Genomic DNA, 55,618 nt, shown 5'->3' on the forward strand with positions numbered 1-55,618 from the left:
CTGGAATCATTAATTTAAAAAATACAAACTGAAAAATCCGGATATATAGCGCGTATTTAAGGAAATCCACGGCTAAAACGTAGGTGTTTACGGTTGTTACCAACTTTTTGAAAATATTGATTTTCAAAAAAATTATTAAAATATGAGAAGAACACTTCTACTAATCATCACGATATGTTTATCCTTTTATAGTGCTGATGCTCAATCTTGTAGCTCCATAGAAGAATGGGATATTCTAATTACTAACGAATTCCCTAATGTCGACACGAATACCATCAATTCAGGAGGTAAAACCAGTAATAGAATACTATATAATTTATATTCCGACAAATATTTTATTCCATTTTCAAATAAATCTTTTGAAAAATTAAGTTTCAACTCAGGTGTAAAAACTTGGAAAAAGCTAAGGAACTGCAGATCTAAAAATAAGTATCAAAACTTAAAAAATATTGGATGGATTACCCATTTTGGTTTGAGTCCTTTAAGTAATGAAATAGCATTTAATCAGGTTAAGAAAAAGAGCGGTGAGATAAATAATCTTCGAGGAGAATACAATAGGATAGTGAATAAATTTGAATCTGGAGATGTTTCCTATGATGAGCTTATTCGATACAAAAAATTAGCTAATACTAGCTTTAACAGCCTAATGCCATCAGAGGTTGATCATTTTTTAAAATTAATTTTGGAGAATGAAAGCACTATTGCTAACAAGTCACTTTTACAATCGGCCAATCAGTATACACTTAGGGAAGGTAACCTGAATACTCTCAATGATTTAGAAAATTTCAAACAATTAAATCAAAAAATGTATGCCCAAGCCAATGATGATACTAGAAAAGTGGTCACTACAATTTTAAGCGATAAAAAAAGTGCCGTACTTGAAGTTTTAATGCAAAATGAAAGCAATCGTTTACGACAAATTGGTTCTGGTGAGATCGGGCTCGTAAATATTAATTCTTTTTTTAAAAATTTCGAGAACTTATATTCCAAGTATCAGAATTATAATAGCGTAAATATCCTGTATCAGGATGTGGTAATTGGTAAGACCAAAATTGTTTCTGATTTAAAAGAAAACGTAAGCAATAAAATTGCCAATGCTAAAACGCCCAATCAAATAAACGATATCGAGTCTAAGTACTTATCAAATACAAATAAGGAAGACCAAATGATTGTTTTAATTAATAATTACCTTTTAGCGAGAAAGAACACTATTCTGAATCAAATTGAAGTGGACAGATTGAAAGCAGAATTGGAAGCCAGAAATAAAAGGTTAAAAGAGACAGAGACTAAATTGGCTCAATTAGAAAAGGCTGTTGAGATAATTGATAACTACCATAGGGCAATCGGAGGGATGGTTAATTTGAAAAATATAAAAAGCACAAATTATACTATGACACCGGAAATTAATCAAGACCTATCAGTATTTGAAGTATCTGGTTTGAATGACTTTGAGATGAATACTACCGAAATGCGAGTAGAAAAATCAATTTTTTCTTCTAGTTTATTTAAAGCATATGACAAAGATGGTAACCTTCTAAAACTTCAAAAGATTTTTTATGATGGAAAAGGAGCTAGATCTATTCGTAGATCGTTTCCTGGGGGCGTCAGCTATCCTTCCTTAGAGCATGTTGAGAAAGAATTTGAAAATAAAGATGGATTATTTTCTTTTGAGAATTACAAAACCTCCAAGTTTATAAAAGAGGTGAGTTATTTAGGATTTGAAACGATAGAAAAAATAAAATATCACAAAATTACTTATCAAACCTATAACGCATATTTTGGTTGGAGGACTGGGTATGCGTATTTCGATGTAGAAACCCATTTATTGAAAATTATTAAGGCCTGGAGTCCGAGTAATAAAGAAGGCTGGAATTATTTCGAAAATTACAAAGAAGTTGATGGTATTAAAGTACCCACTAGAGTATACATCGGAGTTAACAAATATTGGGTAAAAGTTGTAACAGAATTTAATATGAAAAATCTACCTTCAAATACTTTTACTTATGATTTTTAGTACGAATACTATTGAAATATTTTAAATGCTGATTTTATCGAAATTAGATAAGGCTTTAAAAGCGCCATTGAAAAATTGCATAGAATTAAAAAGACAAACAGTTCTCTTTTAGTTAACTAAATTGTAAATACAATTTCAATTGACAAACAGGTAAGCAACTAAAGGCTAGGTATAAACGGAGAAAAACAGTTGGCTAATAGACAAGCATTCTGATCCATCGACACCCTTCGACAGGCTCAGGGGCCAAACTCACACACTTTTATTGAATTTTTGTAAGGGACTTGGTTAGGGGTTTTAAGGGTAATTATTATCCTTTTTTTAACAGCTATTTTCCATCGCTTAAAGGTTTACGTTAGTGATTTTGGCGGTATTGTTTCAGAAAAAAAAGCAACAATACCGCCAAAATCGGGTTTTGCTTATCGTTATGGACCAAGGCTTTACAGCCTTGGCTACAAAAATGGCACCCCTATGGGGTTTTGGGATTTGTTAAGTTTTGCCGTCAATATTATCAAAGGGAGTAATGCCAAAATCGTATCTTACTTTTTTCTTATTACTAGCATGCACCCATGGCTTTGATATTTTCATCTTTTCAGATCCTACGGAAATATTGAATACAGGAAGAAAGTTTCTTAGGTGTTTCAAAGTACCCAAGCCCTGAAAGGGCGATATATCAAAGCACAGGGTGAAGCCCTGTGTTAAGTGTCAATGATTTATAACCAAGCCCTGAAAGGGTGTAATACCTATGGTTTGAGTGCCATTTTCCTGTAAGGGCGATAAAAATAGGGGGTAAATCCCAAGCTCTGAGGGTTGTCCATCCTATTTAAAGGGAAAGTGCAAAGAGGAAATTATATCGCGCCGTCAGGGCTTGTAAAATCGTATGTCTTATAACGATGGGCTTCACCCATCGCTGGTAGATATCACCCTTTCAGGGCTCAAAATAAAATAAAAAACAAGCCGACATGGCGAAATATAACAGAGCTGTAACGGTGGTTCAGGAAATACACATTAAATGATTTTATCAGCATTGTTGCAGAAAAAAAGCAACAATACCGCCAAAACCGGGTTGTGCTTATGGTTTTGACCAAGGCATGACAGCCTTGGCTACAAAAATGGCACCCCTATGGGGTTTTTGGGATTTGTTAGGCTTCACAGGCAAGATGACCACAGAAAGTATTATTAAGCTATAAAGATTTAGATGGGTTTCATGGGTACTGATTAGTGAAGCTAATTGGAACGAATGTCATTTTCTATTCCTCGGGTTACTACTGGAAGTTTTGGTTAAAATTTCAAGAGCTGCACTGGGTTTGTTGTTGGGGATTTTTAGTTCATTGGCAAAACAACCTGCAATTACCTGGTATTTAATGTATGTAGAGGTAAGGCTATAACCTGGTTATATACAAATATTGTCGATAGTTAAAACTATACCTACATGCTCTTAATAAAATTGTATTTAAAGATCCTTTAATGTAACAGATGTCACTTTTCGCAAGTGGACTAAGTGGTACATTTGAATTGAAGAAGTAAAAGGGGAAACTAAAAATATACAATCATGGAAAATATCAGTGAAATGAAGGATCAAGTTGTAACAATGCCAAGAATTGGAGATAAAGCCCCGGATTTTGAGGCAGTGACAACAAAAGGAAAATTAAATTTTCAGAATTTGCTAAAGATAAATGGGTGGTGATGTTTTCACACCCTGCTGATTTTACTCCTGTTTGCACCACAGAGATGAGTGGATTTGCACAAAGGAAATCCGAATTTGTTGCTTTGAATACAGAACTTTTAGGTTTAAGTATAGATAGCATTCACGCCCATTTAGGTTGGGTCCAAAATGTGAGAGAGAATACAGGTGTCTATTTTGACTTCCCGATTATAGCAGATTTGGATATGAAAGTATCAAAGCTTTATGGAATGTTACAACCCAATGAAAGTGAAACAGCTGCTGTTCGTGCCGTGTTTTTTATCGACCCGGAAAAAAAGATACGATTGGTTATGTATTATCCTTTAAATGTAGGTAGAAACATGGATGAAATTCTAAGAGCATTAGAAGCATTGCAGACGTCTGATAAGTACAAAGTAGCTATGCCATTAGATTGGAAAAAGGGAGATAAAGTAATTGTGTCTCCTCCAAAAACCTTGGATGAATTAAATGAAAGACTTAGTGATGACTCCTTAGAAAAAGTCGATTGGTATTTGGCGAAAAAGAGTATTTAATAGAATAAAATCAACCAATTTGAGGAAATCGGTTGTGCTTAGATCAAAATTATGGCGGTATTGTTGCTTTAATGGCAAGAATGCCGCCATAATTCTGTTTTACTCCTTTTTCTCTGGTGAAATTATTAACAAGTAAGCGATTTGCTTACCAGATGCTAACCCTTTCACTTGGTGCAACGTACATTTTGTCTCCCTCTTCTACATTAAAAGCTTTATAAAATGCATCCACATTGACCAGAGGTCCATTGGCGCGGTATTGAGCTGGAGAATGTGGGTCGTTTTGGATTTGAGTTCGGAGGGCTTCGTCCCGGCTTTTGGTGCGCCAAACGGTCGCCCATGAAAGGAAAAACCTTTGGGAAGGAGTAAATCCATCAATTTCTCCCGGATCTCCATGTTCTTCCAGGTGCTTTTGAAGTCCGTCATAGGCAACCAATACGCCACCCAGATCACCAATGTTTTCACCCAATGTAAGTGCTCCTTTTACATGTAGCCCTTCGAGTGGTTCATATTGATCATACTGAGCGACCAGCTGTCCGGTTCTTTGCTGGAAGTTTTCAAGGTCTTCTTCTTTCCACCAGTTTTCCAGATTTCCCTCCGGGCTGTAGCGGCTTCCCTGATCATCAAAGCCATGGGAGATTTCATGCCCTATGACAGCGCCTATCCCTCCATAATTCACTGCTGCATCTGCTTTGTAGTTGTAAAATGGAGGCTGAAGAATAGCCGCTGGAAATACGATTTCATTATTGGTCGGATTGTAGTAGGCGTTTACCGTTTGAGGGGTCATAAACCATTCAGACCGGTCTACTTCCTTGTCTAGTTTTTCCATGTTTTTTCGGAACTGGAAATTATTGGCAGCGATAACATTGCCCAGGTAAGAGGCGGTTTCAGCGTTGTCATCCACCTCCAGGGCAGCATAACTTTCCCAGGTATCAGGATAGCCAATCTTCACTGTGAAAGTAGCCAACTTGTCCATGGCTTTCGCTTTAGTGTCTTCACTCATCCATTCCAGTTGTTGGATTCTGTTGCCCATGGCTTCCAGAATATTGCTGACCATTTCATTGGCTTTTTCTTTGGCCTCCTCAGGGAAAAATTCTTCCGTATACAATTTACCGATGGCTTCTCCTGCGGCGCCTTCCGCACTGGTCAATACCCTTTTCCAGCGGGCTCTCATTTCCTCAGTGCCTTGCAGCTCTTTTCCGTAAAAATCAAAATTTGCCTGCACCAGTGCATGGTTCATATAGGGTGAAGCCATACGAATCAGGTGCCATTTCAAATAATTCTGCCACATTTGCACTTTGGAATCGCTGAATGCTTCTTCCAGGGCCAACATAAAATCAGGGGTGCTGATAATGATCTCATCGGTCTTGGCACCAAGCGCTTTGGTAAGACTGGCCCAATCCAGGGATGGGGTGGCTTTCTGGAGTTCTTCCAGGGAGTATTTATTGTACCTGCCTTCAGAATCGCGCATTTCAATTCTCGTCTTGCTGGCTGCTGCAAGTTTTGTTTCAAGTATTAATACATCTGAAGCCGCTTTCTTTGCTTCTTCGGCTGAACTGCCAAGCATTTGAAAAACCTTGGAAATATGGGCCTCGTATTTGGCCTTGATTTCTTTGAATTTTTCGTTGCTGTCATCTACATAATAATCCCTATCAGGCAATCCAAGTCCACCTTGACTTATGTAGAGGGCATTTTGGTCGGAGTCTTTAGCGTCTGTGCTGACATAAATATTGAAAAATGGATCTACACCAGCAGGATAGCTTTTCTCCAAAAAGGACTGTAAATCCCCTTTAGATTTTATCTGATCGACTTGATCAAACCAGGGGAGCAATGCATCATGACCTCTTTTTTCGGCCAGGACAGAATCCATCCCAATAGTATAGAAAGCTATGGCTTTGTATTGGTCCGATCCTTCAGGATATTCAGTGATATTGGCCTTCGCCGCTTCCATCACCTGTTTTACGCCGGAAATACTTAGCTCTCTCAATTCCAAAAAGCTACCCCATCTACCTTGGTCGGCAGGTATTTCCGTTTTAGCCAACCAGCTTCCATTGACATACTGGAAAAAATCATCCTGAGGGCGGATGGTGGTGTCCATGTAGCTTGTGTTGATGGCTTGAATTGTTTCGGTTGTATCCTCTTGTTTAGGTGAACAGGCCATTGTTGTACAAAAGGCCAATATTGTCACCGCTGTTATTTGGCTAAGGTTTTTCATGTTTCCAATTAATTTATAGCACTTTAATTCATATATAATTAACAAAGATACACGATTTATCTGTCAAAAAAGTTGGAGATTGTTCTGGTAAAAGAGAAGAATTACTGTTTGGGTGCTAACATTATTGTTGCTTTCATTTACTTGCTAGTGCTTTGCAGTTATTCATTCGTTACTGGTTTCACCCGGAGGTGGTTGTGCATTTACTTTGAAGCAGAAAACACTTTATGAATTAGTCCCTGCTTTTCCTATATTTAGTGCTAATTCCAACCCTTTAATCTGTTTATATGCGTTATTTATCATTGATGTATTTATTTTTCTCAGGATTGCTGTTGAGCTCATGTGGTCAGGAACCAATGATTGCCGGGAATAATCAAGCTTACCAGAAAATGACCTTTTCCTGGGAGGGCCCGGCACTAGCAGAAGATAAAGCCACATTTTTAAATTATAAGATGGAGATGCGCTTTACAGATCCAGATGGTAATAGCATTAATGTTCCGGGCTATTTTGCAGCAGATGGGAATGCTGGAGAAACTTCTGCTGAAAGTGGAAATATATGGAGAGCACATCTATTGCCCCTCAAAGCGGGGAAATGGGAATATGAAGTCAGTTTTTTAGAGGGAGGTAATATAGCGCTCGCTTCCGGAAACAGCGAGGGGACAAGTTTGGCCTTTGATGGACAAAAGGAAATTTCACAGTAACGCCAGCAGATGAATCCCAAAATGGGTTTTTGGGCAAAGGCAAGTTGCAGTACATAGGGGAGCATTTCCTTCAATTCACCAATGGTGATTATTTTTTCAAAATGGGGGCCAATGCTCCTGAGGTTTTTCTTCAATACAAAGATTTTGACGGAACAGCTTCTGAAAGAGATTATAAGGATCATGTAGCCGATTGGAAAGCCGGCGACCTCTTATGGCAAGGAGATAAAGGAAAGGGAATAGTAGGGGTGATCAATTACCTGAAAGAACAAGGAATCAATTCGCATTATTTTTTATTAATGAATGCTTACGGCGATGGGAAAGCAGCCTTCCCCTGGAAAGGCAAAGACGATTATTACCTATACGATGTTTCTAAACTTGACCAATGGCAAGTCCTTTTTGATTATATGATGCAAGAAGGAATGATGACCCAATTTGTACTGTCTGAACAAGAAAACCAGTCTTATTTTGAAAACAATGAAGGGGGAGATTTTGCAGACAGCAGAAAAATTTATTACCGTGAATTGGTAGCCAGATTTGGATACCTTAATGCGGTGACCTGGAATATAGGAGAGGAAAATGGCTGGGAAAAGGAACCAACCTATGGCAAATCCATTACCACCAGCCAAAGAAAACAATTTGCCGCTTACCTCAGTGATTTGCTGCCTTACGAAGATTTAATCGTTGTACACAATGGACCTTCTTCAACGGATGCTATTTTTGAGGATTTGCTGGGAGATCCTTCTTATTCGGGGATAAGTTTTCAAGGGAATTACCAGGATGTCACGCATGGCTATGGTAGGATGCTGCATTGGAGAAATGCATCAGCTGCAGCGGGTCGGCCTTGGGTAGTTACTTATGATGAGCCTTATTCAAGCCCTGAATATCCTGAATTGGATGTGTGGAGAAAGAACTCGCTTTGGGCTTCGCTAATGGCGGGGGCTGCAGGAATGGAGGTCTACATAGGAAAAGGTGAGGATTTAGTAATCCAGGATTACCGAAAATACGCTGCCTATTGGGAGATTATGAACCATGCCAAAAACTTTTTTACCGAAAGTGGTATCCCATTTCAACGACTAACCCCCATGACTACTGAGGATAACAATTCATGGGTGCTCTCAGTTGACGAGGAAGTATTTGTTGTATACCTTCGGGAAGGTGGAGAAGGGGAACTCAATTTACCTTCTGAGGTGTTTGAAATTCATTGGTTTGATCCCCGAACGGGTGAATGGTCCCGGAATGAAGCTTTAAAGGAAGCTTTAGGTGGGGAAAAAACAGCTCTGGGAAAAGCACCGAGTCAACCCGATTTAGATTGGGTTATCTTGTTAAAAAAGAAGAAAGATTAATTTAAACTTTCAATCCAAAATCACCTTTCATTTTACAAAGAACCGAGTTTTGAAATAGGATTCGCAACTAGCAATGCTTGCCTATCTTAGGGGATAATGCCTTAAAATGGATTGGAAGAAGAATGATAAACCCTACTAAAAATCCAGTATTTAGAAAGTAGATTATTCGTATGAACATCAGAAATTTAAATAAAAGCAGTTCGACCAAGCTAGGGACCTTTGGAGGTGTTTTTACCCCGTCGTTGCTAACGATTTTGGGTGTGATCATGTACCTGAGGTTTGGCTGGGTGGTTGGAAATGTAGGTTTGATCGGGACATTATTGATCGTCACCCTCTCTACGGCCATTACTTTCCTGACTTCGTTGTCCATTTCTGCCATTGCTACAAATGCACCAGTAAAAGGTGGAGGTGCCTATTACCTGATCAGTAGATCATTGGGAGCGGAAATTGGTGGTGCTGTTGGAATACCTTTGTACCTGGCTCAGGCATTTTCAGTTTCCTTGTATGTAATCGGTTTTTCAGAATCTGTCGTCGCTATATTTCCCACTTTGGACATAAAATGGGTGGGCATTATTACGACCGTCTTTTTAGGAGGCCTGGCTTTGTTCTCTACCACAGCCACCATCAAATCCCAATTCTTTATCATGGGATTGATCGCCATTTCTTTATTGTCATTGGCACTAGGAAGTCCCATGGAGGATTCACATATTGAGCTTTGGGGTGTCCCGGCCGCCCAATCTGTTGATTTTTGGCAGGTATTCGCCATTTTCTTTCCTGCTGTGACAGGGATCATGGCAGGGGTGAATATGTCGGGAGATTTAAAAGACCCAGCCAAATCCATACCCAAGGGCACTTTTATGGCCATTGGTGTGGGTTATGTGATCTATATGATTTTGCCCATCATATTGGCCAGCAGGGCAGATGCTTCTACGCTGATCGAAAATCCATTGATTATGCAGCAGATTGCTATATGGGGAGGAGCCATTGTGCTCGGGATATGGGGAGCTACCTTGTCAAGTGCAACAGGAAGTTTGTTGGGAGCGCCCAGGGTATTACAGGCCTTAGCCAATGATAAAATATTACCGAAATGGGCAAACATTTTCAGTAGGGTAGATGGCAAAGAGAAAATTCCTAGGGCGGCTACATTATTTACCATTGCCTTGACACTGGTAACGGTGTATTTCGGGAACCTGAACCTTATTGCTCCGGTACTTACCATGTTCTTTTTAACTACCTATGCGGTTTTAAACATTACGGCAGCCACTGAGCATTTTTTAGGCAGTGCCTCTTTCAGACCTAAATTCAAAGTACATTGGGTGTTCTCCTTATTGGGAGCCATAGGTTGCGCTGGGGTGATGATCCTAATCAACGCCTTGGCAACAATCATGGCATTTTTGGTGATAGCAATCATCTTTGTATGGCTTAAGAGAAGAAAGATTGAGGCCACTTGGGGTGGTTTGGGTAGAGGGGTATTCTCTTCCATTATCAGGTATGCTTTATTCAGGTTAGAGAAAGAAAGCAATGCCAAAAGCTGGCGTCCGAATATCCTTGTTTTGTCAGGTTCCCCTGGTAAAAGATGGCGTTTGATTGAGCTTGCTGATGACATTACCAATGGGAATGCGCTGTTTACGGTGACCACCATTGTGTCCGAAACCAATGTCCCCCAAGAAAAAGTCAAGGATTATGAGAATAGAATTTCAGACTATTTGGGCAATAAGAATGTGCAGGCGCTGGTGAAAGTGGTAAGGGCTTCAGATCCATTTTCGGGTGCCACGCACATGGTCAATTCCTATGGTTTGGGGCAGTTGGTGCCCAATACAATATTACTGGGCGATACCAGGGAAAATAGGAATTTGCTTCCCTATTCGGAGATGATACGGCACTTCTTTAAATCCCGGAAAAATGTAATCATTGTACAGGATGAGGGAAATGTAGGCTTCAAGAAAAAGGAGGTTATTGATATCTGGTGGGGAGGATTAAAGAAAAATGGCAGCCTAATGATCATCCTTGCCTACTTGTTAAAAAACAGCAGGGAATGGCAACAGGCTTCTGTAAATGTAAAAATGGTTGTACCCAATAAGGAAGCTTACAGTGGTGCGAAAGATAACTTGGACAAAATCTTTGAAAGCATGCGTACCGGTTTCGATTACCAGATACTAATCGCTGATGGCAGGGTTTTTTGGGACATTATGGCTGAAGAATCAAAAAATAGCGACCTGATCATGATGGGTTTGGCCATTCCTGAAGAAGAAGGGGCGTTTGAGGATTATTACGTAACCTTAAAAGAACGTACCAAATCACTACCCACCAAGGTCTTTGTGCTGGCTGGGCAGGAAGTAGAGTTTGATAAGGTATTGATTTAGTTGTTTTGGAATGTTTGCGAATTAAATCCCCCTTTGTCCCCCTTTAAAAGAAAGGGGGATTTGTGCTTTCAGGACTAACGAGTTCGTAGCTGATTTTGCATTTTCTCAGCCGGTTTCAATGCCACTAAATCAGCATTAAATCCCCAATTCCGCAACTCCCCCTTGAAGGGGGCCAGGGGGATTTATACGCGAATGGGATGTTACCTCAAGCTGGAAATTTAGAATGTTTACGTAAGAAATCATCCCTCCTCCCGGTGGCTGAGCGGAGCCGAAGCCTTAGGGGGCGTAACCGATCCACCTACCCCTTCGACTACGCTCAGGGTCCGGTATAGCAAGCCAATTCTTTGAGTAATCTCCCTTTACGTTGGGGTCAGTTTTTTTTACTTAAACCATAAGTCAACTATAGTTCCTAAACCATAATCAGCAAACTTTTTATGATGAGTCAACTCCCCCAGGGGGCCAGGGGGATTTATAAGTGATTGTAAACCTATACCAGTATTTAAACAATAATCTGTAAACTTTTTTTAGGATGAGTCCTACTATTTCAAGCTGGCATTTTAGAATATTTGCGTAATAAATCCCCCTTTGTCCCCCTTTAAAAGAAAGGGGGATTTGTTCTTTCAGGACTGACGAGTCGAAAAACGAGCCATTTCGAATTGAAACCAAGGGTTTTAGCAGACCTATTTAAACCAATTGAAATATATAAGCACAAAAGAAAAGAGGAAAAGGAAGCCAATGCCGGCAATGGAGAGCCAGCGCATGGCCTTGCCAGGTTGCTGTTCCTTTGTAAGGTGATGACTGAAAATCAACTTGTAATTAAGAATGGCAATTACTGGTGCAATTAGGAAAGAAATGGTAGTGGCCAGACCAATAAGTTGGTTAAAAGAAGCCATGAAAAAACCAATAACCAGCATTCCACCAAGGGTAATTAATACCAGCCACATCAAGTAATCTGATTTCTTTTCCTCTTGATTGCGCATCACAGCAATGACCCTGGCTGTGGAGCGGGCATAGCCATCCATTACCCCGATACAAGTGCCTAGCATGATGGAAAAACCAGCTGCAGCTATGATCAAGAATGTCCAGGAACCCAATTGAGCAGCATATAGATTGACAACTCCAGTGGCGAAAGCGACATTGTTATCGGGCAGAATGTTTCCGGTGTTGAAAAGCAGGAAAGCACCAAGCACCACGAAGCAAATGGACAAGATTCCTGAAAGCCAATAACCAATATTGAATTCAAAAACCGATTCTTTCACCGTAGGTGTATAGCCACTTTGCTTGCTTCTCGCAATGGTCCAGAGGCTGTTCCAGGTGGAGGAGTCTATGGCTGCTGGCATCCAGCCCATCAAGGCAATTACAAATGGCAGGGATTGAGGCGTTAGCTGTGCGAAAATGGAATAGTTCTGTACTGGGACTTTAGGGCCATTGGCAAGGGCGATAAAGAAAGCCAATAGTGTGCTGACAAACATAAAGCTCCCGATGATCTTGATGCCCGAATCGAGTAGGGAATACCTTCCCAACGCAAGGAATAGAAAAGAAAAAAGTAATAATAGAATAGAAGGGGCAAAGAAATAGGCTGGGGCCAATTGGATATTGAATAAGTTTTGTAAAAAACCGGCAGCCACCAGACTTACGGCCGCATTCACAAAGAACATGGAGACAAGGTTTATGCCAAGGAACAAGCGGGAAAACCAAGGGTTGATCTTCTGGTACCCATCTATCAGGGATTCCCCAGTGGCCGCTGCATACCTGGAGCCAAACTCAAAGAACGGCCACTTGAAGAGATTGGCAGCAATAATAAAACCCACCAAGCCAAAGCCATATTCAGCACCTGCTCTGGTGCTTTGCACCAAATGAGAAACGCCAATGGCTGTGCTGGCAAAGAGAATGCCCGGGCCTAATGTCTGTAAAAAGTGTTTTATGTTCAATTGAAATTCGATGGATTATTCCCAGTCAACACCCAGTTTATCACCCAGGGCACGTAGATCATCTACAACTGCTGTAAGTAAAGGAATGCCATTGGCTCTTCTTTCTGCTTCAAGTTCACGTTCAGGATCTCCTGGAATCAATACTTTTTCATGTCCCTCTATAGGCGTTGCTTCTCTAAATCTGCCTATCCAGTTGTCCATGTGTGCTTTGAATTCATCTGCAGGTCTGAAAGCATCTACACGCATTGCACCAAAGAAATGTCCTAAACCTTCTCCTACAGGATTAGGATGTGGTTCTAAAAATGCAACGAAAGGAGGTACCCAAGGACCATAATTGGCTCCGGATAGCACTGCCGAAAATATATCTACAACAGCACCCAGGCCATAGCCTTTCTGTGAGCCGTGTTCCCTGTCACCTCCTAAGGGTAAAAGTGCACCCCCGTCTTTTACGCCCAATGGATCTGTCGTCGATTTTCCATCCTTGTCCTGGATCCAACCGGCAGGAGCCTGTTCTTTTTTCTTTGCAAGATTTCCAATTTGCCATTGGCCGCAGTGGTGGTTGCCATGTCCAGCACAAATGGCGGCTGGTCTTTAGCAGGAATGGCCACCGAAATTGGGTTGGTGCCCAGAAGGCGCTCTTTTGAAAAAGTAGGGCTTACCAAAGGACTTGCATTAGTAAGCGAAATGCCGATCATGTCATGTTGCAATGCCTGCATGGCATGGACTCCCGCAATACCATAATGATTTGAATTTTTGACTGACACCCATCCGGTTCCTGCTATTTTGGCTTTCTCGATGGCCACTTTCATGGCAAAGGGAGCAACTACCAAGCCTAATCCAGCATCACCGTCTACCACAGCGGTACTTGGTGTTTCATGCACTACCCGAACATTAGGCGTCGGATTTATCCTTCCGGCTTCCCATAATCTGACATAACCCGATAATCGGGCTACACCATGGGAGTCAACTCCGCGAAGATCTGCGGAGAGCAGTACCGAAGCAGCCGTTTTCGCATCAGCTTCAGGGCAGCCTATTTTTTGTAAAACGGCAATAGTAAATGTTTCTAATTGATGGTGTGTGAAATTCATTTTTGGACAAGGAATTGGGTGATCGATGGTACAAAAATGCAAAAAGTTAATGCGTATTGGAAGTACTTCTTTAATTTATTGCGAAGTGGCGAAGCTGGAATTCTTTTTCTCAGCCACTTTTAACATGGCTTCTGAAACGGCACCTTCCTTTAAAGAGTAGGTAGAACAAATCAGTTGATCAGTTTGAACATGTTGGGTTATAAAGCGAATCAGGCAGGAGGCCACCACTATCATGTCCACTCTCATTGGGATCATGCCAGGAATTTTGAGTCTTTTTGCTTTGTCCAGGAGCAACAGGTCTGTAGCAATTGCTTCAAAAGCTGTAACAGGTAAAAAATGTTTGATTATTTTTCTATCTTTTTTCTTTCCTTCTGTGGCCAGGTACATGTCTGTCAAGGTGTCAAATGTACCCGAAGCGCCTATAAGTTGTTGGGGTGCATGTTCTTTTATGGCCTTGGTAAGGGGGAGAAGTTTTTGGGATAAATAGGCATAAAGCTTCTCCACTTCTTCTGGTAAAATGGGGTCGTGATAATGAAACAGGTCCAGCAGTCTTTGGCCACCTATTTCAAAACTACCTTTCCAGAGTATTTCTTCTTCATTGCCAATTATGAATTCTACAGAGCCTCCTCCAATGTCCATCATCAGGGCATTTTCGGGATTTAGGCAGCCACTTAGGCGAATGCCCTTGTAAATCAACTCTGCTTCCCTTTCACCATCTATGATCTGGGCTTCAATTCCGATTTGTTGTTTTATCTTCTTGATAAAGTCAAGCCCATTGTCTGCATTCCTGACGGCACTTGTGGCAAAGGTGAAAATTCGGGAAATGTCTTCTCCTTTTATGAGGTTTTGAAAATGCTGAAGGGTATGAAGCCCTCTTTTTTCTGCTTCTGGGAGGATGATATTTTGGTTGATTCCTCCCTGGCCGATTTTCACAGGTACTTTTTCCTGGTAAATAACCTCAAAACCATTGCTGTCAAATGCTATCATTAGCAAATGAAAGGTATTGGTACCCATGTCGATGACTGCCGCCTTTTTCTTCATAAAACCTGGCTTTCAAAAGTTTGTGCGAATATATAAAGTTTATCTAAAAATGTTGACAGCAAGTGATTTTATATTCAAAAAAATGAGGTTAAAAGCAACTCTAATAAACTTCAAACTTTGAATAGTAATAAATTATAATTTTTTAACCCTGTTTATGAAAACTGAATCAGGGGTTTTTAATGGAGATGAAAATTGGCAGTACAAAAGGAGATGAGGTTAATTTTAGTGTAGGAACAGGCACGACAATTGCATTTAACTTCATGAAAAAAACGTACTGACCCAATAATTATACAAATATGAAAATTAGAGCATTGATGTACATACTATCAACCGGCCTTATTATGATGGGACTTTTCTCTTGTGCTACAATACCTAAAGGAGCAGAAGCAGTTAAACCTTTTGATAAAGAAAAATACCTGGGTAAGTGGTATGAGATAGCCCGCTTCGATTTTAAGTTTGAGAGAAATTTGAATAACACCACGGCGACCTATTCCTTGAATGACAATGGGACCATTAAGGTGGACAATCAAGGATACAATACCAAAAAAGAAGAGTGGACCCAAGCGATAGGTAAAGCTAAATTTGTAGATGATGATGATGATGTCGCCAAGCTCAAAGTCTCATTCTTTGGTCCATTTTATTCTGGATACAATGTGGTCGCCATTGACAAAGACTACAAGTACGCTTTGGTTGCTGGGAAAAGCTTGGATTACCTTTGGATCCTATCCAGGGAGACCCAAATCCCGGAAAAGGTAAAGAATGAATATCTCAAAATTGCCGAAGAGATTGGTTACAATACATCCGAACTGCTTTGGATTGAACATAACAAGTAGAATGAATACTTCAGGGTCTTAGTAATGAGCATGGTTTAGCCATGGAAGGGCTTGAAACAATATTTAGCAAAAGCAGTTAGGAATAAGTAGATTCTGATTAAATACATTAAAATTAGGGAAGTGAGGGGATGAAGATTTAAAATCATTTTAGAGTTACACATAGAAAGACCATGGAAATTAATAAATACTATGATATTGTTGTTCAGAAATTAATTGGTTGGTCGGAGTTGTTGGTTAAAATGCTACCCAACTTTGTGTTAGCAGTTGTGGTACTCATAGCCTTTTTTTTTGCTGGCAGATTAGTTAGAAATCTTAGCGTTAAACTGCTGGATAGGGCAATAAAGAATAAATCTCTTTCTTCTATAATTTCAAAAGTCATCTACATAATAGTACTGACCATCGGTGCTTTTGCGGCTTTAACATTATTAGACCTTGATAAGACAGTTTCTTCCTTACTTGCCGGTGCAGGTATTATTGGTTTGGCACTGGGTTTTGCCTTTCAGGATATTGCTACCAATTTTATAGCAGGTTTTTTTATGGCCATCAAACGCCCATTTAAAATTGGGCAAGTGATTCATTGTGAGGGATACAGCGGTATAATTAAACATATTGGCATACGTACGACAGAGCTGGCCTCATTTCAGGGGCAAGAAGTGATCATTCCCAATAAAATGCTTTTTCAAAACCCTTTGGTAAATGATTCGGAAAACACCTATAAAAGAATAGACCTGAATGTAGGGGTGTCTTATGGCGAGGATTTGGAACGTGTAAGGGATATCGCTATTGAATCTGTAAAAAACCTTCCAAATATTAATAAAGACAAAGACATTGATTTGGTCTATTTAGCCTTTGGTAGTAGCTCTATTGATTTTAGAATTATGATTTGGGTAGCATTTAAAAGTCAACTGGAATTCTTGAAAAGTCAAAGCGAGGCGATTATAGCCATCAAAAAAGCGTTTGATAAAGAAGACATCATGATTCCATTCCCAATCCGAACATTGGATTTTGGAATCAAGGGCGGTGAAAAGTTGAATGAGGTTTTTCCACAAGAAAAAATGCAAGCCAATTCAGGAGGAGAGGGCAATCAAAAGCCTCAAGACACTCAAAGCTGTCAATAGCATTTGAGAAGTATAAAGATTTTTTCAGGGAGATTTAGACGGAAACTTGCAATAGATGAATTATTACTCACCTAAATCCCTCCATAAATTCTATTTTTTTGTTGCTTTAGCCCTAGTGGTTTTATACCGGTATTTTTAAATAGTAGGATCAGCGGGATTACTCTAGTCAAGTCAATAATCCATTGAGACTAAGAAATTTACGCGCATAAGGTAAAAGATTCTTTTAAAAATCATAAAAACTCAATTGGATTATAGTATTGTTGTAGGATGGATAAAATACAAGGTGCATTTTACCAATAAGTTGAGTGTCACGCCAGTGAAGAGATAGAAGCGTGTTACTTTACCTTCCTATACACCCACCAGGCAAGTCAATAGGGTGTTAAAAATGAGAAAATTATGAAATACCTATTTGGTTTCTTCTTCCTATTTGTTTTTTGCACTTCCTGTCAAAATCAAGACAAAACGGAGTCCCTGAAAAATGATGTCAAGTCCGAAACCAAAAAAGAGGTAATCACTTCGCAAGGCCCTCAAGGTATCACGCGTACGATCATTCAAGACAGAAAGGGTGATATTTGGATAGCTGCATTTGATGGAGTTTTTCGGTTCGATGGAAAGTCTTTTACCAATATTACCAGTGAGGTAAGTTCGGCTCGCTTCTTTTCTGCTTTAGAAGATAGTAAGGGCAATTTGTGGTTCGGCACTATTGGATCAGGTGTTTACTTTTACGATGGTAAAACCTTTCAAAATTTCACTACCAAGGAGGGCCTTGTTAATAATGAAATTGGCAGTATTTATGAAGACAGGAAAGGGGATATTTGGTTCGGTGCCAATGGTGGAGCAAGCCGCTTTGATGGGGAATCATTTAGAAATTATATGATGAAAGGAGATTCTATGAATGAAGTGGAGCCAGGAAAAACCTTTCCAGACCTTAAGCGAAACCCTAATGAAGTCACTTCTATAATTGAAGACAGGTCAGGAAAATTCTGGTTTGGTACAAGAGGGAATACCTTCGTTTATGATGGGGAAATATTTACAGTTTTAAGGGATAAGGGCGAGCCGTTTATCAATGTTCGATCCATAATTGAAGACAATAAAGGTAATGTCTGGCTGGGTAGCCAATTTGGCCTTTGGCGCTATGATGGCAGTACATTTACCAACATCACTCAGAATGGCGTAAGTTACGTCTACAAAGGTAAAGATGGTGACATTTGGACGAGTTCATCAACTGACCGGGGTTGGATGCTTTCCAATTATGAAGAAAAATCCTTGCTCAATAATAAACCCATAGTAAAAGAAATTAATCCCAATAAAGGCAAAATGCTTTTTGGGATTTTAGAAGCAAACGATGGAAGCATTTGGTTTGGTGCTGATGGGGCTTATCGATATGATGGAAATACCATTGTCGATTCAGACGGCAAAGTGGTTGGGGATAACTGGACTACTCGATGATTTAAAGTTGACAAAGAAAAGAGTTCATTCCTGAACAGCTTGCTGGCTTTGCCTTTTGCGCAAGGCACAGCCAGCAAGGCCTAGAGGTGCTTTAAGTGTGGCGTTAGTAGCTGGGAATAGTAAATTGTATAATTAATTTAAGTCAAAAGGATGCAAAATTATTTAAAAATTTTAATAGTCGCATTACTCTTTAGCAGTTGTGAAAACAACAAAACGTTAAACACAAATAGCGTTGAAGTAGACCAAACAACTATCGGCAATCACATGGAAAGGTTAGCTTCAGATGAATTTCTAGGCAGAAAACCATTTACTGAAGGGGAAGTAAAAACCGTTACTTATTTAAAGAATGAGTTTGAGGAATTGGGGCTTTTGCCAGGAAATGGAGGGAGTTATTTTCAAGATGTTCCAATGGTAGAAATCTCAGGTAAGCCCTCTGATAACATGAAGATTAGTGGCGAAAACATCAGTTTTGATTTAGCCTACTTAAAAGATTTTGTAGCCACCACAAATAAAACAGTACCAAAAGTGAGCCTTGAAAACTCAGAACTTGTGTTTGCTGGTTATGGGATTGTTGCTCCCGAATATGGGTGGAATGATTATGAGGGCATTGACTGGAAAGGAAAAACAGCTGTTGTTTTAATCAATGATCCTGGCTTTAAATCGGCAGATTCAACATTGTTCAAAGGCAATGCAATGACTTATTATGGTCGTTGGACTTATAAATATGAAGAAGCGGCAAGACAAGGTGCTGCTGGAGTAATTATTATTCATGAAACGGAACCGGCTTCTTATGGCTGGAATGTGATAGAATCTAGTTGGAGTGGCGCTAGATTGGTAATTGAAAGTGATTTGCCCCTTTTGGAAGTAGAATCCTGGATAAGTGCTGAAAGTACTCAAAAATTATTTGCTGCATCAGCCATGAAAGAGCAGGATTATAAAGCCATTGCCCACGATAAAAGTTTTCAACCTATTCCACTAAATTTAAGTGTTTCAGTTGGTATTGAGAATGAAATTAAAAAAGATGTATCTAAAAATGTAGTGGCGATGTTACCAGGCACTAGCCAAAAGGATGAATTCATTATCTATTCTGCACATTGGGATCATTTAGGCGTAGGCAAACCCGTAGATGGTGACTCCATTTACAATGGAGCGGTGGACAATGCTACAGGTACAGCTGGTTTATTGGCCATAGCAGAAGCATTTAAGAAGAGTAAACCTACAAAGCGATCGGTTGTGTTTATCGCATTAACCGGGGAGGAACAGGGCTTATTAGGTTCGGCCTATTATGCTGCATACCCTATTTTCGATCCAAATAAAACAGTTGCCAATATTAATATGGATGCACTTTTCAGTCCTGGGGAAATGAAAGATTTAACCATTACCGGGTATGGTCAGTCCGAAATGGATGAATATGCCAAAACAGCAGCGGAGGAACAAAACAGGTATATCATTCCAGATCCAGTGGCAGAAAAAGGATATTTCTTCAGGTCAGACCATTTTAATTTTGCTAAAATTGGCATCCCTGCTTTGTATGCGAGCGGTGGTTATGAAGGATTCGACAACAGCATCGAAGAAATTAAGGCCTTCAATGGCTCCTATGAAGAATTTAAATACCATCAGGTTGCAGATAATTACGATGCCAAGACCTTTGAATTAAGTGGTATAAGATTAGACCTACAGCTATTTTTTAATGTGGGATTGAGATTGGCTAATGAGAATTATTTCCCCAAATGGTATGATAGCAGTGAATTTAAAGCCGCAAGAAAATAAATCATTACTATTGCCCATTCCATAAAATTCATTGTTGGCCTTAGCGGGTAGGATTACAAATTTAGCACAGTGGGTTATATAAGTTAAAAAGCGATGCTTGATAACCAAGAAACTGAATAAACGAATACAAGCATTTAAAAAGCAAACTGCAAACAGTATACCAAATCAATAATAGATATGGGCATACTATAGCGGGGACTTTACCTTTTAGAATAGTAAATGATACACCTAATAGTCGGAAATACGGGTTCTGGTAAAACAACCTACTCATCGGAATTAAAAAGAAAAACAACCGGAATAGTTTTTTCAATAGACAAGTGGAATAACACACTGTTTCTTGCTGATAAAAAATCCAGCGATGGTCTGAGTTGGTTTCTTGAAAGAATTGATAGAGCTGAAAGAATGATAATGGAATTGGTGGAACAGTTGGAAAACGCAAAAACTGATTCTATTCTTGATCTGGGCCTATCAAAATTTGAACATAGGGAAAAATTCAGGGAATTTGCGCGTGAAAGAGGATATGAATTAAAAATTCATTTTTTGGACATTCCTAAAGAAATACGGCTTAGCAGGGTAATGAAAAGGAATAGTGATAAAGGTGCCACTTTCGAATTTGAGGTAAGTGAAGAAGATTTTTCTTTTATGGAAAGTTGGTTCGAGAAACCAGACGATAATGAAATGGTGGACGGAATTGTTATCACAGAATAAAAACAAGCTCCCAATAGGCAAGTATACTATCAGCTGTACCAGTCAGGATTGAAAACAAATGTTTAACCTTCGGCAAGCTCAGTGTATTGAAGGTGTAGGCAAAGCCAGCCTGATTTATTGTGGTTGTCATTGTAAGAAAATCCATGGCTTGCTATGGTGAATTATTATGCACAATAGGTGTTTTTTACCTTTAGCTTTAAATAAAATACAAATATTCCCCACCTACTGCTCCTGCCTTTTTTTATAATTTGTCATTAGTCTCAGGCTGTCAGGCCAATGAATTCATTATAGGGTTTTAGATAATATTAACATTTAAATAGTTGCATGTGCAACTATCGTTCTTATATTTGCAGCAAATTCCAATAAAATGAAAGACGAATGTACCGGTTACATTTCAGAGTATGGTATTTTACCATGGCTCGGTAAAACTGTAAAACACATTGATATTTTCATCAATAACAACCTGAAGCAGGCAGGTATTGATTTGACAAAAAAGCAAATGCTTGTGCTTAAGGCGTTGACCATGAAAGGCCCATTGCCACAGAATGATTTGGCCTTTATAACGGAAAGAGATAAAGCTTCTTTGGCAAGGTTTATCAATACCTTAGAAAAGAAGAATCTTGTGGCGAGAATACCTTCAGTTACCGATAAAAGGATCAATATGGTGCACCTTACCAAGCATGGTGAAAAGGTCTTTCAGAATACCATTCCATTGTTTAGAAAGTTAGTATTACAAATCCAAGAAAATATTCCAGAACAGGAGCTAGCGCAAACGGCGAGAACTCTTGATAAAATAAAAGAAAATATAGAGAATCTAAATAGTGGTTGTAATAGCAACTAATACGTATGAAAAGAAAAATAATAATAATTGGAGTAAGTGTTTTAATCTTGGTTGTTGGCTTTTTTGTTTCTAATCTCCTGAAGGAAAGTAAAAAATACCTTTAAAGAACAAAGGTATTTATACGGCAACTGTGTTTACAGAAACCATTAAAAATTCAACATTGCCTTTAGAATTGACAGCAACCGGTAGTTTGGAAGCCAAAAATAGGGTAGAGATATATGCTGAGGTACAAGGCATAATGACCTCCCCAGTGGGCAGTTTCAAAGAAGGTGCTGCTTATAAGAAAGGCAGTGCCTTGGTTGCCGTAGAGTCTGATGTTTACCGGGCTGGATTAATGTCACAAAAAAGTAGCCTGCAAAATTTGGTAACTGCTGCCTTGGCAGATCTTCGTCTGGATTATCCTTCATCATTTTCAAAGTGGAATGACTTTCTTATGCAAATTGAGGTAAGTAGTCCCTTACCTCCTTTACCAGAAGCGGCTTCTGATAAGGAAAAGATGTTTATTACGGGAAGGAATATTTACAGTACCTATTATAATGTACGCAATTTGGAATTGACGCTGGCCAAATACAACATTACGGCACCTTTTGATGGTGTGCTCGTAGAGGCTTTGGTTACGCCAGGTTCGCTGATCAGACCTGGGCAAAAATTGGGTGTATTTATTCAGCCTTCGATTTTTGAAATTGAAGCACCTGTTAATGCCAGCATGATTAACCTCCTTAAAATTGGCCAAAAAGTAGACGTAACCTCAACCAACAATGTTTCTCAAAAATGGGTTGGGGAAATTACACGAATCAACAGGTTGGTGAATAGTGAAACACAAACTACCAATGTATATATTCAACTTCGCGGTGATGGATTAGAAGAAGGTATGTTTGTGAAGACCAATATTATGGCTACCGAAATGGAAAATGCCTATGAGTTGAGTAGAAGTGTGATTTTTGACAAGAACCAGGTTTTTGTAGTAGAAGATTCTGTGCTTGTTCAAAAAACAATTGAGCCTGTTTATTACAATGAAGAATCTGTAGTGATAAGAGGGCTAGCCGATGGCGAAAAAACACTTTCCAAGTTGCCAACGGGGGCTTATCCGGGGATGAAAGTTTCCATTTACAACGAGCAATAACGGTGATTTCTGTTTTGCATTATTTGTACAATTTTTCATTAATCACGAGTTAAGCAATGAAGTCAATAATAACGCATTTTATAAAATTCCCGGTTGCCGTAAATGTCATTATTCTAGCAATAGTGGTACTTGGCGCCTTCGGGATGTTATCGTTAAAATCTAGTTTCTTCCCGCTACAAGATTCTAAATTTATAGACATAACCATAAGTTACCCAGGTGCTTCTCCAGAAGAAATGGAGGAAGGCGTGGTTTTAAAAAATTGAGGACAATTTACGAGGGATCGTAGGGATTGACCGTTTTACTTCTGCCTCCTCAGAAAATACAGCAGCCATTAATGTGGAGGCTATAAAAGGTTATGACATCGATATTTTATTGGCAGATGTCAAAAACGCGGTCGATAAAGTCCCATCGTTTCCAGCAGAGATGGAGCCACCAGTTGTGGCCAAAAACGAGAACTTAAATGTTGCCATTGAGCTGGAATTGAGTGGGAAAGACATCCCATTAAAAACGCTAAAAACCATTGGCAGAGAAATAGAAAATGACCTGCGTAGTATTGATGGTATTTCTCAGATAACCATCACTGGTTTTCCAGATGAAGAAATCACAGTATCAGTAAACGAAGAGGTTTTACGTTCCTACAATTTAACTTTTAGCGATGTAGCCAATGCAGTTGCCAATAACAATATTTTGGTAACTGGTGGAGCCATTAAAACCGAAGCGGAAGATTACCTAATACGGGTAAACAACCGTTCTTACTACGGCAAGGAACTCAACAATATTATTTTAAAAACCGAAGACAACGGTGCCATTGTGACCTTGGAAGATGTGGCTGTCACGGAAGATGCCTGGTCTGAAACCCCAGATCGAAGTTACTACAACAATCAATCTTCTATCTCTTTTCAAATTAGCACCACCAACAATGAAGATTTAATTGAAGCAGCTGAAAATGCCACCATTTATTCTGAGGCATTTAACGAAACGCATAACAATATTCAGTTGAATGTGACCAATGATAGGTCTCAAATAATTGTTGAGCGTACAAAACTTTTAATGGTAAATGGTGCACAGGGAATAGCCTTGGTATTGTTTTTCCTTTCCTTGTTTCTACGTCCTAGATTGGCGGCTTGGGTGGCCTTTGGTATACCCATTTCCTTTTTGGGAATGTTTATGATGGCCTCTTATTTTGACATTACTATAAATGTACTTTCCCTATTCGGGATGATTATCGTAATTGGGATTTTGGTAGATGACGGTATCGTAATTGCTGAAAATATTTTCCACCACTATGAAAAGGGGAAGTCCCGCGTTCAAGCTGCTATTGATGGAACCATGGAAGTTTTGCCGGCCATTACATCAGCTATTCTGACTACCCTGGTAGCATTTTCAACTTTCTTTTACCTGGACGGAAGGCTAGGAGAGTTTTTTGGAGAAGTGTCTATTGTAGTTATTTTGACCTTGTCTTTTTCACTCTTTGAAGCACTGGTTATTCTTCCGGCACACATTGCCCACTCCAAAGCACTTTCGAAGGATCAAAAAATGTATTGGTTTAATGAAAGAGCCACTACTTTCTTAGACTATTTACGTGACAAGCTTTATAGTCCGGTTTTGCATTTCTTTATGGAGTTTAAAATTCTTGGATTTTCAATTCTGATCGCCTTGTTTGTAATTACCACAGGGGCGATGGAAGGCGGAATTATTCGTACCACCTTTTTTCCAGTAGTTGCTTCGGATCAGGTAAACGTTACGCTAAAAATGCCGCAGGGAATTAACCCATTGGTGACAGAATCTATTATATCTGAAATCGAACAAGTGGCCATTGAAGTGAATAAAGAATACACGGCTAAGCAAGAGGGCGGAAAAGAGGTATTTCAAAGTATTATTAAAAGAACCGGTCCGGGAACCGCCAACGCCTCATTAAAAATCAATTTGTTGCCAGGTGAGGAACGTGATTTTACAGCTTCCGAAATTGCGGGATCCATCGCACAAGCTTCGGGCGAATACCCTTCTGCAGAGAGTTTGACTTTTGATGCGGGTTCAAGCTTTGGTGGTAAGCCAGTTTCGGTTTCTTTATTGGGGTACAATATCGAGGAACTTAAAGCGGCCAAATTAGAGCTCAAGGAAAAACTGAAGGAAAACACGCTTTTACGTGATATCAGTGACAATGACCCAGCGGGGATTAACGAAATTAATGTTGAGTTGAAAGACAAAGCCTATTTGTTAGGCTTTACCCTAAGTGATGTAATTGGCCAAGTACGTGCTGGCTTTAATGGGTTGCAGGTACAGCGTTTTCAGCGGGGACAAGACGAAATAATTGTTTGGGTGCGCTACGATAGAGCAGGCCGTTCATCAATTTTGAACCTGGACAATATGCACATTGTAAGTGCGTCTGGCAATCGTGTTCCGCTTAGCGAAATTGCAACGTATTTTATTGAACGTGGGGAAATTACCATTAATCACCTGGATGGGAAACGTGAAATAAAGGTTGAAGCTGATTTAAAAGATCCAAAAGAAAGCTCATCGGATATTATTACAGATGTTCGTGAAAACATCATGCCTGAAATCATGTCCAAATACCCAACGGTATCAGCATTGTACGAAGGTCAAAATCGTGAGGCTGGAAAGATTAGCGCTTCTGCGAGCAAGGTTTTTCCAATTATCATCTTCTTGATTTTAATTATTATCGGGTTTACTTTCCGCTCTTACTTGCAGCCGATTTTATTGCTGGTGATGATTCCATTTAGTTTAATCGGTGTGGCTTGGGGTCACTGGTTGCACGACTTCCCTATCAACATGCTTTCCCTACTCGGCATTATTGCCCTCATAGGTATTGTGGTAAATGATGGATTGGTGCTTATCAGTAAATTCAACAGCTATTTGCAAGAGGGCTTTAGTTTTGATGATGCCCTTATTCAAGCAGGTAAATCCAGGTTCAGGGCCATCTTTTTAACATCCATTACAACCATAGCTGGTTTGTCACCCCTTATTTTAGAAAAAAGTAGACAGGCTCAGTTTTTAATTCCCATGGCCATTGCCATTGCTTATGGAATTGCCATTGCCACCGTACTTACCTTGATCATGCTGCCAATGTTATTGTCTGTTGGCAATGGGTTGAAGGTGTATACAATTTGGCTTTGGGAAGGTAAAAAGCCTTCGAAAGAATCTGTAGAACCTGCAATTGAAGAGCTAGAAGAGCTACACGAAAATGATGAATTAACTCAGAATGCATAAAATAATGAGCTTACAAAGAAAAAATAGCGTATTAAAGCATCATGGCTTGCAACTGTTTGCCCTGACTGCAATGCTGGTATTTACGGCTTCCAGCACAGTAGTGAATGGTCAGGAAATGCTTTCTAGAGAAGAGGCCATGGGTTTAACCCTTAATCACAATTACGATATTAAAGTAGCCGAAAAATCTTTAGAAGTAGCGGATAACAATCAGAGTATTTTGAACACCGGTTTTCTACCTACCGTATTTGCCAATGGAAATGCTGGCATTTCTGGTTACCAGGGGCAAAACCAAACCGTCAATGGGGATATAAATTACGATCCTACCGATGCCTATAATTACAGTGCTTCAGTGGGTGTAGATTATGTATTGTTCAATGGCTATGGCAGAATGTACAATTACAAACAACTTAAAGAATTGTACAATATCTCTGAACTGCAAGCCAGGCAAATTATTGAGAATACACTTTTAGAATTGTCTAATTCCTATTTCTTAACCGCACAATTAACGGAGAGTGTTAGCATTTTGAAAAATGCCCTAAGTATTTCAACCACAAGAATGCTACGTGCCCAATATAGTTTTGAGTATGGGCAAACCACTCAGATAGATTTACTAAATGCGCAGGTGGATGTAAACAACGACAGTATCAATCTGCTCAATACTATTCAGGATTTAGAAAACTCCCGCCGCAATCTAAACCTTATAATGGGCAGAGAAATTGAAATGGAATTTGCAGTAGATACCACTATTAATTTTGCTATGCCTGGAACTAAGGAGGATTTGATTGATCAGGCCTATAACCGCAATGTATTGATCCAGCAAACCAATAGCCAATTGCGTAACAGCGAGTTTGCATTGAAAGCAAGTCAAGCAGGCTGGTTTCCGGCATTGTCTTTAAATGCGGGTTACAATTATTCAGGCAACCAAAACCCTGCTGGGGCTTTCGTTACAGGGAGTTACAATTTAGGCCCTCAAGCCGGACTTTCTTTGGCCTGGAATGTTTTCGATGGAGGAAGCACCCGCATAAAGAGCCAAAATGCACGTTTGGAAATAAAGCGGCAACAAATATTAAAAGAGGAGACCGAATTTTCCGTGAAGCGTGATGTGCTCAATGCCTACGGTTCCTACCAGAATTCGTTGTTTGTTTATTATGCTGAAAAAGCCAACCTGGAAACAGCCACTAAAAACTTTGAACGCAGCGATGATTTGTACAAACAAGGGCAAATCAATTCCATAGAATTTAGACAAGCACAGTTAAACTTGCTAAACGCACAAAACAATCAAAGCATTGCCAAATACAATGCTAAGTATGAGGAGCTAAAACTTAAACAGTTGGCGGGTATTCTTTTAGAAGATTAATGCAACAAGTTGTATTGAATCTAATCGGATTCATCCATCTTACCACAGACCACGGGCTTATGTCCGTGGTTTTTGCGTTTATCTCTTTTACAGGTGAGGGAATAATTAATTATTGATATTTTACCCAAAAAAGTCAGTTGGTTTATATAATTCTAAACCTCCCCTACAGCCTTGATTTTTGTAGTTTATATAATGAATGCTTAGGTGAATGGGAGGGGCGAATGAAATTTTAAATAAGGTAGGTCTTTGAAATTGGACAGGTATTTGATGAAAATAAATTAGATCAATGGGGTAGAATGCATAGGTTTTCATTAAGTTGTGTAGACATAGAGATCAGCAACAATTGGCATGTTTTAAAAGGTTCTATCAACTAATGAATTATCGGTTGCATGTTTCGATTTAAACCCAAAAATACCATAACCATGGCTAAAATAAGCACTTACCTGAACTTCAATGGGAATTGTGAAGAAGCATTCAATTTCTATAAAACCGTATTTGGAGGAGAATTCACATTTATAGGTCGCTTCGAAGAGATGCCAGAAAGTGATGATTATAGCATTCCAGAAGCAGATAAAAATAAGATCATGCATGTGTCACTTCCTATCGGTACCTCCATTTTAATGGGCAGTGATGTAGGTGGTGATTGGGCAACCTCATTTAAGCAAGGAAATAACTTTTTAGTATCTATAAACGCAGACAGTAAGGAAGAAGCAGACAGGCTTTTTAATGCACTTGGAGAAGAAGGCCAAATTACAACGCCGCTTCATAATTCATTTTGGGGAGACTACTTTGGGATGCTGAAAGACAAATTTGGTATTGCCTGGATGATGAGCTTTAATGACCAGCAAAAAGGAGATACAACTAAAAATTGATCATTATTTAGCACCTCTTTTTGTATTAAAATAGCTGATTTTGATTTTTCAGTGATTAAATTCTCTAATATGATTAGAAGAATTCTTTCCTTTACTATTGTCACTATAGTTGGTGCCTATTCATTCACGCAAAATGGTTCCTCTTAATGGACTTAGCTCTACGACCTATTTTTTGGCCAATCCGTTACACGCTATAAACTAGAATTACCGGAGGAAAGCGGAGGGAAGAAGCCCGATTCCGTAATTAATTCAACAGGATTTTATAACTTTTTTGATGATACAATTTCGTCACGCAATTGATGGGCTGATGCTAACCCAGGCCTAATGGCTATATTTTTGAGCGTTAACAATCAATTCAAGTGTGCAAATAACCTTGCCCGGCCTGTTTTTTTTCAAGAATGATGTATCACTGTCAGTTTAATAAAATCGAAAATTTATTTTAAATATTTAGTTATAAGTTTGTAGTTATGAAAATTAACTCTACATTTGTAGAGTAAGGTATTTAAATATAGAGCAATGCAATTACCGAAAAAAGAAGAGCAATTGATGGAGTTTATTTGGAAGCAGGAAAAAGTTTTCATGAAAGACCTTATTGAATCTTACCCTGATCCAAAACCTGCCACTACAACGATTGCTACTTTGTTAAAAAGGTTGCAAGACAAAGATTTTGTTGCCTATAAGGTGTTTGGGAATTCCCGAGAGTATTATCCCTTGGTGGAGAAGGGGGATTATTTTTCAAAGCATGTGAAGGGAATGATAAAAAATTACTTTGACAATTCACCACTGCAGTTTGCTTCGTTTTTTACGACAGCCACAAATCTTACAACAGCTGAATTGGAAGACCTTAAAAAAATTGTAGATCAAGAAATTAAAAGAAAGGAAAAATGACAGTTTACCTCATTAAAATAATTGTTTGTTCTGCATTGTTTGCGGCTTTCTACAAAGTGATTTTAGAGAAAGAAAGAATGCACCGATTCAATAGGTTTTACCTACTGGGAAGTTTGATATTCTCATCCATTGTCCCCTCCCTTACTTTTACCCAGGAGCTGCAAACGCTACCAATAATGGAGAATGTAATCACTGAATCGGTGTTTTTTTCTGAAGCCGGGAATGCACATCAAATTGTGGTAGCTAATGAGACCAATTATTTACTAGTTATTCTCTTAACCATCTATGTGACCATTACAACGCTATTGTTTCTCAGGTTTTCAATCAACCTTAAAACAATATTAAATAAAGCATGGGCAAATGCTACAATTCCATTTAAGAACGTGAAGCTCATTCTTTTAGACCAAAGCATAAGGCCACATAGTTTTTTAGGCTATATATTCCTCAATGCGGAGGATTACAGGAGAGGGAATATTGAACAAGAAATCCTATTTCATGAATTGGTTCATGTTGAACAAAAACATTCATGGGATATCTTATTCATAGAAATCGTCCAAATCCTATTTTGGTTTAACCCATTTATTTTTCTTTACCGGAAAGCCATAATGCTAAACCATGAGTTCTTAGCTGATGAGGCAGTAATCAAAGAATATACAGATGTAAAAGCCTATCAGGTGTTGCTGCTAGAAAAAATAAGTGCGCAAGCAGGATCATTTATTACAAGTCAATTTAACCATTCTATAACCAAAAAACGATTGCTCATGATGACCAAAACCAAATCATTCCGAAACAGTTTGTGCAAGCAAATGGCTGTTGTTCCCCTTTTGGGTATGGCCGTGTTGTTTTTCAGCACAATAACAATTGCACAAGAGGAAACCGACGATGTTCAGCCAAAACAAATTGCAGTTCAATCTACTACAGAAGGGGCAACCCCTGCCCAACTTGCTGAGTACAGTGAGATTGTGAACAAGGCAAAAAATGACAAAGGACGTCCTACCCGCAGCAAAATTTCTGAAGAGGATAAGGAAAGATTACAGTACTTGTATTTATTGATGAGTAGAGAGCAACAGTCCCAACAAATGGTGATGTTTATGCTTTTCTTAGCACCCATGGAAAAATCTATTCCTACTGAACAGCAAATTCAGTCCTGGAAGGATGCTAAAATGTATGGAGTATGGATAGACGAGAAACAAATAAGCAATACCGAATTGGATAAATACACCAATACTGATTTTGCCCATCTACATATAAGTAAACTTGAAAAGAATGCTAAAAATTATGGTAAACATTTTTATCAAGTAAATCTAATGACGAATGCGCATTATGCAGCTTATTATAAGAGGCAGTTAAAAAATCAGGGTAAATATATGATGGTGTTTTCGTATTAATAAAAGGGAGCTATTGAAAAAGGATATTTTAAATCTAAAAAAGAGAGATAATGTATTGACCAAGAGTTCCACTACCTAGGAAGGATTACCTAGGCTGTTAGTAGAAATGAACTTAGGTAATTTGATAAACACAAAAAGGGGATAATCATCCCCTTTTTGTGTTTATCAGTTTTTGTTGTGCTCAGATTTCAAAGGTTAGAGAAAAGAATATTATTTTTTCTACCGAATGCCTGTATTTTTAATCAAAGGAAAAGCCAAGAACCAAGTTTAGGAGACAAGACTTCTGTCTCAATTTAATGAGACGTGCGCTTGTAGTTTACTTTTTATTGCTAATTTTAATGGTGTTAATTTGAACAACCTTTGTCAAGCTGGCTTCTATTTTAGATTTAAAATGGATTTAGGATTTTGCTTGGGAATATTGGAATCATTTTAACATTCAAGAACTGGAACAATTGGCAAGGATTAATATGCCAAAGGAAATGCGATAACATGCTTAGCTATCAAACCTCGCTTCAGCGTTCAAGAGAAAGTTTTATTATTAAACCATGATGGATTAAATGGGTACTGAAACGGAAGACAATGTTTTTTTAAGAGCTGGCGGAGAAATGGGGGAGCTCATCAGAGCCAGAGATTGGGAGAATACACCACTAGGGGAACCAAATAGTTGGGCGCAGCCTTTAAAAACAATGGTGGGTGTTTTGCTTGAGAATCCCTTTGGCATGTACATCGCATGGGGAAAAGAATATACTCAAATCTACAACGACGGTTATAGGCCCATATTAGGCGCTAACAAGCACCCCCAGGCACTAGGATCGAGTACCCGAGAAACATTTCCCGAAATTTGGTCAATCATTGGGCCGATGTTGGATAGTGTAATGGAGGGAGAAGCTTTCAGGTTTCAGGATTTGATGTTGCCCTTGAACAGAAGTGGATACCTGGAAAATTGTTATTTCGATTTCTCCTATAGTCCAATAAGACTAGCGACTGGTGAAGTGGGAGGTGTTCTGGTAACAGTCGTAGAAACCACCTCAAAAAAAATAGCGGAAAATGACCTTATAGAAAATAAAAATGATTTAGAATTCGTAATTGAGGCAGCTCAGTTAGGAACGTATGACTATAATCCATTGACCAACACTTTTTCCGGTAATGCCAGATTAAAGGAATGGTTTGGCCTTCCTCTCGAAGAACAGATCGAATATGAACAGGCCATTGCTGCTATTTCGGAAACAGATAGGGATCGTGTTTCTCAAGCCATAAATGAAGTCCTGAAATATTCTTCTGGCGGTAATTTTGACATTGAATATACCATTGTAAATGCGGTAACCCAGAAAGAAATCATCGTCCACGCCACAGGTAAAACCAGATTCAATGAAGAAAAAATTGCTTATCGTTTAAACGGCACCTTAGAGGACGTTACCGATCGGGTATTGGCAAGTAAAAAGATAGAAGAAAACGAAAGAAATCTTCGGCTTATGATTCTCCAGGCCCCTTTTGCCATATCAATATTCAGGGGTGCCGATTATACAGTAGAGATTGCCAATAAATATGCCTTGGAACTTTGGGGTAGAAAAGAGGAAGAAGTGCTTAATATTCCGCTTCTTGAAGCATTGCCCGAAATCTCCTCTCAGGGTATAAAAGAATTGCTGGACGGTGTCTTCGGCACTGGTAACCGATTCGCCACGTCCGAAAGGCCATTGCAACTTTTAAGAAATGGTATTTTGGAAACTGTTTATGTTCATTTTTCATACGAAGCTTTGTATGATATAGATGGAAAAATCAACGGTATCATGGCCATTGGTTATGATGTGACGCCTCAGGTAGCAGCAAGAAAAACGATAGAAGAAAGTGAAAAGCGTTACCATAACCTCATCCATTCTTCTCCATCTTCTATTGCTATTTTATCCGGAAAAGATTTAGTGATTACGATTGCCAATGATATCATTATAGAATATTGGGGTAAAGGAAAAGAGGTTATTGGGAAACCCTATTTTGAGGTATTACCAGAAATGGCAGAGCAAGGATACATTGAAGTTTATGAAACTGTATATAAAACAGGTACTCCTTTTACGTCCATTGAAACGCCTGTTAGCATCATGCAACATGGGGAAATGACATTGAAATATTTCAATGTCAATGTGTATCCACAGCGTGATCTGGACGGAAACATTGATGGTCTTGGTATCATTGCTACAGAGGTGACTTCACAAGCCATATTTAACAACAAAATAAAAGAAAGCGAACAAAACATACGGGCTTTGGTAGAAAGTGCTCCTTTTCCAATAGGTGTTTTTGTGGGGGAAGACATGAGTATATCTCTTGCCAACCAATCCATTATGGATGCATGGGGAAAAGGGAATGATGTTGTAGGTAAATTATATTCTGATATCCTTCCAGAATTTGGGAACCAGCAAATTTTTGGGCAGATACGTAAGGTGTTACAAACGGGCATTCCTTTTCATGCCAGAAATCAAAAGGTTGATATCGTAAAAGATGGGAAATTAAAACCTTATTATTATAATTATAGTTTCACTCCGCTGCTGGATGCTTCTGGTAAGGTCTACGCTGTAATGAATACTGCAGCTGAAGTTACAGAACTGCATGAAGCAAAGCAGAAGGTAGAAGAAGCGCTTTCAGAAATCAAGCTGTTTAAGTTTATGGCAGACACTGCCGCTGATCCTTTTATCCTTATAGAGGAAGATGGGAGTTTTGCTTATCTAAATAATTCGGCATTGGAGAAATGGGGCTATACGGAACAGGAAATGAGCTTGCTAAAAGTGCCTGATGTCGATATCATTTTTCACGACAAAAAATTCAAGGAGGTATTTAAGCGTGCACAAAGGGAAATAATTCCACCTTTTGAAACGATGCATAAAAATAAGCAAGGGCATATATATCCTGTAGAGATTAATATGGGTGGTGTTGAGGTGGATAAAAAAACCATGTTATTTGCTATAGCACGTGATATTACGGAACGTAAAAAAGCCGAGCAAGATGTCATAGAAGCATTTCAGAAAGTAGAGGAAAGTGAAAAAAGATTCCGGGATTCAGTAAAGCAGGCACCACTTGGTATTGTTATTTTCCGGGGACCTGAAAATGTGATTGAAATAGCAAATGAAAGTTATTTACAGTTAATAGACAAAACCGAAAATCAATTTGTGGGTAAACCGCTTTTTGAAACACTGCCAGAAGTTAAAAAAACCATAGCACCCATAATTGCCGATATCTATAGGACAGGAAATGCTTTTTACGGATATGAATTCCCAGTGACTATAAATCGTCATGGCAAAACAGAATCCGGTTATTATAATTTTGTTTACCATCCTTTAAAGGAAAAAAATGTAATAACGGGTATAATGGTAGTGGTTACCGAGGTAACGGCTACTGTAACAGCAAAACATATTATAGAGGAGAATGAGGACAAACTCAAACTTATCATTGAGGCCAGTGAGCTCGGTATTTGGGATTTAAATCTTAAGACACAGGTTATGGTTGGCTCTGAACGATGCTATAATATTTTAGGCTTTCCGAACACGAAGAATTTAACCCAGCAAGAAGTTATCGCACATGTGCATCCCGATGATGTTAAACTTAGGGCGGAAGCATTTGAAAAAGCATATGAAGTTGGTTTACTACATTATCAGATTAGAATTGTTTGGGAAGACCAATCTTTGCATTGGAAAGATGTAAAAGGCAAGGTTTATTATGATGAACACAATAAGCCTGAACGAATGCTTGGAACCGTGCGGGACATTACGGAAGAAAGGACTTTTCATCAACAACTATTAGAGCGAGAGGAAAAATTCCGCTTATTGGCGGATTCTATGCCGCAATTTATATGGACATCAGATCCCGATGGAAACATCAACTATTTCAATCAATCCGTTTTTGATTTTTCAGGATTAACATCGGAACAATTGTATAACGATCAATGGATACAGATCGTGCATCCCGATGAAAGGGAGAGAAACATAAAACAGTGGATCCAGGCAGTACGATCAGGAAAAGACTTTTTGATGGAACATCGTTTTCGCAAGTACGATGGTGAATATCGCTGGCAGTTGAGCAGGGCAATACCTCAAAAGGATGCAGATGGAGCCATAAAGATGTGGGTGGGTACAAGTACAGATATTCAAGAGCAAAAAATGTTCACAAATGAACTGGAAAAGATGGTTCAGCTGCGTACAAATGAATTGCAACAAAAGAATGTGGCACTTGAGAAAATGAATAAGGAGTTGCAATCATTTGTGTATATCTCCAGCCATGATTTGCAGGAACCATTGCGAAAAATCCAAATATTTGCTTCTAGAATTTTAGAAACGGAATATGATGCCTTATCCCAAAATGCGCAGAAATATTTCACAAAAATGCATAAGTCGGCCTTCCGGATGCAAAATTTAATTCGAGATCTCATTGCCTATTCCAGGACCAATGACCAAGAATTAAATTATGAAGTTGTTGAGCTGCTAGAAATTATTGAAGACACGAAAGAAGTTTTAAGTGAAGAACTGGAACAAAACAATGTAACATTTGAGCTCGAAAACCTATGCAATGTCAAAGTTGTCCTTGTCCAATTCAGGCAGGTCATAGTTAATTTGGTAAGTAACGCTATTAAATTTTCCAGAGCGGGCCATGCTTCCCATATAAGGATTAATTGTGAAACAGTAGAAGGAAAGAAAACTGGAATCGAATCATTAAATGATGACGAACACTATTGCCATATACGGTTTGCCGATAATGGGATTGGTTTTGATCAGAAGTATTCGGAAAAAATATTTGAAGTTTTTCAACGCTTACACAGTAAAGATGTCTATACAGGAACAGGTATTGGATTGGCTATTGTAAAAAGAATAATTGAAAATCATGAAGGTTTTATTATGGCAACCGGTGAATTAAATAAAGGGGCTACGTTTGATATTTATATTCCTCAAGCGTAAATTTTGTCTATATCAGATGCTGCGATGGCAGTATGTGTTCCTAATTGATCAGGCTATTTTAAAAAGATCAAAAATGCACTTAAAAGGTGCAAGGCAGTGTTTTTGTTTTTAAGGCAATTGGCCAACCTGTTTTTCTCATTTCCAATAGGACGATAAATATTTAAAATCAGCAGGCAATAATATGCCTGCTGATTAGTCTATTGTCTCTGATTAATCACTTAAAAGCTATGGTTAAACCGGTTTTTTGAAAATGCCGTAAGAATGCCGTAAGCTAACCGTTATCAAAATATAATTTCTTCAATAACTTTAAAGGAAATTAATAATAAAAAATGGGTGTGATTGGTGAAATAATTTGTGAATCAAGAAAGGCTAAAGGGTTAACTCAAGAGGGATTGGCAGAAATGTCTAAAGTGAATTTAAGAACAATTCAGCGGATTGAAAACAAAGAAAGTGACCCTCGTGGTAAAACTTTAAGTTTAATTTGTGAAGCCCTTGAGTTAAACATAGAAGAGGTGCTGAATAGTGAGAAACAGCACAATAAAAATAGGGTAAAATCAGATTTGGTACATGGATACAAACTAGCGCCCAAACGAATCAGACTTCTAGCTAATTTGACAGAATTTTTTATCTTTTTTGTAATTTTTATAGGGCCTATTTTGCTATATAAAATACTTACCAAAGACATGGACCCCAATGTAGGTGCATTTGTAAAAATTGAACACCTGGTCTTTTTTTCTCTTTTGGTTGGAGGCGTATTGTATCCGGTTTTCTCAGGTAATCTAGGTCACAAGATTTTCAAGTTAAAAGTCATATGCGCTGAATCTGGAGGTGATTATAAGAAAGCTTCTGAAGGGGCCATTCGTGAGTTTTTAAAATACGCTTCAAGTTTTCTTATAATTCCAATAATATGGTTGCTTTGGGACAAGAATAACCAAAACCTATATGATAAGTTGACCAAAACTTTCGTTGTTGAAAGAGGTTGAAAATTAATTTTTAAACCCACATTCATCTCTAATCTAAAACATACATTGAAGCTACATTTTGTTATGTGTCTGATTTTTTTTGTATGCTTTTCATGGTAAATTTTAATCGTTCAAATGGTTCATTATTAGCATAATTACTTATGTCTAAATTGGGTCTTGAATAACAAATGCAGTGGTAATTATTTTTTTTTTATTTTGCTCAATCCAGTCATCCTGCTTGTTTCGTAATTCCATAAAAATATAACCTAAACAAATATTTTTATGAAAAAATATACGCGGAATTCCTTATTCATAGCATTATTCTATGCTTTTACATCAGTATTTTTAATTTCTTGTGATGAGCTATTTGACAAAGATCCAGTCAAAAACCCTTCAGCAATGGTTCCAGATGTATCATTTACAGCCTTGACAGATGACAATAAAATCGCTTGGTTTAATGCTCAAAACCTGAATAATCCCGAAAAAACCCTTTCCATTACTGGTTTGCCTTCTGGTGAACAGGTGATTAGTATTGATTACCGACCCGCTACTGGCCAACTTTATGGACTAGGCATTTCCAGTAGGCTTTACATTATCAACGAGCAATCAGGTATAGCCACTCCATTAGGAACGGATTCTTTCTCTCCAGGAATAATGGGAGACAATGCTTCCATCGATTTCAACCCAACAGTGGACAGGGTTAGGTTGGTAACAGAAAGTGGTCAGAACCTCAGGCTGCACCCAGAACTTGGAACAGTAGTGGCCGAAGACGGCAGCATCAATGGAGGTGACCAGCCTCTAATAGGAGCAGTGGCCTATACCAACTCTATGGCCGGAGCAAGCAGTACTAAACTTTATGACATAGATTTTTCTTCCAATAAACTTTTTTTACAGATTCCACCCAATGATGGCGGTCTTGAAGAGGTAGGGGATCTCGGAGAAGATTTTATGGGTATGGGAGATTTTGATATCAATTCTGATAACAGTAGTGCCTTTGCAGTTACTTTGAACGATGGAGAATCGAAGTTATACACAATTGACCTGGATGAAGGGAGTGCGGATTGGTTAGGTGATTTTTCCATTCCCGTTTTTGGTATCGCTTTTAAGACGGATCCAGTAGCTTATGCAACGTCTTTAGATGACGACCTTTACAGGTTTAATCCGATGAATCCTGGGGATGATAAAGTAGCCCTCACTGGATTAATGGACGGAGAACACATTATAGGATTGGACTTTCGTGCAATGAATGGCTCTCTCCTTGCAATTAGTAATCACAGCAAGTTGTATACAGTCAATACCTCTAATGGTGCTTTGTCTCAGGTAGGCTCACAGTTAGATCCAATGTTCCAATCTCATGAGAGTGTCGGTTTTGATTTTAATCCAACGGTTGATAGAATCAGATTGGTTACCAATTCAGGTCAAAATTTCAGATTACATCCTGATTTAGGAACCGTTGTTGCGATTGATGGAGACCTGAAGCCGGGAGATCCTAGTGTAAATGGAGCGGCTTATACCAATAATATTCCAAACGCAAGCACTACTGAACTATTTGTTTTGGACAGTGAAGTCAACAAATTGTTCAAGCAAGATCCTCCAAATGATGGTGTATTGGTAGAAATTGGGGATTTGGGAAATAGTATCGAATCAGGTAATGGTTTTGACATTGGTGGTGCCTCAGGAATGGCTTATGCACTTGTCAAAGCTGAAGGGGCGAATGGCATTTATACAGTAAACCTGCTTACGGGTAATATAACCAAAGTTGCTGATTTTAATTTTGACGTGGTATCCATGTCGATTGGCTTAGGGTTTTAAAAGGTGATTTTTTTCATCCGCAGGTTTCATTTTAAGTTTTTGAGGTTTTAAATTTTTGGCTGACAAGATTTAATTTTTAAAGCGGAGTTATGACATCCTCTATTGTTTTCAAAAGAAAGGCTACCCAATTAAAGGGTAGCCTTTCTTTTATAACTAAGCCTATTTAACAAAAGAACCTGGCCAGGTGCATGGATAAACTTTTTTCCCGTTTACTTCACGGATCCAGGAATCGAATTTTCTTTCTCCTTCCATCAAAACGATGATTCTTGCTCCTTCGACAGGTGCTTTTCTATAAGTTTTCGTTTTGGTAACCCTTCCATAGGCCAGGGCCACATTGTGATGGACGCCTATGTAATCGTTGTTGTGGTCGTGACCAACAAAAGTCCCCATGATGTCTTTGGATTCCAACATGGCAGCAAACATGCCCGTATTGATTTCCGGTCCACATTCGTCCTCTTTTCTTTGGCCGATGGCTTTCACTTCTTTATTACTCCAGGCCTGGTAATATTCCGGCAAAGGAATGTGGAAAAAAGCAATAGCAGGTAGAGGTTCGTTATTGTTTGCCTTGGTGTAGTCCTGGCTCTTTTCTTTGTACCAATTGACTTGAGATTGATCAAACCAGCCCCAACCGTCCACTTCAGGTTTTAAAGTGCTATAAGCATTGGAATCCATGATGTAAACAAGTGCTTCGGCATTGTTTTCTTGACTTTTGACGGGAAATATAAAATTGGAATTACCATAGGTTTCTCCCTTGTCATTATTCAAGCAATAACTTAATCCTTGAAGTAGGTCAGCAACTTCCTTTCTGGAGAGATCGGCTTGAGAATCATGATTTCCCAGGGTTACTATCCAGGGCATTTTTGCCTCTTTAAAAACCTTTTCAAAAGCTTGATAGGTTTTTTTTGGGTTGCCGTCTGTGGCTATATCCCCTGTCAACACGACCAGATCAGGCTTTTCAATCTCAAGGATCTTTTTTATAGTGGTAAAAACTTCCATATTCTTACCTTCCTCTACGTTGACATGGGTGTCGGTAAACTGGACAACTTTAAATTTCTTGTCCTTGTTAAATTTTAGGTTGGCTAGTTGTTGGGACTGAGCTGTGCATGTAAAAAAGGAGAAGTGCAAAAAAAGATTAAAAACGATTTCATAAGTGATAACAATGAGAATTATAGGAAGATAGAATAAGGGGAATGATTTTTTAATTAAGAAAACCAGCGCTGATCAAGGTTGGGCTTTAAAACAGTAAAACTGTTTGGCACAATTACAATTGCCTCTTCCAATGAAAAACCTTGAATTATTACCCTCCAACCCAGTCGATGGTCTATTCTCTATAGTTTTTTTTCTGAAAACGAGGAAAGTTTTTCTGCAAGCCTCTGATTTGCCTTTCAGAAATTCACTGTTTTATACTTTTGTGTTGTGAAATGGAGCAAGTTATTCTAAATAGTCTCTTTTAAGGATGTTAACCAAGTCTTTTGAGGAACCTAATGATAGGCTAGGAGGCAACTAAATATATCTACAATAGGCCTTGCAGAACAGCTTTAAAATCGGAGGGGCTTGTTTTGTGTACTTGAATTTCCGTGCAGTTGTTAAATTGCTTAAAGGCTTCTAGTTCTTTACAAAAAGCAATGGAAAAGGCATTCCTATCCTTTATCCCTTCCTCCAATGCCAAATGATTGATGTGCAAAATCGAAGTTTTTCTATCGGCTTTACAATCCATTCGGGCCACTAACCTGGCGTTCCACAATATAGGCAAGGAGAAGTAACCATATTTGCGTTTCTTTTCAGGGATATAGCATTCAATTTGATAGTCAAAATCAAACAAGCTTTGCATGCGCTTGCGTTGAATAAGTAAATTATCAAAAGGCGAAAGTATTTTCAATTTCGCTTTATTCAGGGGCTTGTTTAATAATGCTAAGGATTCAGGGAAAGTATAGTAACCATTGCCATTTACGGTTACCAATACCAATTCACCACTTGAATGCATCTCGTTCAATGCTGCGGTGACATGTGCTTTTGTGTTTTTAAGCAAATAGGATATCTCAGCTGCCTGTCCTATACCATTTGCTCTAAGGTAACTTTTTATCAAAAAACGCAGGTATTCCTTTCTAGTGGGAACACTAAGATCAATATCTTTTGGTAACACCCGTTCGGTGAGGTCATATACCTTGTGAAAGTTTTTTCGCGAAGAAATCATCAATTCACCCTGCATGTACAAATTCTCCAATGCTTGTTTGGAAGGTTTACTTCCCCATTCTTTTATTTTTTCGTCATGCACAAAGTCTTTAGCCATTAAAGGCCCCTCTTTCTCTATACGATTCAATACCGTATTCATTAGCCCAAAATCTTTCTTAAACCAATGCTTTTGCTCTCCAGTTAAAAGGGCATTTTTTCGGGGTAAGCTATATTTATAGTCTCTCATTGGCAGGTAAGCTGCTGCATGCGACCAATACTCAAATACTTTTTTCTTTGCTACCAATTCCTCAAGGTGCGAATTTTGATACTGTGGGTTTCTGCTCCACAAAGTATGATGGTGTGCACGTTGAACGGTAGAGATGGTGTCGATTTGGATATAGCCAAGATTCTCTATGCTGGACAGGGTGTAGTCTATCGCTTTTCCTTTCTGATGGGAAGGCGGTAGATTGTGTGACAGCAAAACCAGTTTTTGGGCTTCCTGAATGGAAAGGGATTCACTCATTTTAAAATAGTTCTATTGCCTGTTTTGGATTAAATGGGATTAATAAACAATACCCAAATCATTGGTCCGTACTTCAGCTAATTTACCCTGTAGGAGGCCCTGCATTTCTGAGACCACCTCTTCGTATTTTGGATACAAAGCCAGGTTATTGTATTGTCCCTTATCATAATTCATGTCGTACAATTCCATGCCGCCTTCAGCCTGCTCCCCATATTGAATGTAGGCCCAGTCAGATGAGCGAATGAGGTATCCCATTCTACCATTTCGCTGAGAAACGGAAAAAGCAAAGTCTCTAACTTCTAACTTGGGATTATCAATCAGCGGGGCCAAACTTTTCCCCTGTAAAGCAATCGGAGCTTGTAAGCCTGCTAATTCTGAAATGGTTGGGTAGAGGTCAATTAATTCTGCAAACGAATGGCAGACTGCAGGAGCTTGTCCGGGGACTTTGATGATCAAAGGAACCCTGGCAGACTCTTCCATCAGTCCGACTTTCATCCAAAACCGATGTTCCCCTAAAAAAAATCCATGGTCAGATGTGAAAATGACAATTGTGTTTTCTTCCAGCCCTTCTTCTTTTAATGTTTGCAATACCTTGCCGACCTGATCATCTAAAAAGGAGGTGGAGGCATAGTAAGCAGCGACAGCCTTTTTTTCTTGTTCGACTGTCATCTCTCCATTTAAACTGTTTACATAATTTATCCCTTGCTCAGGAATGTCATCCCAGTCATTATCAACCTTGGGAGGCATTACAACTTGCTCGTGGGGATAGTTCTCAAATGAAGATTTAGGAGCTACAAATGGTACATGTGGGCGAAAAAAGCCTGCGGCGATAAAAAATGGCTCGTTTTTATGCTCTCTCAGAAGTTCCGATACTTTATTGGCTGTTACGGCATCTGTTTGTATTTGGTTTTCCTCTGTCTTGACAATATGAATTTGATTGCCTCCATTCCAAAGGCTATCCTTAGGTAAGGTAAGCAAACCAAAAGGGTTGTTTTGAACCAACTCATGTTCACCTTTAGCATGAACCTCAGGGGCTGGACTGTTAAATCTCTCTGTCCATGAGGCTGGGTCATCCTGTCCATTTCTTCCTTCCATAATATCTACAGAGCCCATATGGAATATCTTTCCAACCCTGGCTGTATAATAGCCATTGTCTTTGAATAACTGAGCCCATGACTGCCGGTCTGGCCCCACATTCTCTCGTCCACTTACATATCCATAAGTCGTTGTCGCATTGGGATAGTAACCAAACATCATGGACGCCCTGGATGGGCCACAGACTGGATATTGGCAGTATGCTTTTGTGAAGCGTGTCCCTTCCGAAGCCAAAAGGTCAATATTTGGGGTATGACTGGCCCTATTCTCATAACTGGATATTGCTGTGGTCGTAAGATCGTCAGAGATCATAAACAAGACATTTAGTCCTTTTTGGTCTTGCGCCTGAATGAGAAGGGGGAAAAAGGTGAAAAGTGTAAGGAAGAGGGATAATCCTGCATTTTTACCCCAATTAAATCCAAAGATTTTAGAGTAACCATTGCATGTATAGTGTGCCATCATTGTTGGTATTTGTTTTTGAAATTGAAGGATGGTTTTTTGCTATAATAAAACCATTAACAGAGAATAACTAAGGTACATAGCATGATATTAATGAACTATGAAAACATTGAAATTTTCTCTTGTATCGACAAACTTCGCAATGAACTCGTGAACCAATAGAAGATACTTGCTTCTCTTAAGTAGCCTGAAGGGAGATTTGAAGTGCCTGAAGTGCTAGGCGTTTATTTTTTACTATTTTAGAGTAGTAAAAGGGAACTAAGTTGTCAAGCATTATTCTACATTAAAAATAGAAAAATCATGCGAGTAGCTTTAATAATAGTCTTTGTAATACATGGAGTTATCCATCTGTTTGGATTTTTAAAGGCCTTTGGCCTTTCTGAATTTAATGCCATTACCCAACCCATTTCCAAAGTGTATGGATTATTATGGTTGTTGACCTTTGTTTTATTTGCTGTAACTGTATTCCTATTGTCCATTCAGTCCAGTTATTGGTGGGTAATTGGAATTGTGGGTGTTATCCTTTCACAGTTATTAATTCTAAACTATTGGAGTGATGCCAAGTTCGGGACAATTATAAATTTGATCGTTCTAGTTTTAATTTTTCTCCTTTATTCAACGGGCAGCTTTAAGAAAATGGTGACGGATGAAACAGTGAAAATGTTTGAGAATTCAAATACTTTAGAAAACACCATTTTATCAGAGCACATGATTTCAGACTTGCCTGCAATAATTCAAAAATGGTTACTGAATAATGGGGCAATCGGGAAAGCATTGGTTTACAATGTTTATTTGGAGCAAGACTTACAAATGTTGATGAAACCTGAGCAAAAAGAATGGAACAAAGCAAAAGCCCGGCAATATTTCACCATTGAACCTCCAGCTTTTAATTGGTCAGTCAATCTTAAAATGAATCCATTTTTAGCTGTGGTTGGGAGGGATAAATTTGAAAATGGTCATGGTGAAATGATGATTAAGTTGCTTTCCTTCTTTTCTATTGTAGATGCAAAAAGTAATGAAAAGGTAAATCAAGCAACCTTACAGCGGTATTTGGCAGAAATAGTTTGGTTTCCATCTTTTGCCTTGAGCCCTTATATAAGTTGGGAAGCCATTGATGACTATTCTGCGAAAGCCACAATGGAATATAATGGGACAGTAGGTTCAGGCGAATTTCACTTTGAAGAAAATGGTGATTTTAAAAAATTTGTAGCCATGCGTTATAAGGATGCAGTTGATGTCTTGCCTACTGAATGGACTGTTACCGCTACAAAAACCGAAGAACGAAATGGTATAAAAATCCCTGTTGAATCGAAGGCAGAATGGAAATTAGCGAAGGGAAATTGGACTTGGTTAAAACTTAAAATTACAGACATTAGGTATAATATTGGAGAAATGCCGAAGGTCCTGAACTAAGTTTATCTCAGATTCATAATGCATGCCCATCCTATTAAGGGCCTGTTCCGATCTTTTTTCGAAAAGTGATTTCATCACCGAATTCAAAGACTTTTGAATGATTTGGTTTTATTCAAGGGCAAGGATATTTCTCTTCATTTGATGGGGCCAATTTACCTGCACCCAATTTTTTTTTCACAAATATTTTCAATTAGGTGTAATAAAATTTGATTTACGCCACTAACCAATAAAAAACAGTGAGCAGCGACTTCTACAGATCTTCAATTTTACCTTATGCAGCAATTGTCATAAAGATATGCCGGGCATATACCAATACGCAAGAAGATTTTGAAGATTACTATCAGGAAGTATGTTTACAAATTTGGAAAAGCAGAGAGAATTTCCGCCAACAGTCTGAGTGGTCTACCTGGGTTTACAGATTGTCTTTGAATGTATGTCTGACTTTGTTGAAAAAGAAGAAAAACAATTACCAGCATTTTGCCTCCGATGCCTTGCCTGAAGAAGTCATTGAAGATAGCCATGCATTTTCGGATGAAGCGCTAAATCATTTGTATGATGCCATAAGGCAACTGTCGGAGATTGACAGGGGAGTGATTTTACTTTACCTGGAAGAAAAATCTTACCAGGAAATAGCAGACATTATTGGTACCAACCCGAACAATATTGGGGTACGCATTAAACGAATCAAAGAACGGTTAAAAAAACGATTAGATGGAAAAGTCAATTGAAGCAATCTGGAAAGAAGGGTTTTTGAGAAATGAGGCATTGGTAGGCCCAAAGATTACCAACCTATACAATCAAAAATCGATTCATTTCATCGATAAATATAAAAGGATGTTTAAAATTAATTTGAATGCCATTGCAATTGGTTCAATAGCGGTTTTAGGATTTTCCTTTTTTATAGGAATTCCCATTATGGGAATAGGGTTATTTCTGGTTTCGACGGGGGTATTTCTAGTGAATAAAAAGCTTTCAAAGGGATTGGATCGCATTGATGAAAATGTTAACAGCTATCAATATCTCAAGTCTTTCAGAAGCTGGCTGGATGATCAAATATCAGTCAACAAAAAAATGGCGAGGATTTATTATCCTCTAATTTTTCTATCTACCATAATGGGGTTTTGGTATTCAAGCAGGAATGGGCAGCAATTAAGCAAGACGATAATGAATGAGCTTACTGTCAAATACCCTGATCTTTATGTGGTTTTTGGAATGCCATTAATAGGAATATTGGCTGTGGTATTAATGCTTACTGTATTGGCATTCTTCGGAGGGAAAATTTACAATTGGGATTTAAATATCGTTTATGGAAGGGTAATTAGAAAACTTGATGAGTTGATTTCAGACATGGAAGACTTAAGAGCTGAATAAATTAAAGTATTGCAAACGAGCATTTTAAAGACAAACCAAAAACAACAAAAGCATGAGCATTTCAGAAGCAATTGAAGTTTTTAATGAATTATTGAAAACAACGAACAGTAAACGAGAAACTAAGATTTATAAATCATTTCTTAAAATTCTGGAGAATTTGAGAAACAAAGATTTGTCTGAAAGGCAGTCGCCAATGATACAAGAAGCACTTGGCTCCTTGCTGTTAGAGGCATCAACGGAAAACTCGAAAAAATACTATAAACAAAAACTGTCTGAATTTAAAGCCTTTTTAAAAGAGGAGTTTTATTTCACTACGGAAAAGCATTATACTGAAATAGGAATGGTTTACGGTCTGATTATCGGTACGGGCATAGGCATGTTGTATGGAACTTTTATTGATTCCATTTTAGGGTCAAGTATGGGCTTGTCTATGGGAACAAGTTTGGGAATGCTCTTCGGGATGCTTTATGGCGCAAGAAAGGATGCTGAAGCGAAGAAATTAGGTAGGGTTGTTTAATCTACATAGTTAGACTTTCTTCAAAAATTATGCATATAAAGGGATCAGTTATTCATACTGAATCTATAGGATTGTTTGTCAAAAAAAATGCCCGCCAGTCCCAAAGGAGTGGCAGGCATTTTTAAATTCACAATAGAATTCAACGTATTTTTCTATTTTTCTTCACCGGCCTGAGCATCCCACATACCAAGTATTTCAAGGTTTTTTCGTTTGAGGTCAAGGTAACAATCCGGCAGGTCAAAATGATTCAACACATTCATAGGAAAGGCTGAAACGGGCCAATTGTAGAAAGTGGATTCTGCTATATCACTGTAACTGCTTAAAGCATTTTTCAGGATAACTTTTTTGACATTCTCATTCAATACAGAAGCAAAAGTAGCGGGCTGGCACCCCCAGCCATTGCCCAGAATGGTGATTTCCGTATGGCCTAAGGATTCCAACCAATTTAAAATGCATAGTAAATCATATGTTCGTTTTCCAATAAGTGGTTCCCCCATCATATTTGAAAGCATGCCATAAAAATACTCCTTGTTGTAAGGAATAGAGTAGCTGACATGTGTATTAGACTCAGTCTGCCCAATACCCCTCAAGTCACAGGTGTAAATCGCATGATCAGAATGATCAGAAAGGATTTCTCTTATCTTTTCATCATTGATTAACTCATCATCCATTTCCAAATGAGATACATAAAGTATGACTTTTTGAGGACTACCATGTGGTCTGGAGTATATGTTTTCTTCTGTAAGCTTATAAACCGCATTGTGAATGCCCCGCTCCGTTTCCACAAACATATCCGTTACAAAAGGTCGAGGAAACAATGGTTCCTTTCTTGCTCTGTATATTCGGTAATCCGATACTTCAAACTTTTCTGGCAAGCGTAAAGCTTCAACCAAGGCTTTTTTAAGTTGGATGAGGAAACTGTACCCCTTTTCTTTCCAATCTCTATGGATTGCTTCTTGAGGATTTCAGGTATTGTTTTGGACTCATCCTTGGACAACTGTCCTGCCGGAGTACACCACAGGTCTTCGTCTTTTTCCAATTCAAATTCAGGTTCTTTGCCGTCATTACTAATCTTAGTCACCTGATTAAAGAATCCATACATGGCCTCTCTTGCGGGTTGGTGATAACCATGATAGTCGTCACCTCTAAACAACTGGATATTCTCTTCCGCACCCAATAACTTGTAATAATGTTGTAGCATTTCAAAAGTCTCTTGCGTGCCGCGAGTGTCAAAAAAGTCTTTTTCCTGGGTAATTAGAATTACAGGTTTTGGTGCCATGGCTGCGATGAAATCAAAATGATCCAACCCCTTAGCTAGGCCTTTTGGTGCGTACTGTTCTGCATCCTGGACTTCCTGATTCTCCAGGTTTCTGCGGATGGTGGTGACAAAACAACTTGGAGCAGCCATCGTCAATCGTGGTTCAACGCCACATAGCCAGGTGGTTTGGGTACCACCTCCTGAATTCCCTGTAACCCCAATATATTTGTGATCGACTTCCGGACGCGAACACAAGTAATCAATCCCACGGATGGCATCCCATACAAACCATCCAGCCATTGAATCCCCAACTAAGGTTAATGGGTTTCCTGCATAAATGTGTTCTGTTACTCCCCATTTAGTAGCACTTTCCCGACCTGGTGTAGGGTATTGCAAGCGCTCACCTTGGCCAATACAATCAATAATCAAAACAACATATCCCTTTCTTGCCAGGCTTTGGGCAAAATACTGGTATGCACTTGATTTGGCTTCTCTGGTATGGCCACAAGTTCCAAGCACAGCTGGCATAGGCTGGCCGTTATTTTTTGGGATGTACAGATTGGCGGTCACTTTGAAGCCAGGCCGACTTTCATAAATTACCTTCTCCACTGTGAAACCTTCTCGCTCCAGCTTCCCGGTAATGACAGGGTTCAATGGGATTTTTTCCGGAAAAGGACCGAGGCAATCCTTGATTTTATTTTTGATCTCAGCCTGGTATTCCAGCGCATCTTTTTTTGTTTTAAGCCCATAGATTCTGTCACTATGTTTTTTCGATATCTCCCGCACTTTATCGATATAGTAATTTTGAATCATGGAAGGGAGACGATGGGGCGGCTTATTGGCCTCTCCTTCTACCATCAGGTGAGAAGATTGCTTTTCAGCCTTCGCTTTTAAAACCAGTGAAGGCGCTAAGCCTATTCCAAATCCAGATAATCCAGACCATTTGATAAAATTTCTTCGGTTGTTTTTCATTGCATAAATGTTTTGCGAAAGATATTTTTAAGAAAAATGCGTATTACATATGGTTTGTTACTTTTTTAATGTTCTGGGTTAATCTGGCAGAAGCTGATTTTTCAAAAGCAATTCCATCAATAGTATGAGGCGAAACCATTCTGGATGGGATTATTCAATTTTTGGGAGAATGTTAATGACGATCCGCTCGTACCTTGTTATGGCAGGAGTTCCATTGTCTGTCACGGCCAATATCAAATGAGTAGTTTGCGCTTTTGTCAGTTCAATACGTTCACCTATTCCTAATGTGACTTTAGCACTATTTGGGTTAGTAATAGTGAGTGGTTTGTACCAATTAAAGGCCCAAAAGGTCCCCGCTTCTTTGTAGTTAAACCAGTGATAAGACAATGAGTCACCATCTGGGTCTGTACTCCCACTGGCATCAAACTGAATTTCTTCTCCAGGGTGAATGGTAATGTTTGTTGTTTTATCCACCTTGACCAAGGGAGGGTGATTTGCCTCATTATAGGATTTAACACACCAGTCCATTCTGGCAGCAAAGTCATTTTGGAAAGCTTCCCGCCACCTCCAAATGGTTGCTTGATTGTTAATGTATATTCGATCATCATTCCCTATTACTTCATCTATAGCATTGGTCCAAATGGCTCTTTGCTCTGGTTCTTGGTGGTCAAAATTTCGATAGGGTTTGAAGTCGGGCTTGTACAATTCGTACCGACCACCCCATCCTCCATAATCTGGACGCTCTGAAACATTCAAGCCATTGTTTATCAAGCCTAGAAAACTAGGAGTGTCTCCTTCCATAATGTATTCTACTTCTGGATATTGAGCCCCTAAAGGACCGTGATCTTGCATGATGTTTTTTCGCAGCCAAGGGTTTTCTGCCAGGGAGGCATCTGCTCCAGAAGCATATTTCCTATAGGATTCTCCTCCTATACCATTCCAGGTAGAATGAATATAATCCTCACCCGGACTAACAATATAAAAAAGTCCAGGGAATTCATTCCTGATCCATACGCCAGAATCATCCTGATCAGAAATGGCATAGATCCGAAGTTTGGAAACAAATCTATCTAGTTCTTCTTTTGTTCTCGTTTGCCTAACTTTCCAAAGGGCTTGGCCCAAAACGTTGGCACCACCCCATACAGGAACCCAAACTGGCCTTTCATCTTCCTTGTCCACCACTTTGATCAACCATTCACTTCCTTCAGAATCATTTCCTTTTCCTACAGCGGTCATTCCATACTTAGGCAATCCAGTTTTAATACGAGACAAAAGATATTCAGCTGTTGGGAATCCATCTTCATGTTTCATTAAATTAGCCTGTACTTTTCCATAAGCTTCTACAATCTCTTTTAATCTCCATGCCGCTGTTTTATCACGCTGATGTGTTGACGTTGTGGCTACCAATCCCTCAACATCAAATTGATTGCTGTACAAGAGAAAGCGGACAAGCGATTGGGCATCATCGGGCTCATTCTCTATGTCTGTCAATACAAACACTCTCGGTTTTACAGTAGCTGTTGCGAAGAAGGAAGAGCAGAGAAAAAATAATAAAGTAGTATAAATCAGTCTTTTGTAAGGTGTGTTTTTCATGTTAAATGTTTTTTAATATTGATGGCAATTCATGACCATTCAGTGTTAAGCTTGACGTTTACTCAATGGTCTAATTTTATTGGTTCCTCAATGTCTTGTTCTGCAGCAAAGTTTAAACCCAGTAAATTAGCGATTGTAGCGGCAAATTGATTTTGATCCACATCGCTTCTTATTTCATTCCACCTCTAATAGGGATTAGTCCTTCCATTTTGCTGTAATTATCTGAAAACCATTTTTCGTCTATTCTCTGAGAAAAACAGATTCCTGCTTCCAATAAGAAGACGAATATTGAAATGCTTGTCTTAAAGAGGTAACTGTCTCTTATCCAATTATCAATGGAAGGGAAGGGGGAGCCTTTTATTCCAGTTTTCATACTTGAAAATTTAACGATTTTTTTTAACTGTACCGAATTATCGCATATCTTTTGAGCGAGGCATTATGGTCTTTGCAATGCTGTTTTCGGTCATGTTAATCAATTTTCAACCAGTTTATGTGGAGGCCACCACATTTGCATGGGGTCCGGCCCTAAACCAGTTTCAATTACCTTTACAACCTCCAGTTTGTGAAGGTCTACTACATGCACACCATCCGACTTGGCTTTTATCTTCTCAAGATTTTCTTCCCCATCCTCTCCAATGCTTGTTTTTCCCGCATCTTCACAGCCAACAAAAGCAAATTTCCCATCGGCTGAGATTTCAATTCCTATGGCAAAGCTGCCAACCGGAATTCTTTTAATTTCTTTTTTGGATGCAACATCAATCACCGTCAATGTTCCATTCTTTTCCCAGCCTGCTACATAAGCCCGGCTGCCATCCTTAGAAAATTTGACACGAACAGGCATTCCCAGGCATTCAAATTCGGCCACAACAGTTCTGGAAAGCCAATCTATCACTGTTATACTGCCTCCTGTTTGGTTTAATGCCCATAAAAATTTCCCGTCTGGCGTAAAAGCCATTCCCTCCACTCCTTTGCCGGCTGGGATTAAGGTTTCCAACGCTCCTGATTCCCTGTTTATGACAGAAATATTTTCAGAAGAAATATTGGCAGTCAAAAGGTCTTTTCCATCTGGCGACAGGTATACCATGTGTGAAATCTTACCTCCAGTAGGAATGGCTCGTGTCACGGTATTATTAGCAGTTTCCACCTCTACTACATATCCAGTTTGGCCTGCTGTAAAATAGGCATGTTTTCCTTCAGGAGAGAAAGCGGCTCCGTGTATCCGGACATACTCTCCGGTGTGGATTGTATCCACCTGTTGCCTTTTCATCAAATCGACTACAAAAATCTTATCCCCAGGCGCTTCATAACTACTGAGGTAAGCAAACCGCTGATCTGGTGATATTGCAATTTCATGGGGATTGTTGCCTATATTAATGGTTTCCAACACTTCCATTTTGACTGGATCCAGATACGACAAGGTATTGGAATGTTTATTGGCGATGATCAAAACAGGGTCTGGTTTATCGAAGTCGTATATTTCTTTTAGAGACATCCGTCTTATGCGAAGGTCATAGCCCGGTTTGTCATCATGCTTTACATAATAACCGAAGAGGATATGATCCTCCACTTCGTGAATGGCGGCATAGGCGTATGAAGCATGAATACTTCCTTCAATATTCTGAATATTCCCCCAGGACTGACCTTCGTCTCTGGAAATAGCTACCGTGAGAGGTGTCCTTTTTGATTTGAAATACCCCGGTCCTGATTTGCCATTGTTGTTCCAGGCTAGAATTAGGTCGCCAGTTCCGTTCAACCTTGCCAGTGAAGCGGGAGCGATAGGGGATGGGATAATGGTCTCCTTTGCAAGGCTCCAGGTGATTCCTTCATCAAGTGAAAATGAACTGTATTGCGTTCCTTGATTCGTCCGGATATTCATCATAATGCGTCCGTCATCCATTTCAACAACACCGGGTTCTTGGCTGATCACATTTGTGGGAACCGGCAGAACCTGTCCCATTTTCCAGGTGAAACCCATATCATCGGAATAAAAACACCTGATTTCCCCTCTGTTGCGCCATTCAGAATTTGGCGTTTTGTGCAGAGAAACTGGAGCTAAGATTCTTCCGCTCTTTAGTTGGATAACCCTGTCATTATTCAGGACAAAATAACCTTTTTGATCCGTGATGATTGGTGTTGGCTTACTCCAGGTCTGTGCTTCATCCTTTGAAATACGCACCATAGGTATGCAATCCTCAAGTGAGTTTTTTCGTGCGTAAAACAATGCAATATCACCATTCTGTAATCTTAAAAAGGATACAGACATCACATTCTGATCGCCTTCCCTTTCAACGATCAGTTTGTCTTTTTCAGACCAGGTTTTGCCACCATCATCACTATACCTACCCATAATCTGAGCCGGGGCATGGTCACTGAATGAATTCATAAAGCGAGTATAGGCAAATAGGATTTTACCATCTTTAAGCGTGATAAAATCACCTTCACTGTTGCGGGGATTGACTGATGAGGAGAGTATATCAGTGAAGGAACCAGGTGCGTTTTGGGCTTGTGCCTTAACCAGGTTCGGAAAGTTAAGAAGCAGAAATACCAGACTAATTAAAAAAATATACCTTGTCCTTTTCAATGGTGTTGTTTGATTTGTGTTTTTACTCATTTCTAAATGCTAATGTCGCAGGAGTGTATGTTCCAGATTATTAGGGGAAAGGCGGAACGAATTTCCCGAATTGTTAATAAAACTTTAAAGCCTGACACCATAGTTTTGGGGGTATGAATCATTTGTAGAATCAACTTCAGCGAGTTCCTGATCATTTCCCTTTTTCAAAACACCAATGATAAAGTGGCTATCCTATAAAGATAAGTTGCTTTTGTTGTAAAGAATAGAATTTATATGACAATTCAGATTTTTTTCTGGAAGGTATTTTACATTTCTATATCTCTTAACTGCCTTGTCTTCCAGTCGTTCTAATTGAACCAGCCAAATGACGCATTAATACTTTGTGATTCGTGGTTTGGAACAATCTATGGTAGCACTCATTGACTTCGACCGGGTGGACACATTTATCCAATTACCCGCCTTTTAAGAAGGGAGGCTACATGATATACCTGCTAGCGATGTTGCTGATAAAGCAATACCGCCATGACCGAGGAATCGGTAGCCTTCTAATCAATTCTTGATTGCTGTTTCATTTGTAATTTAAACCAAACATGATCTTGATGAACCTTGTGAGGGGATGGATGGATTTTACCTTTCTTCCTGGATAACCATGAGCACTGTTTTTAGCGTAGATGTAAGGACTCAAAGGGAAATATCTTAAATCTCCTCACATTTCTTTGAATAAGTCCTTTTGTATATTTTGATTTTTTTAGTATAAATCGGCTTTAATTTGTATTTTTATTGCTTTTAATGCAATAATATTTTGAAATAAAGTCTTTGACAGCAAGCTCTATGTAAGGGCTTTTACTGGCGAAGATGGTGATATATATGGTCTTATTAACTGATATTTAGCAAGTAACTAATGAAGAATACACTGAAGATAACAATACTGATCCTTTGCCTTAGCCTAAGTGCGCTGACTACTAAAGACGTAAAGCCCTCGGCTTCAGGAATCACAGAAGAGGTGCCCAATCTGCTTATAAATCCATCTTTTGAGTTCCATTCATTTATGAGTCACCGAACAGGAAAAGCTTCGGATTTTCAATCACATAATGTAGCTTTCTGGAACACTGAGGCATGGGGTGATATTGAAGTGATGCGCGAATCACATGTCTCCAAACCCATAAGGCCTGATTTTTCAACGCAGAACTTGGTAGCAATAAGTCCTGGTAAAAAGATATGGCAATTTTTCACACTTCCCGAGGCAGGTCTGGCTTATGGAGACGAATTGAGTTTATCCGTAAATGGCTATCAAAAAGAGGCAAATCAGCTGAAGTCTGCGATTAAAGTGATGAAGGCAGATAGTGAAGATGGAGAGTGGAGTCCAAAGGACTTTGGAATGAAAGACAGCCGTAGTTTTCCAAAACATGCAAGAGGCGAGCTGGTTGTCGCTAAAGAATATAGCGCATCGATGGAAAAATCTGGTACCATTAACATCTTGGTAGAGAATGCTACGATCATTGGAAAATCAAGCGTTGGAAACAAGTCAAGTTCAGAAGATATCAATACGTTTGGGATTCAAGTTGAATTTGAGAATTTAAGCTCCTCCGATACAGTCTGGATTTACGCTCCAAAGCTAAGCGTGAAAAATACGAATGAAAATATAACGCCTCCTTCAAGGGATATGACTGCAAACTACAGGTACATTCCAAGAACGATTCAAAAACTGTGGAAAGGAGAAGCCATTCATATTGTTGTAATGGGGTCAAGCATTGATCGGGGAAGTGCCAATCCTCCAATGTATTTATATGATGAAGATCCTGATTCTGAAACCTATAAACAACCTCTTTCGGGAGATATTTTTGATGCCGATAAAGCGGGACGTCCTGATCTGGATGGGTATTATGGACAGTGGAGGCATTATTACAGTTATGCGGGAAGGCTAAAGCTTGAACTTATGAGAAAATTCAACCTAAGCGCTGATAAAATATGTCTTAATTTCATGGCCGCTGATGGATCAAGTATAGGTGAATCACACTCAGGACTTCAACAGTATTTTTCATTGTCATTACCACCCGATCCAGGATTGAATGGCCATAAAGAAGGGGAAAGCTGGGAAGATTTATATCCTGATCTTTTTAAACGCAATGAGGGAGCGAGGCCCGACCTTGTGATTTTCGGGAGTGGAGCCAATGAGAAAACAGATACACCAGATGAAGTTGCTGTTTTTGAGGGGGCAATACGATGGATTCAGCAAAATTATCCCAATACGGAATTCTTGTTTAGCCCTTATCAGAATCAGGGCAAATATACGCCAAATACAGTAGACCTTCAGGCGCTATCCCTAAGATACCAGATCCCATATATGGATTATCCAAAAGTAGCTGATGATCTTACCCGCTGGGGAAACAAGTATTCCCTTGTGCCCTCAGATGGTCATCCACAAGCAGCGAGCCATTATTTATGGTTCAAACAACTAGAGAAGGCTTTTGAGTGCTGGAATCCGATTTTCGCCGGACAAGCTCAGCTTCAATTGCCTGAACGGCTTCATGCAAATACCTACGGTTGGGAAGGAAAGATGGTAACTTTTGATTCCACCAGCTCAAGAATAAAAAACAATAGATTCATATTTGAAGACAATGCGATTAATAGCTGGGGCAAAACAGACAGTGAGCCTCCCGTACCTTATGTTGATGGAGTTAAGTTCGAATCAAGAAGATCAAGTCCATCCTACAACCTACGCAATTCAATGTTCCGACATGGGCGAACCAGTTTAGGAGACAGGCATATTCTTGAAATAGCGGGAGAGAATGCCAAATTAACGTACGTAGATTCCAAAATAAACCCAAACAGACGCTTTTTTCCTGTTTCAAATCCAAACTGGAACTTAATGGGGCAAACAATAGTGCCGTTCCATTCAGAATGGGGAGCTCCTTACGGTAAAGAGAAAATTACCCTTAAACCTGGGAAATACATTGAAATTGAAGTGGTATGTACAGACATTTCGGTGGCATGGGTAGATGATCCGGATGCCGGTACCCTTGAAATATTCGTGGATGACCAACTTATGAAGTCCCAGGCTTGTAATATTGGCTTTACCGATACTGACAAAAAGGTTAATTACCTGGAAAATCGGAAGGGTATATTAAATTTAGGCTTTGGTTTACATAAAATCCGGGTACAGGCAAAAGATGCGGCAGTAGATGTTTTAAGTCTTTTTAGCTATGATTCCCGTTCAAATCTCAGTTCAGAGCGAAGGCTTACAGGATTGGCTGTGGGTGGTGAAACGCTGGAATTTACGCGACCTTTTAAAACCAGACCATTGGTAATATGTTCAGGGGATTTATCTGTGGATACCGAAAATATTTCTAATACTGAAGTCAGGTTTTCAGGTTCAAATGGAAGTTATATTATAATTGGTGAATAAGAAATATCGCTTCACCATTCGTATTTGATAGTACTCAATATGTTTTAACGCAAAAAGTGCAATAGATTGTCTATTGCACT

Annotated in this window: 38 protein-coding genes and 1 pseudogene; 27 read left to right on the top strand and 12 right to left on the bottom strand. The window is 39.1% G+C overall.

Annotation, left to right across the window (positions count from 1 at the left end):
• Positions 1-142: 142 nt before the first annotated feature.
• The 3 genes from ADICYQ_RS02825 (at position 143) to ADICYQ_RS02830 (ending at position 4,228) form a co-directional block, all read left to right on the top strand.
• Positions 143-2,014 carry a hypothetical protein gene (locus tag ADICYQ_RS02825; RefSeq protein WP_020890813.1) on the top strand — a complete coding sequence of 624 codons (1,872 nt, stop codon included), beginning with the start codon at positions 143-145 and terminating at the stop codon, positions 2,012-2,014.
• Between the two features lie 1,549 nt (positions 2,015-3,563).
• Positions 3,564-3,698, top strand: coding sequence for an Alkyl hydroperoxide reductase subunit C-like protein (locus tag ADICYQ_RS29225; RefSeq protein ID WP_020890816.1), 135 nt, complete (start codon positions 3,564-3,566; stop codon positions 3,696-3,698).
• Positions 3,698-4,228, top strand: a complete 531-nt coding sequence (locus ADICYQ_RS02830) for a peroxiredoxin (protein WP_020890817.1) — start codon at positions 3,698-3,700, stop codon at positions 4,226-4,228. Before ADICYQ_RS29225 ends, ADICYQ_RS02830 begins: the two co-directional genes overlap by 1 nt.
• Positions 4,229-4,373: 145 nt before the next feature.
• Here the strand turns inward: ADICYQ_RS02830 and ADICYQ_RS02835 are convergent, their stop codons facing one another.
• Entirely contained in the window at positions 4,374-6,440 is a 2,067-nt protein-coding gene (locus tag ADICYQ_RS02835) for a M13 family metallopeptidase (RefSeq protein ID WP_020890818.1), read from the bottom strand.
• Positions 6,441-6,724: 284 nt separating this feature from the next.
• On the opposite strand from ADICYQ_RS02835, the gene ADICYQ_RS25695 reads away from it, so the two are divergent.
• From ADICYQ_RS25695 to ADICYQ_RS02845, 3 genes are all read left to right on the top strand, one after another.
• Positions 6,725-7,138 (top strand): DUF5060 domain-containing protein, encoded by a 414-nt coding sequence (locus tag ADICYQ_RS25695; RefSeq protein WP_081652273.1) that lies wholly within the window; start codon positions 6,725-6,727, stop codon positions 7,136-7,138.
• 29 nt (positions 7,139-7,167) lie between these two features.
• Positions 7,168-8,481 (top strand): putative collagen-binding domain-containing protein, encoded by a 1,314-nt coding sequence (locus tag ADICYQ_RS02840; protein ID WP_020890820.1) that lies wholly within the window; start codon positions 7,168-7,170, stop codon positions 8,479-8,481.
• Between the two features lie 170 nt (positions 8,482-8,651).
• The gene (locus ADICYQ_RS02845) at positions 8,652-10,844 is read left to right on the top strand and encodes an APC family permease (RefSeq protein ID WP_040414224.1); all 2,193 of its coding nucleotides are present in this window, start codon (positions 8,652-8,654) and stop codon (positions 10,842-10,844) included.
• Between the two features lie 680 nt (positions 10,845-11,524).
• Here ADICYQ_RS02845 and ADICYQ_RS02850 read toward each other — a convergent pair.
• The 3 genes and pseudogenes from ADICYQ_RS02850 to ADICYQ_RS02860 form a co-directional block, all read right to left on the bottom strand.
• Positions 11,525-12,775 carry an NRAMP family divalent metal transporter gene (locus ADICYQ_RS02850; RefSeq protein ID WP_020890822.1) on the bottom strand — a complete coding sequence of 417 codons (1,251 nt, stop codon included), beginning with the start codon at positions 12,773-12,775 and terminating at the stop codon, positions 11,525-11,527.
• Between the two features lie 15 nt (positions 12,776-12,790).
• A pseudogene (locus ADICYQ_RS02855) lies at positions 12,791-13,863 on the bottom strand (Ldh family oxidoreductase).
• A gap of 75 nt (positions 13,864-13,938) precedes the next feature.
• Complete coding sequence (locus ADICYQ_RS02860) at positions 13,939-14,904, bottom strand: Ppx/GppA phosphatase family protein (protein ID WP_020890825.1); 966 nt, start codon at positions 14,902-14,904, stop codon at positions 13,939-13,941.
• Positions 14,905-15,200: 296 nt separating this feature from the next.
• Between ADICYQ_RS02860 and ADICYQ_RS02865 the strand changes: the two genes are divergently transcribed.
• The 16 genes from ADICYQ_RS02865 to ADICYQ_RS02945 all read left to right on the top strand — a co-directional run bounded on the left by ADICYQ_RS02865 (position 15,201) and on the right by ADICYQ_RS02945 (position 38,187).
• The gene (locus ADICYQ_RS02865) at positions 15,201-15,737 is read left to right on the top strand and encodes a lipocalin family protein (protein ID WP_040414228.1); all 537 of its coding nucleotides are present in this window, start codon (positions 15,201-15,203) and stop codon (positions 15,735-15,737) included.
• Between the two features lie 170 nt (positions 15,738-15,907).
• The gene (locus tag ADICYQ_RS02870) at positions 15,908-16,855 is read left to right on the top strand and encodes a mechanosensitive ion channel family protein (protein ID WP_020890827.1); all 948 of its coding nucleotides are present in this window, start codon (positions 15,908-15,910) and stop codon (positions 16,853-16,855) included.
• 396 nt (positions 16,856-17,251) lie between these two features.
• Positions 17,252-18,304 (top strand): ligand-binding sensor domain-containing protein, encoded by a 1,053-nt coding sequence (locus ADICYQ_RS02875; RefSeq protein WP_020890828.1) that lies wholly within the window; start codon positions 17,252-17,254, stop codon positions 18,302-18,304.
• Between the two features lie 150 nt (positions 18,305-18,454).
• The gene (locus ADICYQ_RS02880) at positions 18,455-20,074 is read left to right on the top strand and encodes a M28 family metallopeptidase (protein WP_020890829.1); all 1,620 of its coding nucleotides are present in this window, start codon (positions 18,455-18,457) and stop codon (positions 20,072-20,074) included.
• Positions 20,075-20,293: 219 nt separating this feature from the next.
• Complete coding sequence (locus ADICYQ_RS02885) at positions 20,294-20,782, top strand: P-loop nucleotide/nucleoside kinase family protein (RefSeq protein ID WP_040414232.1); 489 nt, start codon at positions 20,294-20,296, stop codon at positions 20,780-20,782.
• A gap of 367 nt (positions 20,783-21,149) precedes the next feature.
• The gene (locus ADICYQ_RS02890) at positions 21,150-21,623 is read left to right on the top strand and encodes a MarR family winged helix-turn-helix transcriptional regulator (RefSeq protein ID WP_020890832.1); all 474 of its coding nucleotides are present in this window, start codon (positions 21,150-21,152) and stop codon (positions 21,621-21,623) included.
• Positions 21,624-21,783: 160 nt separating this feature from the next.
• Complete coding sequence (locus tag ADICYQ_RS02895; protein WP_020890833.1) at positions 21,784-22,746, top strand: efflux RND transporter periplasmic adaptor subunit; 963 nt, start codon at positions 21,784-21,786, stop codon at positions 22,744-22,746.
• Positions 22,747-22,802: 56 nt separating this feature from the next.
• Positions 22,803-23,009: an efflux RND transporter permease subunit gene (locus ADICYQ_RS29230; RefSeq protein ID WP_020890834.1), complete on the top strand. Its 207-nt coding sequence runs from the start codon at positions 22,803-22,805 to the stop codon at positions 23,007-23,009.
• Positions 23,010-23,034: 25 nt separating this feature from the next.
• Positions 23,035-25,974, top strand: a complete 2,940-nt coding sequence (locus ADICYQ_RS02900) for an efflux RND transporter permease subunit (RefSeq protein WP_262485359.1) — start codon at positions 23,035-23,037, stop codon at positions 25,972-25,974.
• A 4-nt stretch (positions 25,975-25,978) separates the two neighbouring features.
• Positions 25,979-27,331, top strand: coding sequence for a TolC family protein (locus ADICYQ_RS02905; protein WP_040414255.1), 1,353 nt, complete (start codon positions 25,979-25,981; stop codon positions 27,329-27,331).
• A 422-nt stretch (positions 27,332-27,753) separates the two neighbouring features.
• A complete protein-coding gene (locus tag ADICYQ_RS02915; RefSeq protein ID WP_040414258.1) occupies positions 27,754-28,203 on the top strand; it encodes a VOC family protein in 450 nt (149 codons plus the stop codon).
• A gap of 516 nt (positions 28,204-28,719) precedes the next feature.
• Positions 28,720-29,091, top strand: coding sequence for a BlaI/MecI/CopY family transcriptional regulator (locus tag ADICYQ_RS02920; protein ID WP_020890839.1), 372 nt, complete (start codon positions 28,720-28,722; stop codon positions 29,089-29,091).
• Positions 29,088-30,479 (top strand): M56 family metallopeptidase, encoded by a 1,392-nt coding sequence (locus tag ADICYQ_RS25700; protein WP_020890840.1) that lies wholly within the window; start codon positions 29,088-29,090, stop codon positions 30,477-30,479. The genes ADICYQ_RS02920 and ADICYQ_RS25700 overlap by 4 nt, the downstream gene beginning before the upstream one ends.
• Before the next feature lie 557 nt (positions 30,480-31,036).
• A complete protein-coding gene (locus ADICYQ_RS02930; protein ID WP_020890841.1) occupies positions 31,037-35,413 on the top strand; it encodes a PAS domain S-box protein in 4,377 nt (1,458 codons plus the stop codon).
• 329 nt (positions 35,414-35,742) lie between these two features.
• Positions 35,743-36,396, top strand: coding sequence for a helix-turn-helix domain-containing protein (locus tag ADICYQ_RS27015; protein ID WP_081652274.1), 654 nt, complete (start codon positions 35,743-35,745; stop codon positions 36,394-36,396).
• A 261-nt stretch (positions 36,397-36,657) separates the two neighbouring features.
• A complete protein-coding gene (locus tag ADICYQ_RS02945) occupies positions 36,658-38,187 on the top strand; it encodes a DUF4394 domain-containing protein (protein WP_020890843.1) in 1,530 nt (509 codons plus the stop codon).
• A gap of 159 nt (positions 38,188-38,346) precedes the next feature.
• On the opposite strand, the gene ADICYQ_RS02950 is transcribed toward ADICYQ_RS02945, so the two are convergent.
• The 3 genes from ADICYQ_RS02950 to ADICYQ_RS02960 form a co-directional block, all read right to left on the bottom strand.
• Positions 38,347-39,312 (bottom strand): metallophosphoesterase family protein, encoded by a 966-nt coding sequence (locus tag ADICYQ_RS02950; protein ID WP_020890844.1) that lies wholly within the window; start codon positions 39,310-39,312, stop codon positions 38,347-38,349.
• 388 nt (positions 39,313-39,700) lie between these two features.
• Positions 39,701-40,882, bottom strand: coding sequence for a winged helix-turn-helix domain-containing protein (locus ADICYQ_RS02955; protein ID WP_020890846.1), 1,182 nt, complete (start codon positions 40,880-40,882; stop codon positions 39,701-39,703).
• 39 nt (positions 40,883-40,921) lie between these two features.
• Entirely contained in the window at positions 40,922-42,439 is a 1,518-nt protein-coding gene (locus ADICYQ_RS02960; protein ID WP_020890847.1) for a sulfatase, read from the bottom strand.
• A 297-nt stretch (positions 42,440-42,736) separates the two neighbouring features.
• Between ADICYQ_RS02960 and ADICYQ_RS02965 the strand changes: the two genes are divergently transcribed.
• The 4 genes from ADICYQ_RS02965 to ADICYQ_RS02980 all read left to right on the top strand — a co-directional run bounded on the left by ADICYQ_RS02965 (position 42,737) and on the right by ADICYQ_RS02980 (position 45,737).
• Positions 42,737-43,849: a DUF6920 family protein gene (locus tag ADICYQ_RS02965; protein ID WP_020890848.1), complete on the top strand. Its 1,113-nt coding sequence runs from the start codon at positions 42,737-42,739 to the stop codon at positions 43,847-43,849.
• 236 nt (positions 43,850-44,085) lie between these two features.
• Entirely contained in the window at positions 44,086-44,577 is a 492-nt protein-coding gene (locus ADICYQ_RS02970; protein ID WP_020890849.1) for an RNA polymerase sigma factor, read from the top strand.
• Positions 44,561-45,220, top strand: a complete 660-nt coding sequence (locus tag ADICYQ_RS02975; protein ID WP_020890850.1) for a hypothetical protein — start codon at positions 44,561-44,563, stop codon at positions 45,218-45,220. Before ADICYQ_RS02970 ends, ADICYQ_RS02975 begins: the two co-directional genes overlap by 17 nt.
• Positions 45,221-45,272: 52 nt before the next feature.
• Positions 45,273-45,737 (top strand): hypothetical protein, encoded by a 465-nt coding sequence (locus ADICYQ_RS02980; protein WP_020890851.1) that lies wholly within the window; start codon positions 45,273-45,275, stop codon positions 45,735-45,737.
• 152 nt (positions 45,738-45,889) lie between these two features.
• On the opposite strand, the gene ADICYQ_RS02985 is transcribed toward ADICYQ_RS02980, so the two are convergent.
• The 5 genes from ADICYQ_RS02985 to ADICYQ_RS26550 all read right to left on the bottom strand — a co-directional run bounded on the left by ADICYQ_RS02985 (position 45,890) and on the right by ADICYQ_RS26550 (position 52,171).
• On the bottom strand, positions 45,890-46,612 hold the full coding sequence (locus ADICYQ_RS02985; RefSeq protein ID WP_152520449.1) for a hypothetical protein: 723 nt from the start codon (positions 46,610-46,612) through the stop codon (positions 45,890-45,892).
• Positions 46,534-47,967 carry an alpha/beta hydrolase family protein gene (locus ADICYQ_RS02990; RefSeq protein WP_020890853.1) on the bottom strand — a complete coding sequence of 478 codons (1,434 nt, stop codon included), beginning with the start codon at positions 47,965-47,967 and terminating at the stop codon, positions 46,534-46,536. Before ADICYQ_RS02990 ends, ADICYQ_RS02985 begins: the two co-directional genes overlap by 79 nt.
• 150 nt (positions 47,968-48,117) lie before the next feature.
• The gene (locus tag ADICYQ_RS02995) at positions 48,118-49,560 is read right to left on the bottom strand and encodes a nucleoside hydrolase-like domain-containing protein (protein ID WP_020890854.1); all 1,443 of its coding nucleotides are present in this window, start codon (positions 49,558-49,560) and stop codon (positions 48,118-48,120) included.
• Positions 49,561-49,729: 169 nt separating this feature from the next.
• Positions 49,730-49,933: a hypothetical protein gene (locus tag ADICYQ_RS03000; RefSeq protein WP_020890855.1), complete on the bottom strand. Its 204-nt coding sequence runs from the start codon at positions 49,931-49,933 to the stop codon at positions 49,730-49,732.
• A gap of 99 nt (positions 49,934-50,032) precedes the next feature.
• Entirely contained in the window at positions 50,033-52,171 is a 2,139-nt protein-coding gene (locus ADICYQ_RS26550) for an exo-alpha-sialidase (RefSeq protein WP_081652276.1), read from the bottom strand.
• Positions 52,172-53,033: 862 nt separating this feature from the next.
• Between ADICYQ_RS26550 and ADICYQ_RS03010 the strand changes: the two genes are divergently transcribed.
• Positions 53,034-55,538 carry an SGNH/GDSL hydrolase family protein gene (locus ADICYQ_RS03010; RefSeq protein WP_040414242.1) on the top strand — a complete coding sequence of 835 codons (2,505 nt, stop codon included), beginning with the start codon at positions 53,034-53,036 and terminating at the stop codon, positions 55,536-55,538.
• The last annotated feature ends 80 nt before the right edge of the window (positions 55,539-55,618 follow it).

Origin of the sequence: Cyclobacterium qasimii M12-11B (assembly GCF_000427295.1) — a bacterium.
GTDB classification, from domain to species: domain Bacteria; phylum Bacteroidota; class Bacteroidia; order Cytophagales; family Cyclobacteriaceae; genus Cyclobacterium; species Cyclobacterium qasimii.

Bases quoted from the DNA above. Each gene is read 5' to 3' on its own strand.
- ADICYQ_RS02825 (WP_020890813.1), top strand. From the start codon at position 143: ATGAGAAGAACACTTCTACTAATCATCACGATATGTTTATCCTTTTAT.
- ADICYQ_RS29225 (WP_020890816.1), top strand. From the start codon at position 3,564: ATGGAAAATATCAGTGAAATGAAGGATCAAGTTGTAACAATGCCAAGA.
- ADICYQ_RS02830 (WP_020890817.1), top strand. From the start codon at position 3,698: ATGTTTTCACACCCTGCTGATTTTACTCCTGTTTGCACCACAGAGATG.
- ADICYQ_RS02835 (WP_020890818.1), bottom strand. From the start codon at position 6,440: ATGAAAAACCTTAGCCAAATAACAGCGGTGACAATATTGGCCTTTTGT.
- ADICYQ_RS25695 (WP_081652273.1), top strand. From the start codon at position 6,725: ATGCGTTATTTATCATTGATGTATTTATTTTTCTCAGGATTGCTGTTG.
- ADICYQ_RS02845 (WP_040414224.1), top strand. From the start codon at position 8,652: ATGAACATCAGAAATTTAAATAAAAGCAGTTCGACCAAGCTAGGGACC.
- ADICYQ_RS02860 (WP_020890825.1), bottom strand. From the start codon at position 14,904: ATGAAGAAAAAGGCGGCAGTCATCGACATGGGTACCAATACCTTTCAT.
- ADICYQ_RS02865 (WP_040414228.1), top strand. From the start codon at position 15,201: ATGAAAATTAGAGCATTGATGTACATACTATCAACCGGCCTTATTATG.
- ADICYQ_RS02870 (WP_020890827.1), top strand. From the start codon at position 15,908: ATGGAAATTAATAAATACTATGATATTGTTGTTCAGAAATTAATTGGT.
- ADICYQ_RS02875 (WP_020890828.1), top strand. From the start codon at position 17,252: ATGAAATACCTATTTGGTTTCTTCTTCCTATTTGTTTTTTGCACTTCC.
- ADICYQ_RS02880 (WP_020890829.1), top strand. From the start codon at position 18,455: ATGCAAAATTATTTAAAAATTTTAATAGTCGCATTACTCTTTAGCAGT.
- ADICYQ_RS02885 (WP_040414232.1), top strand. From the start codon at position 20,294: ATGATACACCTAATAGTCGGAAATACGGGTTCTGGTAAAACAACCTAC.
- ADICYQ_RS02890 (WP_020890832.1), top strand. From the start codon at position 21,150: ATGAAAGACGAATGTACCGGTTACATTTCAGAGTATGGTATTTTACCA.
- ADICYQ_RS29230 (WP_020890834.1), top strand. From the start codon at position 22,803: ATGAAGTCAATAATAACGCATTTTATAAAATTCCCGGTTGCCGTAAAT.
- ADICYQ_RS02905 (WP_040414255.1), top strand. From the start codon at position 25,979: ATGAGCTTACAAAGAAAAAATAGCGTATTAAAGCATCATGGCTTGCAA.
- ADICYQ_RS02915 (WP_040414258.1), top strand. From the start codon at position 27,754: ATGGCTAAAATAAGCACTTACCTGAACTTCAATGGGAATTGTGAAGAA.
- ADICYQ_RS02920 (WP_020890839.1), top strand. From the start codon at position 28,720: ATGCAATTACCGAAAAAAGAAGAGCAATTGATGGAGTTTATTTGGAAG.
- ADICYQ_RS25700 (WP_020890840.1), top strand. From the start codon at position 29,088: ATGACAGTTTACCTCATTAAAATAATTGTTTGTTCTGCATTGTTTGCG.
- ADICYQ_RS02930 (WP_020890841.1), top strand. From the start codon at position 31,037: ATGGGTACTGAAACGGAAGACAATGTTTTTTTAAGAGCTGGCGGAGAA.
- ADICYQ_RS27015 (WP_081652274.1), top strand. From the start codon at position 35,743: ATGGGTGTGATTGGTGAAATAATTTGTGAATCAAGAAAGGCTAAAGGG.
- ADICYQ_RS02945 (WP_020890843.1), top strand. From the start codon at position 36,658: ATGAAAAAATATACGCGGAATTCCTTATTCATAGCATTATTCTATGCT.
- ADICYQ_RS02955 (WP_020890846.1), bottom strand. From the start codon at position 40,882: ATGAGTGAATCCCTTTCCATTCAGGAAGCCCAAAAACTGGTTTTGCTG.
- ADICYQ_RS02960 (WP_020890847.1), bottom strand. From the start codon at position 42,439: ATGATGGCACACTATACATGCAATGGTTACTCTAAAATCTTTGGATTT.
- ADICYQ_RS02965 (WP_020890848.1), top strand. From the start codon at position 42,737: ATGCGAGTAGCTTTAATAATAGTCTTTGTAATACATGGAGTTATCCAT.
- ADICYQ_RS02975 (WP_020890850.1), top strand. From the start codon at position 44,561: ATGGAAAAGTCAATTGAAGCAATCTGGAAAGAAGGGTTTTTGAGAAAT.
- ADICYQ_RS02980 (WP_020890851.1), top strand. From the start codon at position 45,273: ATGAGCATTTCAGAAGCAATTGAAGTTTTTAATGAATTATTGAAAACA.
- ADICYQ_RS02990 (WP_020890853.1), bottom strand. From the start codon at position 47,967: ATGAAAAACAACCGAAGAAATTTTATCAAATGGTCTGGATTATCTGGA.
- ADICYQ_RS02995 (WP_020890854.1), bottom strand. From the start codon at position 49,560: ATGAAAAACACACCTTACAAAAGACTGATTTATACTACTTTATTATTT.
- ADICYQ_RS03000 (WP_020890855.1), bottom strand. From the start codon at position 49,933: ATGAAAACTGGAATAAAAGGCTCCCCCTTCCCTTCCATTGATAATTGG.
- ADICYQ_RS26550 (WP_081652276.1), bottom strand. From the start codon at position 52,171: ATGAGTAAAAACACAAATCAAACAACACCATTGAAAAGGACAAGGTAT.
- ADICYQ_RS03010 (WP_040414242.1), top strand. From the start codon at position 53,034: ATGAAGAATACACTGAAGATAACAATACTGATCCTTTGCCTTAGCCTA.